The organism is Saccharothrix sp. NRRL B-16348, assembly GCF_001280085.1.
GTDB lineage: Bacteria > Actinomycetota > Actinomycetes > Mycobacteriales > Pseudonocardiaceae > Actinosynnema.
Genome location: NZ_LGED01000079.1, coordinates 57,672 through 115,342 on the forward strand (window position 1 = coordinate 57,672; position 57,671 = coordinate 115,342).

Sequence of the window (57,671 nt, forward strand, 5' to 3'; positions counted from 1 at the left end):
CCGCCACCCATGACCTTGCCGAAGGTGAACAGGTCGGCCGCGACGCCTTCCCGGCCGAACCACCCGGCGCGGCTGAGCCGGAACCCGGTCATCACCTCGTCGGAGATCAGCAGCGCGCCGTGCTCCCGGCACAGTTCCTCGAGCCCGGCGGTGAAGCCCGGCGCGGGCGGCACCACGCCCATGTTGCCCGGTGACGCCTCGGTGATCACGCAGGCGATCCGGTCGGACTCGGCTTCGAACGCCCGGCGCACCGCCTCGAGGTCGTTGTAGGGCAGCACGATCGTGTCGCCCGCCTGCGCCCCGGTGACACCCGGCGTGTCGGGCAGGGCGAAGGTCGCCACGCCCGACCCGGCCGAGGCGAGCAGGGCGTCGACGTGGCCGTGGTAGCAGCCCGCGAACTTCACCACCTTGGTGCGGCCGGTGAAGCCGCGCGCCAGGCGGATGGCCGACATGGTGGCCTCGGTGCCCGAGCTGACCAGCCGGACCTGCTCCACGGGCGCGACCCGTTCGACGATCTCCTCGGCGAGCAGCACCTCGTTGAGCGTCGGCGTGCCGAACGAGGTGCCCTGCCCGACCGCGGCGACCACCGCGTCCCGCACGGCGGGGTGGGCGTGCCCCAGGATCATCGGACCCCACGAGCAGATCAGGTCCACGTACTCGCGGCCGTCCACGTCGTGGAGGTACGGGCCCTGCCCGCGGTCCATGAACCGGGGGGTGCCGCCGACCGCGCGGAAGGCGCGGACCGGCGAGTTCACCCCTCCGGGCACGGTGCGCCGGGCGCGGGCGAACAGGGCCTCGGACTCCGGTGCGGGTGCGCCCGGGGCCTGGGGGGCGACGTGCGTCGCGGACATCTCAGGACTCCTTGGTGGTCACGTAGGCGGCGTCGAGCACCACGGCCCGGTCCGGCAGCAGGCGCACCGGGTTCAGGTCCAGCTCGAAGCCGGCGCCCCAGTCGGCGGTCAGCGCCGAGACCCTGCGGAGCACGTCGGCCGCCGCCGCCACGTCGACCGGTCGCTGCCCTCGGGCGCCGGTGAGCAGAGCCGAGCCGCGCAGCTCGCCGAGCATGGCCTCCGCGTCGCCCTCGCCCAGCGGCAGCAGCCGGGACGTCACGTCGTCGAGCACCTCGGTGAAGATCCCGCCCAGGCCGACCGTGAGCACGGGGCCGAAGTCGGCCGACCGCACGCCGACCAGCAGCTCCACGCCGTCGTCGACCAGCTCCTCGACCAGGACTCGGCCGCCGAACGCGGCGACCTCCTCGAACGCCGCGGCCGCGTCCGCCACGCCGACGTCGACCTTGACCGCGCCGACGTCGGTCTTGTGCACCAGGCCGGGCACGACGGCCTTGAACACCGCACGCCCGCCCAGTTCGGCGACCAGGCTCGCGGCGTCCTCCGCGGAGGCGACGACGCGGCCGGCGGGCACCTGAAGGCCCACCTCGGTCAGCAGTGCCTTCAGCTCCGGCTCGGTGACCTCCGACCCGGGCGCGGGCACGGCGTCGGTCGCCGCGGGCAGCGCGGCCGGACGCGGCCGGGAGACCTGCCAGAGGGCGGCGGCCGCCCGGACGGCACGCGCGGGTGTCGGGTAGTCGGGCAGGCCGATCCGGCGCAGGGTCGCCCTGGCCTCGGGCGCCAGGAAGTCCGCGCCGGTGCGGGAGACGAGCACCGGCTTGCCGGACGCCTCCGCGGTGCGCGCGAGGCTGTGCACGGCCTTGTCGACGTCGCCGTCGGTCATCACGCAGAAGCAGCCGATGATCATGTCCACGGTGTCGTCGGCCGCGATGGCGGCCAGGGACCGCTCGAACAGGCTGGAGTCGCTGAGCACCGCGGCGGTGACGTCGACCGGGTTGTCCACCGAGCCGAAGCTCGGCACGATCCCGGCCAGCACCTCGCGGGTCTCCGGCCGCAGCTCGCTGAGCCGCAGACCCCGCGCCACGACGTCGTCGGCGGCGAGGATGCCGGACCCGCCGGACGTGGTCACGATCGCCACCCGCGGGCCCTTCGGCCGCAACGGCGTGGCGAACGCGTCACCGGCGTCCAGCAGCTCGTCGATGCCGTCGGCCCGCACGATGCCCAGCTGGCGCAGGGCGGCGTCCAGCACGCGGTCGTCGGTGGCCAGGGCGCCGGTGTGCGAGGCGGCGGCCCGTCCGCCCTCGGCGCTGCGCCCGGACTTCACCAGGGCCACCGGCTTGCCGGAGGCCGCGAGCGAGCGCAGCAGGTCGATGTCGGGCACGTTCTCCAGGTAGCCGAGCAGGGCGGTGCAGTCGGGCTCCTCGGCGAGCGCGGCCAGCACTTCCAGGGCGCTGACGTCGGCGTCGTTGCCGGTGGTGACGACCCAGCCGGGACGCATGCCGCGTTCGATGCCCAGGCTGGCCGCGCCGAAGCCCAGCGCGCCGCTCTGGCTGACGATGCCCAGCCCGCCGGGCTCCAGCGAGACCACCGACTCGGCGGAGAACAGCGGGCTGAACGTGGCCAGCACCCGGCTGCGGAAGCCGACCGATCCGATGCAGTTGGGCCCGATCAGCCGCAGGCCGCCCGCACGGGCGCGGCTCACCGTCTCGGCTTGGAGCGCGGCGCCCTCGTCGCCGATCTCGGCGAAGCCGGACGAGGCGATGATGGCCAGCTTGATGCCCGCGGCCACGCAGTCGTCGACCGCGGCGGGCACGCGCTCCGCGGAGACCATGATCAGCGCCAGGTCGATCGGCCCCGGCGCGTCCAGCACGGACGGGTAGGCCTGGTAGCCCAGGATCTCACCGCCCTTGGGGTTGATCGGCAGCACCCGGCCCTGGTAGCCGTAGCGCCTCAGGTAGTCCACCGGCTTGCGGCCCAGCGCGCCCGGGCGCTCGGTGGCGCCGATGACCGCGACGGATTCCGCCCGCCACAGCAGCGACAGCGTGCTCATGCGCCAACCCCGTCCAATTCCGGCAGGTCGAACAACTTGCCCAAGACCTCCACGTAACGCGCGCCGTCCGGCGCGCCCGCCAGTTCCCTCGCCCGCACGGTCGGGCCGTGCAGCACCTTCTCCACGATCCGGTTCACCGACCGGGTGATCTCCGAGCACGTCCGCTCGTCCAGCGCGGGCATCTTGCGGAACAGCCTGTCCAGCTCGTCCTCCGCGGCCGAGGAGGCCACCGAGCGCAGCGCCACCAGGGCGGGCGCGACCCGCGCCGAGCGCTGCGCGCCGAGGAACCCGTCGACCTCGGTGGCGACGATCCGGCGGGCGGACGTCACGCTGGCCAGCGCCGAGTCGTCGACGTCCTGCCCGGCCAGCGTCTCCAGGTCGACCAGGCTGATGCCCTCGACGTCGGCCACGTCGGCGGCGATGTTGCGCGGCATGGCGAGGTCGAGCAGGAACAGGGGTGCTCCCGCGCGGCGGCGCACCGCCTCCGCCGCGGCGTCGGCGGTGAGGACCACGCCCGACCCGCCGATGCAGGTCACCACGAGGTCCACGTCGGCGAGCAGGCTCGGCAGGTCCTCCAGCGGGTGGCCTTGACCGCCCGCGGTGGCGGCCAGCCTGGCGGCCTTCTCCGGCGTGCGGTTGGCCACGTCGATGCGCGCCAGGCCGCTGCGCCGCAGGGCGGCCACGACCACGCCGCCCATCGCGCCCGCGCCGATCACCAGGGCCGAGCGGCCCGTCATCGCACCGACCACCTGCTCCAGGGCGGACAGGCCCACGGTGGCCAGCGACCGGCCCGCGCGGTTGATGTCGGTTTCGCTGCGCACCCGCTTGCCGACCCGGATGGCGGCCTGCACCAGCTTGTTGATCAGCGGTCCGGACACGGCGAGGCGCTGCGAGCGCTCCAGCGCGTCCTTGACCTGGCCGAGGATCTGGTCCTCGCCGATGACGATCGAGTCGAGGCCGCTGGCCACCGAGAACAGGTGGCTCACCGCCTCCTCGCCCTGGCGCAGGTAGAAGTAGGAGTCGGCGTCCTCGGCGGAGATGCCCGCCCGGTCGAGCACCGCCTTGCGCACCGCGTCACCGGCGTCCGGCCCACCCTCGGGGGTCTCGAGGTAGAACTCCATCCGGTTGCAGGTGGACAGCGCGTACACCGCGCCGAACCCGTCGGCCGACCGCAGCCCGCCGACGACGTCCTCCAGCCGCCCGTCCTCCAGCACCAGGCGTTCCAGCACGTCCACGGGTGCCGAGGAGTGGCTGACGCCGAGAACGGTCAATTTCAGGTCGTCCACCGTCAGCGCTCCAGCCGTGATGCGAACTCGGCGGCCCAGTAGGTGATGATGATCGACGCGCCGGCGCGCCGGATGGAGCCGATGCTCTCCAGCACGACCTGCTCGCGGTCCAACCAGCCGTTGGCCGCGGCGGCCTCGATCATCGAGTACTCGCCGGAGACCTGGTAGGCGGCCACCGGCACGTCGGTGTGCTGCGCGATCAGGGACACGATGTCGAGGTAGGCGCCCGCGGGCTTGACCATCACGATGTCCGCGCCCTCTTCGAGGTCGAGGTCGACCTCGCGCAGCGACTCCCGGATGTTGCCGGGCACCTGCTGGTAGGAACGCCGGTTGCCGGTCAGCGAGGACTCGACGGCGTCGCGGAACGGGCCGTAGAACGCGGAGGCGTACTTGGCGGAGTAGCCCATGATCGGGATCTGCTGGAAGCCCTCGGCGTCCAGCGCCGCGCGCATCGACCCGATCTGACCGTCCATCATGGCGCTGGGCGCGATCACGTGCGCGCCGGCGCGGGCCTGGGCCACCGCCATCGCGGCGAGCCGCTCCAGGCTGGCGTCGTTGTCGACGTCGCCGTCCGGGCCCAGCACGCCGGTGTGCCCGTGGTCGGTGTACTCGTCGAGGTTGACGTCACCGATGATCACGGTGGCGTCGCCGACCTCCTCGGCGACGTCGCGCAGCGCGACCTGGAGGATGCCGTCGGGGTCGGACGCGCCGGTACCGAGCGGGTCCTTGTGCACCGGGATGCCGAACAGCAGCAGGCCGCCGACGCCCGCGGTGACCGCTTCGACGGCGGCCTTGCGCAGCGAGTCACGCGTGTGTTGGTAGACGCCCGGCATCGAGCTGATCTCCCTGGGCTCGGTCAGGCCCTCGTGCAGGAACAGCGGCTGCACCAGGTTCGACGCGTGCGGCCGGGTCTCCGTGACCAACCGGCGCAGCGCGGGGGTCCGGCGCAACCTGCGCATGCGGACTACGGGGAAGCTGGACATCAGGCAACCTTTCCGATCGTGGACCCGAGGAAGACGTTCTCGATGTGCTCGGTGAGCCGGTCGTCCGGGCGGCGGAACCAGTAGCCGGCCCCGGAACGGGAGGTGATGCCCAGGCGCTGGGCATCCACCGTCAACTCGGTCATGCGGACGAGCAGCCCGGCGGGGTCGATCAGCGGCAGCCCGTGCAGCTCCTTGACGCCCAGGTGCCAGAAGATCTCGGTCGGGATGCCCTCGGCCGGGATGAGCAGTTGCGCGCCCGCCTCGGCGGCGCGCTGGGCGGCGGCGCCGTAGGCGTCGAGGAACAGGTCGAAGTCGCCGTTGACGGCCAGGCGCACGGCCTCGTGGCCGTCGGCGGCCATCTCGTACGACGACAGCCGGTTGCCGATCCCGTAGCGCTCGATGTTCTCCGAGATGATCTCGCGCAGGGCGGGCATGAAGCCGAGCACGCCGAAGCGGTAACCCATCAGCGCGCTGTAGAAGAACGCGGTCTCGCCGTAGCCGAGGGTCGGGATGGACGTCATGGCGCGGGCGTCGTGCAGGCCGGGGTCCTGGCCGGCGGCGATGACCCACGCGTCGTAGCCCTCGCGCTCGGCGACGACGGCGGACTGGGCGAAGTAGGCGTTGAAGTGGATCTGGAGCGCGCCGAACTTGACGAGGTCGAACGGAGTGGCGTCGCCGTAGGTGTCCTCGGGCAGCGTCTTGATGTCGATGGTGGTGCCGGGCGACGCGACCTCGGCGAGGTGTTTGCGGTACCAGTCGTCGAGCAGCGGGAGTCGTCCCTCGACGGTGTGCTTGTGGAACCAGATCCTCATGGCTGTGCGCCCTTTCGGGGAGTCAAGCGGACTGGACGGAACGAGCGGGTGGCACGTGACGTGGTGCGGAGTCGAGCATCGACGCCCGGCTGAGCCAGGCGGTGGCGGCGACGGGGTCCTCGGCGGTCTCCGCGATCTCGCGCACCGCGTCCTCGACGCGAGCGCCGCCGCGTCCGTCCACACCGGACACCCGCGCCTCGCTGCGCGGGATCACCTGGTCGGTCACCGCGGTGCGGCGCCGTCGGGCGGCGGTGTCGAGCGCGTCGTCGGAAGCACCGCGCGACACCGCGGCCAACGCGCCGGCGAGGTCGACGGCGTCGTGGATGCCGCAGTTCATGTTCATGCCGCCGGCGGTGGAGGTCAGGTGGGCGGCGTCGCCGGCGAACAGCACGCGGCCCACGCGGTAGTCGTCCAGGACGCGGCGGGAAGTGCGGTAGGTGTGCGCGTCCCGGATCGCGATCCGCGCGGCGGCGGTGGGCAGCGCGCGGTGCAGCAGGTCGACCACCCGGTCCCGCGGCACGGTGTCGTCATGGGCCTCGCGCGGCACGCGCAGGATCACCCGCCAGAGGCCGGGCATGCCGAGCACGCTGCACGACTGCTCGGGGTGGCGGAAGTAGGTCATGGGCGACAGGCCGGGCACCAGCTCGTCCAGCGGTGTGTCGGTGATGACGCGCAGCGCGCAGGTCGGGTACTCCGCGCCGGCGAACCGCAGACCGAGGGAGGCGCGGACGGCACTGTGCGCGCCGTCCGCGGCCAGGACGTGCTCGGCGCGCAGCGTGCCGCCGGTGCGGAGCACGACCTCGACACCGTCCGGCTGCTGGACCACGCCGGACACCGGGGTGTCGAACCGGACGTCGACGTGGGGGAAGCGGGTGAGTTCTTCCAACAGCAGCGGGGTGAGCGCGCTCTGCTCCGCGTGCAGCCGGAAGGGATGACGGGTCAGGCCTTCGAGGAGCGAGTAGGGCATCTCGGCGATCAGCGCCCCGGAGCGGTCGCGCCACTGGAGGCTGTGCACCGCGCGGCCCAGGGCGGTGAACGGCTGGGCGACGCCGAGATCGGCCAGCAGGTCGAGCGTCGCCGGGTGGAACGTCGACGCGCGGGAGGCCGTGCTCAGGCCCGAACCGGCCTCCAGCACGGTGACCGGGACGCCGTCGCGGGCGAGCACCAGCGCGGCGGTCAGGCCGACGGGTCCGGTGCCGACGACGAGGACGCTCACGCCGGCGCACCCGTGGCCGCGGTCGCGCCCGCGGGCAGCGGCCAGTCGGCGGGCACGTGCGCACCGGGCACGAGTTCGCGCAGCGCCCACCAGGCCGTGCACAGGTTGGAGGTGAGCACCACGCGGTCACGGCCCGCGCCCAGCCGCTCCAACGCCTCCAGGGTGAACATGCCGGTGCCGGTGACCAGCAGCACCTCGTCGGCGGGCCGGTCGGCGGCCAGCACCTGCTCGACCAGCTCGTCGGGCGTCACGTCGTAGGGCGAGAACCCGGCGGAGGAGCGCACCCGCACCACGTCGCGGACCTTGATGCCGGCCGCTTCCCAGTAGGCGCGCGACAGATCGGTCAGCCACGGCTGGTACGGGGACACCAGCGTCGTCTCGTGCACGCCCAGCGCGGCGAGCGCCGCCAGCACGGTCCTGGTGACGGTGGTGACCTGGACCCCGTGCCGCTCGCTGAGCCGCTCGCAGAACCGGCGTTCCTCGTCCGGTCCCTGGAGGTAGTGCGAGCCGCTGCACTCGGCCACCACGGCACCCGGGCCCAACTTGCCGAACGATTCGACGGCCGCCGGCAGCGCGTCGTTGTACAACGAGATCCGTTCACGCTGTTCCCGATCGGGAAAAACCGGAAAGCGAGCCGCGTGGACGCTGACGAATCCGGCCAGCAGAGCGGCGATCTCCGGTTCGACGGCCGCATTCCCGGAAGGAACGACAACACCTAATCTGGGACTGTTCATCTTGGACATCACGACAAACCCCTCACATCCCGCTTTCGCTGACAGCGAGATTAGGCAGGCTCACCGGGTCGGCTCACTACGGTAAACCACAGAACGAACACGTAAATATTTCCTTCGGAGATCCGAAACAGCGGGCAAGAAAAAAAGGCACGGCACGGGATCTCCCGAAACGGGCGTTTCGGGAGATCCCGTGCCGTGCTGGGCCGTGCCGAAGGGTTGGGGGAGTTAACCCTTCGCCGCGGCGACCGGGGCCGTGGCGCCTCCCGCGACCTGCTTCGGCTTGCGCCGGACGAGGGTGATGCCGAGGATCGAGGCGACCGCGCCGACGTAGACGGGCCAGTCGATCACCTCGTCCAGCACCAGGGCGCCGAGCAGCACGGACACGACGGGGAACAGGTACGTGACCGTGGAGGCGATGGTCGGGCCGTCCTTGGCGATGATCTGGAAGTTCAGCACGTAGGCCAGGCCGGTGCAGACCGCGCCGAGCACGAGCAGCGACAGCGCCGAGTCGAGCCGGAAGGTCACCGGCTGCAGCCCGGCGAACGGCAGTGCGAGCAGCAACAACACCGAAGCGGCGGTCAACTGCGCGGCGGCCAGCACCAGGGGCGGGATGCCGCGGCCGGTGAGGAACTTGCCCATGTAGGCGAAGCTCGCGCCGAGGCTGACCGTGCCGACCACGAAGGCGACGACGCTGCCGGTGCTGCCGACGGCGCCCGCGTTCCAGGGCGCGGCGATGAGCAGGGTGCCGAGCAGGCCGAGCAGCAGGCCCGAGACCTTGGCCGTGCCCAGCTTCCGGTCCTGGCCGAGGATGAAGGCGGCGACGATCGTCCACAGCGGGGTGGTCGAGTTGATGACGCCGGCGGTGCTCGACGAGCCGTCCTGCTCACCCCAGGCGAACAGCGTCCACGGAACGGCGTTGCCGAGCAGCGCCGCGACCGTCAGGTGTCCCCAGACCTTCGCCCCGCTCGGAAACCGCAAACCCTGGCTGAAGACGAACGGCAACAGCACCAAGGCGCCCAGGACCAATCGCGAGAACACCATCTGCAGCGGCGAAACGGCATATCCGGCGATCTTGATGAACATGAAGACCGAGCCCCAGATGAAACCGAGCGCGACGAGCCTCGCCAAGCCGCTCTTAGAAAGCTCCCAAGACATGCGTCATCCCTCTGCCGTTGCTGTCCGCGAACTGGCCGGCGGATTCTCGAAAAATCGCCACCAAGGCAAGGCGGCGTCCGCCCGTAGGCGCGGAACCCGGTCGTGATCTCAGCATTCCAGTGGAGCCGCGGTAGTTCCAGCAACAGTTTGTGGGCTCGACCGTGCAGGGAACCTGAACGATCAGCCCGGCGAGGCGGCCTTGGCCTCGGCGACCTCGACCAGGGCCGTCAGCACGGCCTCCAGGTGCGGGGCGCACTCGGCGCCCCGCCGCACGGCGGCGAACAGGTGCCGGGTCGGCTTGTTCGCCTCCAGCACGCGGATGACCACGTCGTCGTGGCCGCTGGTGTCGATCAACCGGGGCACCAGCGCGACACCGAGACCCAGGCCGACGGCGGAGAGCGTCGCCTCCCAGTCCCCGATCTGGTGCGCTATCTCGGGCGTGAAGCCCGCCGAGATGCAAGCGGCCAGCGAGATGTCCCGGCACGTGTCGCTGTTGGAGAAGATCCACTGCTCGCCGGCGAGGTCGCCCAACCGCACCTCGGGCGCGTGCGCGAGGGGGTGGTGCAGCGACAGGGCGACGTCGAACCGCTCGGCGAGCAGCGGCACGCGGTGGAACCTCCGGTCGTTGACCGCCGGGCTGTCCTTGGAGGCCAGGGCCAGCACCAGGTCGATGTCACCGCGCACCAGCTGGTCGAACGACTCCGGCGGGTCGGACTCGACCAGCCGCACCCGCAGGTCGGGGTGAGAGGTGTGCAGCAACCGCAGCGCGGGCAGGGCAAGACCGGAGAGGGTGGCCGCGAACCCGGCCACCCGCACGTCCGCCACGTGGCCCACGGCGTGCGCGGCGAGGTCGGCGTGGACCCGCTCGATCCGCGTGAAGATGTCGTCGGCGTGGCGCAGGAGGACCCTGGCCGCGTCGGTGAGCCGGACCCGGCGGCCGACCGGCTCGACGAGCTGGACGCCGGCCTCCCTGCTCAGCGCCACCAGTTGCTGCGAGACCGCGGACGGGGTGAGGTGCAGCGCCTGCGCCACCGCGGCCACGGTGCCGCGCTCCTCCAGTTCGCGCAACACCCGGAACTTGCGGACGTCCAGCTCTGCCATCTGCCAACCTGCCTCGTGGGAAACCAGCTCAACGGAGTTGTCCGGTCGAGAGGTCGACGACGTCGGCGGCCACCCGTTCCAGCATGCCCCAATAACGCTCTGCCGGGTGGCGCGTGGTCTCGCCGGGGAACGTGGTGTCGAGGACCACGTGAGTGGCGCCCAAGTCCTGGAGTTCGGCCAGGTCGTCGCGGACCTGGCCGATCGTGCCCTCGCCGACCAGGCGCCGGTCGTCGGGCAGCGGGCGTTCGGTGAGGCGGAGCTTCATCCGAGGCGCCAGGGCGGGCACGGGCAGGCTCTCGCGCTCGGCGGCGCGGCGCAGCTCCGGCAGGCCGACGCGGCGCAGGTAGCCGACCGGGAACGAGGTCGGGTGCCAGGCCTGACCGTGGCGGACCGCGCGACGCAGCGCGCTCGCGCTGTGCCCTCCTACCCAGATCGGCGGGTGCGGGCGCTGGACGGGCGCGGGCCCCGTGGCCACCGGTCCGAACGACACGTGCCGTCCGCGGAACTCGGCCCACTCCCGGGTCCAGAGCGCCTTCATCGCCATCAGGGACTCGTCGGAGACCCGGCCGCGCTGCTCGTAGCTCGCGCCGACGGCGGCGAACTCGCCGGGCGCCCACCCCGCGGCCACGCCCAGCACCAACCTGCCACCGCTGAACCGGTCGATGTTCGCGGCCATGCGCGCCATCACGAGCGGGTGCCGGTACGGCAGCACGACGACGGTCGTGCCCAGACCGATGCGGGTGGTCTGCCCGGCCAGCCACGCGAGCGTCGCGAACGGGTCGTAGAACGGGGCGGGGAACAGCCTCTCGACTTCGGGTGTCAGCGCGACGTGGTCGGACACCATTGCCAAGTGGTAGCCGATGTCCTCCAGGTGTCGCACCCAGCCCACTATCGCGTCAGGAGTGGCCCGGTCGCCGTACGTGGGAATGTTCACGCCGAATTCCATTGTTCCTCGCCGTCAGGCAACCAGTGCGCCGGCGAGTTGCGCGCGACGCGCGATGCCGAGCTTGCGGTAGATATTCGTGATGTGCAGTTCCACGGCGCGGACCGAAACGCCGAACGCGGCGGCAATCTCGCGATTGGTTTGCCCGCGAACGATCAGCTCGGCTATGCGGGACTCGTGTGCGGTAAGCCGTCGAGTCGCTTTGGACGGGGCGGTGCGGACCGCGCGCGAGCTCTCCTCGAGTCGCCGCACGACGGTGGCGGGGGAGTCGTTGACCGTGGTCAGACCCAGTTGGTCGGGCCTGGCGCCGGTGCCGAACCCGCCCAGCACCGGCGTCCATTCGAGTATTCGAACGCTTTTTACGAGGCTGCTCCGAACGTACGGATCAGCTTGCACTGCCCGGCGCACCTCGCGCTCATCCGACGCTTCGCAGAGCAGCAGTCCGCCTCGATCATTCGTGTACCATCCGCCGCCCGACAGCACTCCCAGCGCCGCTTGTCGCTCCCAGTAGAGGCGATGTGCCGGCCGCGTATGGGCTAATCGCGGGTCGCCGGTCTCAAACATCATCTCCACGACAAATCTCGCCATGACTTCCCCCAAGGTCCCGCAGCCTCGGCAATGAACACACCGATGCCGCTTTGTCATCCGTGTTTACCTGAGCACGTGGACGAATGCAAGCCGCGCGACGGCGGCTCGCGCCGGTCCCGGAGAGTGGGACCGATCCGGCCCGAGGCGATCGGCGGTCGCCGATCGGCCGGCATGGCGGGAGGATGTCGCCGCTCCCGGTCCGGCCTGTCGGGGTGTTGTTGCCCGGTCCGTCGCGAACTCGTTCGACACGGGGGCGTTCCGCCACTGATCAACCGGTGTCGCCGACGGTGCGCCACGTGCCGTCCACAGTGGACCGGGGTGGTCGCGCGAGGAAGATAGATTGCCAATCTAGGTCACCGGGAATTACCGAACGACAACCGCGTCACCCGTTCACCGCTTTCGCCCGACACGCACCGCGACGAGTGGGACAACGGATGTAATGTCGATCACGTCGACCGTTGGTCAGCCGTTCGACCAGTTCGTTTTGTCGGAATTGCGCTCTGTCGGCCAAGTGCGCCGGCGACCGCTGTCTACTGTGGACTGAACCGGGCGTCGGCACGTCCGGCCGTGGGAAGGGCGGGGCATGAGCGACCTGACGGGAGCGGTGGCGCTGAGGGCGGCGCGACCGGAGGAAGCTGAGGCGTTGAGCGCGCTGGTGCTGCGTTCCAAGGCGTACTGGGGCTATGACGAGGCGTTCCTGGCCGGCTGCGCGGAGGCGCTTCGACTTCGGCCCGCTGAGGTCGTCGAACGGCGCACGGTGGTCGCCGAACGGGGTGGCGTGGTGCTGGGTGTGGCCACGTTGGACGGGGAACCGCCGGACGGTGAGCTCGGCCTGCTGTTCGTGGAGCCGGACGTGATCGGCAGTGGTGTCGGGCGGATGCTGTACCGGCACGTGATGGCCGAGGCGACGCGGCTGGGGTTCGACCGGGTGGCGATCGAGTCCGACCCCCACGCCGAGCCGTTCCACCTGGCGATGGGAGCGGAGCGGACGAGTTCGGGTCGGGCACTGCCCGTGTTGGTCGCGTGGCCGGTTCGGCCGGAGCCGTCGTGGTCGGTGGCGTGGAGCGAGGGCGGACCCACCGTGCACGTCGGCAACGTCGCCGAGTTCAACGGCCAGTTCACCGGTGAGGCGAGGGGGCCGGACCACTACTCCTGCCTGGCCGCCTTCTGCGGGCCGCAGCCCTCGTTGATCGTTCTTCCGCAGCCGGTCGACGAGTGGTGGGTTCGGGACGTCGGCGCCGTGCTCGGCTGGAGCGAGGTCGAGGTGCACAGCGGGATCGCGGGGGACGGCCACGTGTCCGAGGCGATCCTGGCTCGGCCGGATCTGCTCGAACGGCTCACCTCCCGTGGAGCACCCGTGCTGCCGTGGGGCCGCACGACGGCGTTCGACCCGATCTCCCCGTCGCCCGAAGGGGTGGTGCGGGCGGTCCGGCGGTACGAGTCCAAGAGGCAGGCGAACGCGTTGTTCCGCGCGCTGGCTCCGGAACACCCGGGAATCGTCGTCCCCGAACAACGGTTGGTCGGTTCCCGTCGCGCGCTGGTTCGGGAACTGGCCGCCGGGAAGCGGGTGGTGTTGAAGGAGGAGTACGGCGTCGGCGGTTCCGGCACGGTGGTCGCGTCCCGCGAGGGGCGTCGGGCGTCGGCACGGCGATGGGCGGCACGTGGCCTGCTGGTGGAGGAGTACGTGGAGGGAACGGGCCCGTACCGCGATCCCACCTTCGACGCCGTCATCGACGTCGACGGCGAGGTTCACCCGGTCGGCGTCGGGCTGATGGACGTCGACGGCACCAGTTACCGAGGCGTCACCGTCGGTCCGGGTGTCCTGCCCGATCCGCTCGGCGACACGGCCGTCGGCTTCGGGGTCGCGGTGGGCCGGACGTTGTCCGAGGAGGGCTACCGGGGTTGGTACGACGTCGACTTCGTTACCGACGCGTCGGGCCGCCTCGCTCCGGTCGAGATCAACCTGCGACTCACCGGGCCGGCCGTCGCGTTCCACGTCCAAGCCGCCCTCGACCGCCGGCGGGGAGGACGTCACCTCGTCCGCACCCTCGATCGGCTGCCCCTGGGCGCACGGCTGCCCGCCGGAGCGCTGCGCGACCACGTCGCCCGCACCGCACAACGGTGCCGGGAGCTCGGGGCGACCCTGCTGGTCACCATCCCGACAGCCGCGTTCGACCCGGTTCCCCACCTGGGCGTGGCGATCGCGGCACGGGACGGGCAGGCCCTCGCGGACGCCGAAGCCGCCGTCCGCGACGCGAACGCGGCACTGGGCGGGATGTTCGCCGATCTGGAGGTCAGTCCACGCGACGGTCGCGGACCGCGAACACGACGAGTACGGCCGCGGCGAGCATCAAGGTGATGTTGAACCCGTAGACGAGGGCGGCCTGTCGACCCCAGTCGGTCTTGGCGGTGAGCCGGTAGAAGTTGTCCTGAGGCCACCAGGCGACCAGCAGCCAGACGATCGCCAGGTGGGCCGACGTGGTCAGGCGCCCCGAACCGGTCAACCGTCTGCGGCCCGTGACCAGGAACCCGATCCCCAGGCCGAAGGACAGGCACTCGGCCGCGTAGAGCCCGGTGAACAGCCCCGCCCAGGGCTGGGGCACCGCCGACAGGTCGGTGGAGCCCGGCCAGAGTTCGTCGGTGATCAGGAACGCCACCACGGCAAGGATCCCGCCCAGGTACAGCCCGAACCTGCGTGTCTCGTCGCCGTCCTGCCACGCCCCCTTGCCGCCTGCCGCCCGCCCCGGCAGCACCGGGAGGGGAAGACCTTCGCGGTCCACCTCGCCGGAACTCGTGCGCGGCAGGGAGTTCACCGGGATCACGGCCTGCGGAATGCGGCTGTGCCGCAGACGAGGCGCCGAGAGGAACGCCCGAACCTCCGCCGGCTCGATCCGGCCGGTGGCGACGACGTACGCGACGAGCACGTCCTTCCGCCGCCCGATCGGGATCCTGGTGACCACGCACTCCGCCACCTGCGGATGCGCGAGGAGTTCCACCTCTACATCGTCATACGCCATACCGGTTCTTCCTCCAAACAACACGAAAGGGACGTCAGGACGTTCGAGGAAGCCCGGCGGCGTCGCACCGGCCTCGGTCGTGAGCCGGGGCGACCCGGGTACGTCCGGCCCGCACCGGCTCACCGGGGTGTCAGGCGATGTCGAGGCCCGACGCGGTGGCCGGGCTGACCGCCGTCGCCGCGCTGATCACCAGGTTGTCCAGGGGCAAGGCGTCCGAAGTGCCGGACAGCTCGGCCACGGCCCGGAACGTCACGTTGCCGTGCGTGGCGTCCTCGGGGCGGAACGTGTAGCGGAACGGGAAGTCGACGGTGCGCGTCGCCGGCACGTACTGGGTGTACCCACCGACGTGGTCCCAACCCGAAGGGGTGCTCCGGTACAGCGAGACGGTCACGTCCTCGGCGTACCGCGTGTTCGCGATTCGCACGGTGATGGCCTTGTCGGCGCCCACTTCCGCCGATCTCGGCGTGGTGAACCTGGAGATCGACACGTTGTGCGTGCGGACTCGCAGCACCTTGGACGTGGTGGCCGTGCGGCCGTCCTCGGTGCTGACGGTCAGCCGCACCTCGTAGTCGCCGTCGACCGCGTAGCGGTGCTGCACGGAATAGCTCGCGGCCGTCGTGCCGTCGCCCAGGTCCCAGTGCCAGGCGGTCGTCGTCCCGTCCTGGCCGGGCACGGAGGACTGGTCGTAGAACTCGACCGTGCCGACCACGCTCGGCTGCTCCGGGTAGAAGCCGAAGCCAGGGCGGATCGGCCCGGCGACGTCGACCCGCACGCGCAGGAAGTTCACGCTGTCGTCCGACGTGCCGACGCGCACGTGGTACGTCGTGCCGGCGGTGGCGCGGAACGTCAGCCCGTCCGATGAGTGGGCCGCGCACCGGACCTCGTCAAGACCTCCGGCCGCGTTGCCCGCGTACACCGCGAGGTTCGCGGAGTTCGACAGCTCGCTGACGGTGACCGATGTCGTCCCGGGCACGGTCAGCGCGTACCAGATGGACCGGTCGGGGCGTGCGCACCGGCTGGTCGGCTCGTCGGGTTCGACGGTGGCGGCCGAGATGTCGACGTCCGAGACGTGGGGAAGTGCGGAGATCGGTGCGGCGTCGGCGAGGTCGTCGTTCGCGGGAGCGGTCGGCGTGGTGGCGCGGAGGATCAGCGACGTGCTGCTCGGGGTGCTGAGCGCGGCGACCTTGAAGTGGTAGCGGACCCCGGCGGTCACCTCGACGCTCAGCCGTGACTGGGTGCCGCCGCCGGAGTCGTCGTCGCATCCGATGGGCGCCAACGAGCCTCGCGTGCCGCTGAACGCGGACAGGGTGGTGTCGTAGTTGCTGCCCGCCGTCGACACGACCACCGTGCCGGATGCCGGTGCGGTGTAGGTGAACCAGACCGACTTGGTGGTGGCGCAGTACCCGGGATCGTCGGCGGCCTCGGTCGCCTCGTCGACCGATTGCGTGGCGGTGAAGGGCGTGACGACCTCGATCGCCTGGTCGAAGTCGTCGTTGGCCGGCGGAGAGGCGTGCGCGACGCCGGTCGCGAGCAGGCTGATCAACGCGGCTGCCGACAAGGCCGACCATGGTCTTCGTGCTGTGCGCATGCTGGATGAACCCCTGAGTCTTCGATCCCGGAACCCTTTGTCCGGCCCCCCGATCGGGTGGTCGACCAGTCAACCCGATCGTCGTCACGCTGCTCAGGCGATCGTCACCGGAGCGACACGATCGGCCCTGCAACGCCACTCGAACAGGCGCATCGATCCCGGTCGTGACGAGGTTCCCGGCGGGCTGAGCGGGAAGCGGTGTCATGGTGATGTCGGAGGGGTTTGCTCGAGGAGGGTGTTCAAGCGTTGCAGGACGTCGATCTGCGCGGGGCTGTACAGCTCCACCAGTCCGTGGAGGACGACCTGGTTGCTGAGGGCATCGGTCATCGCCACGTCCTTCAGGCCCGGGTGCTCCTCGAACTGGCGACGTGCCACCGGTGCGTAGGCCTCGGCCAGCCGTTGCCTGGTGGCCTCGTCGGCGTCGGCGGGCAGGGTGTCGAACTCGTCCTGTTCCGGAGGCCGGGGTGTCGAGTGCAGGTCGCGGAGCACGGCCATGGTCGGCTCGTCGAGCGCCTGCGAGTAGACCGTCAGCAGTGAACGCTCGGTGTCCGACAGCTCGGCGGCGTTCCCGGCGAAGCCCGCGGGCAGGTCGACGAGGTCGGGACGCCGCAGGAGCACCGCCAGCTCCTCCCGTATCCGCTGCTGGCGTTCGATGTTCGCCTTCAGTTCGGCGTCCAGCGCTCGCAACGTCTGCTCCGCGTTCTCGTCCGACTCCTCCAGCGCCGGGATGTCGGACAGCGGCACCCCCAGGTCGGCCAGCCTGCGGATGCGCAGCAACCGGACCAGGTGCTTGACGCGGTACCGCTTGTAGCCGTTCGCCGCGCGTTCGGGCTCCTCGAGCAGTCCGATCCGGTGGTAGTGGCGGACGGTCTTCAGCGTCGTGCCCGCCAGTTCGGCCAGTTCCCGCGTGCTCCACGCCATCCGCGCGCGCGTCCTTCCGTCGTCGGCTCCCCGCTCATTCGACACCGTGCCCCTGGGGCACGGTCAAGCGTCGCACAGTGTGCTTGACCGTGCCCCGAGGGCACACGTTCGACTGAGCGCGTCAGTGCAACTCCAGGGACAGCGGGGAGACCGGGGATGAGACGACGAAGGCGTGACGTGGTTCGGGGTGCGACCCTCGCGGTGGTGGTCGGCTTGGCGGGTGCGGTGGTCGCGGTGCCCGCGGTGGCCGACGAACCCCGGCCGGGGTTGGCGTGGGGTGCGTGCCCGGAGGACGTGGTGACCAAGGTGGCTGTCCTGCAGTGCGCCACGGTTCCGGTGCCGCTGGACTACCGCGAACCCGGAGGTGAACAGATCGAGATCATGGTGTCCCGGCTCGCCAGCGTGAAGCCGGACAAGCGGCGGGGTGTGCTGATGCTCAACCCGGGTGGTCCCGGTGGCTCCGGGTTGTCGTTCGCGGACGACCTGGCGTGGTTCGGCCTGCCGGCGAGCGTGCTGGACAGCTACGACATCATCGGCATGGACACCCGCGGGATCGGGCACTCGGCGCCGATCAGTTGCGGCTTCACCGCCGAGCAGGGCTACCCGGGCAACATCCCGCCGTACGCGGTCGACGAGCAGGCGGTCGCCGACCAGGCGGAGATCGCGAAGGGGGTCGCCGAGCAGTGCGCCGCCCACGACGCGGACGGCCGGCTGCGGCACGTGTCGACCGCGAACATGGCGCGTGACCTGGACCGGATCAGGGCCGCGCTCGGCGAGGAGAAGACGAGTTTCCTCGGGTACTCGTACGGCACGGCACTCGGTGCCGCGTACGCGTCGATGTTCCCCGAGCGGTCCGACCGGATCGTGCTCGACAGCAACATCGGCGACACCCACCTCGACCGGGACGGGCTGCGCAGGTACGCGCTGGGCATGGAGGAGACGTTCCCGGACTTCGCGAAGTGGGCCGCGGCACGACACGAGACCTACGGCTTGGGCCGCACGCCGGAACAGGTGCGCGAAACCTACGTCACGCTCGCGGAGCGGCTCGACCGGGCGCCGGAGAACGGCATCGACGGACGCCTGTTCCGGCTGGTCACGTTCGGTGGGCTGTTCGGGAGGACGAAGTACGGTCTGACGGCGCAGCTGTGGCAGTCGGTGCGGGACGGTGACGGGGCGGCGGCCGAGAAGCTCGCCGCGGTCGCGACACCGTCACCGGCCGACAACGCGTGGTCGGTCTTCCTCGCCGTGACGTGCAACGACGTCGACTGGCCCGCGGATGTGCGTACCTACCAGCGAGCCGTGGCAGAGGACCGCGAGCGGTATCCGCTCTACGGCGCGGCGAGCGCGAACATCATCCCGTGCGCGTTCTGGCCCCACGAGCCGGCGGAGCCGCCGGTGGCGGTCGACGACGAGGGCCCGGCGAACGTGCTGGTGCTGCAGAACCGGCGCGACCCGGTGACGCCGCACCGCGGCGGGGCACTGCTCGACGAGAAGTTCGGCGACCGGTCACGGCTGGTGAGCGTCGAGGGCAGTGGCCACGGCGTCTACGTCATCGGCGACAACGCCTGCGCGCTGAACACCACGACCACCTTCCTGGTCGACGGCACGCTGCCCAAGCGCGACATCTCCTGCAGGTGATCGACCGGGGCCGGCGGCGCGAACCGTGCCGCCGGCCCTCTGCTCAGGCGCCGGCGGCGGGCGCCTCATACCAAAGTCGCACCACCGGTAGTCGAAGGAAGCGTGTTGTCCGCGGGCGCGCCGACTACGGTTTGCCCGTCGCCGTGTCGAACAAGTTCAAGGGGCGTGGGTCTTGTCGGGTGCAACCCTTGCGGAAAAGCTGGTCGCGCGCCTGGGGCCTCGGCACCCGGTGGCCGCCGTCGCCACGGTGTCGCCTGCCGGTACGTCGGTGGCGAGCGTGGGCGCGTCCGCCGACGCCGACTTCGAGATCGGCTCGATCTCCAAGGGGATCACCGGCCTGCTCTACGCCGACGCGCGAGAACGTGGCGAGATCGGGCCGTCCACCACGCTGGGCGACGTGCTGCCGCTGGACGGCACCCCGGTGGCGGGCGTGACGCTGTCGTCCATCACCACCCACCGCTCGGGCCTGCCGCGACTGCCCGCCTCGCCGCTGCGCAAGTCGATGGCGCTGTTGCTGCACGGCACGAACCCGTACGGCGAAACGCTCGACCAGCTGCTCACCCAGTCACGTGGCGTGCGCCTCGGCCCGGCCCGCCCCCGTTACTCCAACCTGGGCTTCGAGCTCTTGGGGCACGCCCTGGCGAGCGCCGCCGGCACGACGTTCCAGGGCCTGCTCCGGGACCGGATCGCCATCCCTCTCGGCCTGGACGTGTGCTACGCGCCCGCCACCCCGGCCGACCTGCGCCCAGCCGCACTCACCGGCACCACAAGGTGGGGCCGCAAGCGTCAGCCGTGGACGGGGGAAGCGCTGGGACCGGCCGGAGGCGTCCGCGCGCGCATCGGCGACATGGCCCGCCTCGCCGCCGCGCTGCTCGACGGCTCCGCACCCGGCACCGCCGCCCTGGACCCCGTCGAGAACTTCACCGGCCGGGTGGTGCGCATCGGCGCGGCGTGGATCACGATCGAGCGCAAGGACCGCGCCATCACGTGGCACAACGGCGGCACCGGCGGTTTCCGCACCTGGCTGGGCCTGGACCGCTCGGCCGGCACCGCGGTGGTCCTCCTCTCCGCGACCGCGATCTCGGTGGACCAGCACGGTTTCACCCTGCTCGAACAGCTGACCGCGGAAGAAGGCCGCTGACCGCTGGAGGCGGTGTCGGTCGGCGACATGGCGTGGCATCAAGGGCACACCTGCCGGAACGGCGCGTCAGGGAGGTGCCGTGCCCATTCCTCCGGGGTCAGCGAGCGACGGGCGGTGGCGCACAGCCGGGCCGCGGTGTCGGTCGTGAACGACGCGTCCCAGAAGCGGACCGCGTTGTCCTCTCCGGCACTGGCCAGCAGCGTGCCGTCCGGGCTGAACGCCACCGCGCGAACCGGCTGCGAGTGCCCGACGTGGGGTGCGCTGATCTGCTTGCGCGCCGCCATGTTCCACAGCCGCACGGAGTTGTCCCCGCCGCCGCTGGCCAGCGTCCGGCCGTCCCGGTCGAACGCCAGCGAGTACACCGCCCCGGTGTGGCCGACCAGCGGCTCGCCGTCGGTGGTTCGGGTCGCGACGTCCCACAGGCGGATCACGCCGTCGTCACCGGCACTGGCCAACGTCCTGCCGTCCGGTGTGAACGCCAGCGCGCCGACGGGCCCGGTGTGCCCGGTCAGGGGCTCACCGACGATCCGACGCTCGGCGACGTCCCACAGCCGCACGATTCCGTCCCGGCTCCCGGTGGCCACGACGGTCCCGTCGGGGGTGAACGCCGTGGCGAACACGGCGTCACCGGCGTCGACGGTGCCGAGCAACTCGCGGTTCCCGGCTTTCCAGAACGACACCACCGCCTTCGCCTCGCCGGAGCCGCTGACCACTCCGCCGCTCTGACCCGCCGTCACGAGGGTCGTGCCGTCCGGGCTGAACGCCGCCGACCTGACCACTCCCAGCTGATCGGCCAACGGGTCGCCCAGCGGTGCCCTTCCGGCCACGTCCCACAGGGTCGCCCCGTCGCCCCGGTCGTTGAGGCCACCTGACACCAGCGTGCGACCGTCAGGGCTGAACGCCACCGCCAGCACCGGGTTGCGGGTGCGGGTCGGCATGTCGGCGGCCGGCCTGCGTTCGGCGACATCCCACAACGCGACCGTGCGCGGCGGCCCGGTGGGCGCGGGCCGCACGGTTCCGGGCGGGTCGTAGAGCATCACCATCGAACCACCGCCGATGACCGTCACCCTGCCGTTGTCGACGCTGCACACACCCCAACCGTTGTGGCCGCACGCCTCCTTGCTGCCGTGGTCGCCCGCCGCTTCGCCGTTGTCGCTGCCGGTGGCAAGGGTCTTGCCGTCCGGGCTGAACGCGAGCGCGAACACCTGTCCCGTGTGCTCCAGCGCGGGGTGGGCGAGCTGGAGTCGTTCGGCGACGTCCCACAACCGCGCGGTGCCGTCTCGCGCGCCACTGGCCAGCATCCGCCCGTCCGGGCTGAACGCGACCGAGGCGACGGCGCGGGTGTGGCCGGTCAAGGGTTCGCCGAGCAGCCGCCGTCCGCGGACGTCCCACAACCTGACCGTGCCGTCCTCGCTGCCGGCGGCCAGGACCCTCCCGTCCGGGCTGAACGCCAACGACGGGGACAGCGTCACCCGGTCGGGACGGGTGTGGCCGGTCAGCGGCGCACCGACGGGTCGGCGGGTGGCGGTGTCCCAGATCCGGATCGTGCCGTCGGTGCCGGCGGTCGCGAACAACGACCCGTCCGGGGCGAACGCCATCACCGGACCGACGAGGCTCGCGGTGTTCGCGGGGTGGGCGGCCAGCGGGTCGCCGACCTGGCCGTGCGACGTGGTGTCCCAGAACCGGACCACCCCGTCTGCGCCGATGGTGGCCAGCACCGACCCGTTCGGGTGGTACGCGACGGACGGCGGCACGGGGTTGGGCATCGTCCTGGGATCGGACGGGGCGACCTTGATCTGGGCGACGCGCGCCCGGGTGCCGACGTTCCACAACGCGACGGTGTCGCCGGGTTCGCCGACGGCCACCTCGGCGCCGTCCGGCCTGAACGCCGCCCGCATGGCGACGTTCATCCACGGTGAGTCCTCCGGCTTCGGATGGGGAGTGCCGATCCGGTCCCGTGTGCCGACGTCGAACAAGCGCACCGACTGGTCCCCACCCGAGGTGACCAACGACCGGCCGTCGGGGCTGAACGCCACCACCGACACGGCCGCGGCGTGCTCGGTGATGTCCTCGCCGACCTGCTGCCGTGTGGTGACATCCCACAACCGGACGCCTTCGCCGCCGGTGGCCAGCGTCCGGCCGTCCGGGCTGAACGCCACCGCGCCCACGCTGTCGCCGCCGCCGCCGATCCTCCCGACGCCCGGCCGGGTCGCCGCCGACAACATCGCCGCCGCTGCCTCCGGTGTCTCCCTGACCCGCCACGCGGCCACGGCCAGCAACCGGGACAGCTCGGGATCGGTGTCGGCCATCAACTCGCTCTTGGCCGCCACGGCCCGTGACACCGCGCGCTGCCCCTGCTCGATGGCGTCCCGCTGCTGCAGGATCGTCCACGTGCCCAGTCCCAGCACGGCCACCAGCAGCGCCGCCAACGCCGCCGCGACACCCCGGCGAACCCAGGTGCCGACGCGGTGCCGACGCACGTCCTCGCTGTCCAGTTCCTCCCTGGCCGTGCCGTGCACGGGCGCGGCCAACGTGGCCACGTCGAAGCGGAACCGGCTGTGCCGCACCGACAACTCCGCCGGGTCACGAGCCCAGGAGAGATCGACCCACAAGGGCTCCGCCGTGAACCACCCCCGCAACGCCTCCGGCAGTGCCGTCGTGCGCGCCCAGTCGAAGTCGCCGGCGACGTCGTCCCACACGATGTCGCCACCGGTCAACGCGATGAGGAACGTCTCCCGCTCCCGTTCATCCCGCCACAACCCGACCTCACGCCCCACCCAAGGCGACCGGGCGGCCTCCGGCGAGGCGAGCAGCACGAAGTACCGCGACCCTCGCAACGCCTCGCCGATCGTCGTCCAGAGATCGGGGTTCGCCGCCAAGCTCTCCTGATCCCGGAAGACCCGCAACGCCCGGATCTGATTCCACCGCCGGGCCAACCGCTGCAACCCGCGTTGCAACGCGGGCGCCAACTGCCCGTCCGCAGCGTGGCTGTACGACAGGAAAACGTCATACCGCGACCGCGTCTCGCCCACAGACCCGCTTTGCTCCACCGTCCCCACCACCCTTCCACCCCGCACACAGGGTAGCGAACCGGTCACGCCATGAAGCGCCCGTCGCCGCTGAGAGGGGAGCCCTCGGTCTCGCCGGCGAGACGCCGGTGCTGCACAACCGGTGACGGCGGTGAGCGATCTCAGGGACTGAATCAGGTCAGGGTCAGGGAGATTCCTGATGGCCGGGTGCCCGCCCGCGGGCACGCTGGAGGCGTCAACAACGGTCCTGTTCGAGGAGAGTCATGAGCGAATTCAAGCCCGAGTCCACCCGTGGCGCCGTCGACGCTGTGGTCGACGCCGTTCGCGGACTGGTCAGCGAGGGCTTCAACCGCCGTGTGGTCGTGCGTGACAGCAAGGAAGACGTGGTGCTGGAGGTGCCGGTGGCCCTCGGGCTGGTCGCGGCCCTGGCCGCTCCGGTGGTCACCGCGATCGGCACCGGTGTCGCACTGGCCGGCAACTGCGGCATCACGCTCGAGAACCGCCAACAGCCCGGCAGCCGGCCCGCGACAACGGTCGACGCCGAGCAGGTGTAGCCGGCAGCCGCGGGGTGACCCGGCAGGGACGTGAGGGGCCACTGGGGCGTACGGGATGTGAAGCGGCTGCTTCTGCGGGGATGCGGTTTCGCGCGTCGCCGCTCGCCGGGCGCGGTGCTGGTGCCCGGCAAGCGGTGACGCGCGGTGGCGTTACAGGCAGACGCTGCCTCGGCTGCTCATGGTGAGCACGTTGCAGGCCATGAGGTCGTCCTCCGGCGCCACTTCAGCTTGCAAGGACAGAACTTCCTCCATGCTGATCACTCCTTCCACCCGGTGTCCGTGCACCGGTGTCCCCTCGACGTGGTGCCGGGGGAGTCCGGAGGGCGTCGAGCAGGAGTCGCAGGGCGACCAGGACACCGGCCCCGCCCGACCACAGGTCGGTGGAGATCCGCTGACCTGGCTCGCCGAGCCAGCCTGCTCCGCTCCCGTGCGGCACCGCGTGCCTGAACAGGCCGCGGGCGTTGGTCAGCGCGGTGTCCACGAGGTCGGGGCGGTCGAGGCGTTTGCCGGCGTCGGTGAGCGTCGTCACGAGGCCTGCCAGCCCTGGGAACAGACCGGGGAACACGGTGAAGCGGGCCGTGCACGCGTCCAGGCACCGCGACAGCACCTCGGTGGCGGTGAGGTCGACGTCGACCGGCACGTCGAAGTCCGCGTCCGGCCGGTGCGCGAGGAAGCGGGAGAGGACCCAGGCGTGACCCGCGCTGCCCGCGAACAGGTAGGGGTAGACGCGCCGGTCGTTGCGGGCGACGCGAAAGCCCACGCCGCCGCCCGGCAGGGGCACGGCGTAGGCGAGTTCCTCGCCCAGCAGCCGCATGCCGCGGGCGAACAGCCGATCGTCCCCGGTGGCGCGGTGCAGGTGGTACAGCGCGAGCGCCACCCCGGCCCGCCCGCTGACCAGTCCGGAACGGGTGGACGCACCCAGACGGGCGGTCAGCTCGTCACCGTCCGGCAGGCGTTCGATCAGCCCTGAAGCCAAGTCCAGCCAACGCTGCTCACCGGTGCGCCGGTGGTGGGCCAGCAATCCGAGCGCGGTGCCTGCCGCGCCGCCGCCCAACGTGCCGGAGGTGTGGTTGAGGGGATGTGCGGCCGCCTCCTCGAGGAGCTTCGCGGCGGCGTCGCCCTCACCGAGTTCGGCCAGCACGCCCGCGATGCCCGCACTGCCGTGGAGCAGGCCGGGCGCGGTGGTCTCGGCCGACGCCAACGACTCGTCGCGCAACCTCCGGACGACCGCCGGGTCGATCGCGCGACCCGCGCGGTGCAGCGCGTGCACCACGCCCGCGGTGCCTGCGGCCAACGCCCGGGTGTTCGTCTGGTACCCCAGCGGGACGGTCGGGTAGACCCGTGCCGGGTGGTCCGGCTGTGCCGTCTCCTCGATGGCGTCGGCGGTTCGCTCGGCCAGGTCGTGCAGCGCGGCGATCGGGTCCGCCCGCACGGCGGCCGGGGTGGGCAGGCGGGTGTCCTCGGCGCGTTCGTGGCACTGCGTGGCCCATCGCCACAACCGCGGCTCGACGGTAGCCGTCTCGACCAGGTCCGCGTGCAGGTGGTCGAGCGCGGCCGGGTGACGTTCGGCCACTTCGTGCAGCGGGAACACCAGGAGCAGCGCCAGCGCCGACAACCCGTGCCGGTCGAGTTCCGTCGGGTCGTGCTCGGCCACGGCCCGCGGGTCCGGGTGCAGGTAGCCCGGCGTGCCCAGGTACCGCCGCACGCGGTTGACGCGTTGCACCGCCTCGAAGTCGACCAGCCGGACGCGGTCCTCCTCGTCTACGAGGACGTTGGTGGGGCTGAGGTCGATGAACACGAAACCCAGGTCGTGCAGCGCACGCAGGTGCGCGTCGAGCTGGTCGAGGAGTGCGAGGCAGCGTTCGTGGTACCCGGCGTACGCCGCCGCGTCCGCGTGGTCGAGCACCGCGGGGTTGTTCGTCACCATCCACCGGTACAGCGACACGCCCGGGATGAACTCGGAGACGAGGTAGCTGTGCTCCCAGTGGTGGAACAGCTCCACCGGCCGCGGGCACACGCCGGGGGCGCGGGCGTGAACCTCCCGCAGCACCAGGTACTCCTCGGCCAAGCGGGTCTTCGCGTCGACGCCGTCCGCGGTGTAACCGTTGTGCGCTCTCGCTTCCTTGACGAACACGGTGTCGCCGTCGCCGGTGCGGAACCGGTAGGCGCCACCGGCGTTGCTGTGCCGCAGCACGGAGTCGAACGTGTAGCCGTGCATGGTGACCGGTCCGGCGGCACGCGCGGCGGTGGCCTCGCGAAACGGGTCGGACAGGCCGGGCGGCAGGCGAAAGGCGGGTCCGCGCTCGTCGTCCGTGATCCGCCCGTCCGGACCGGTCATGGTCGGCACGTGGTTGCCGTCCGCGTCGACCCTGCTGCGGCCGCGGAACGCGCCGTACCGGTACGACACGCACGTGCTGTCGCCGAATCGTCGGTCCGTGAGCACGAACGGCCCGTCGATCCCGGCCAGGTCCGCCGACAGACGCGTCATCAGCAGCCCCGCGCGCTCTTCGGTGGGCGGGTACAGGGTGCAGAACTTGCCGCTCTGCGGCCTGGCGGCGTGCTTGTCGTGCGCGATGAGGAAGATGCGCTCGCCCGCGAGGTGCTTGAACGGCACCCCGAGTTCGACGCACGCCGACGACACGATCGCCAGCACGGACCGCGCGTTGCGCAAGGAGCTGGACACGTGCACTTTCCAGCCCTGGTCCGGAAGGACGAGCCCGGGCGGTCCCCAGTGGGTCCACGCGCCGTCGTGCAGCCGCGTCCACCCGTCGGGCAACTGCCCGGGCGAATAGCGCACGCCGGGATCAATGGTGTCCCACTGTTCGTAATAATCCGAATCCGCGATCAGGAAAGACATGTCCACAGCCATTTCATGCCCCTGTCTGCGGACGGTGGGACACCCGCGCGCAAATCAAGGATGGCAACCGATCCCGGTAACGTCAAGGAACAGTTCCCGCGGAATGCGGGAACGTTCCGAGTGGTCGAACACGGTGGTAGCAATGGTGCAACGCCGGTCGGCCCGATGGGTGGACGTGTGGTCAGCCGTTGTCCTGGAGCATGGCCAGGGTGAGGACGGTGTCACCGATTCCCCAGCCGCCGTCGGCGACCTCCTCGACGAGGATCATGGTGTTGGACCGCGCCCGGTCGCCGTAGATCTCGGCGTAGAGCTCGGTGGCGCGGTGCACGATGATTTCCTTCTGCGCCGCGGTCAGCGAGCCGGCGGGCACCTTGAAGTTCGCGAACGGCATGACTTTTCTCCTTCTGCTGTGGGTCGGTGGAAGAACCCGTGATCACGATGAACTTGCGGTCGGTCATTGCGACCGGTTCAGACGATTCCGCCATTGGCGCGCACGACCTGGCCGTTGACCCAGTGCCCCTGAGGGCTGGACAGAAAGGCGACCACCCGTGCGATGTCGGCGGGCGTGCCGAGCCGCTCCAACGGCGGCTGGGCGGCCAGCGCGGCGACGGTCCGCTCGTCCTTGCCGTCGAGGAACAGCTCGGTGGCGGTCGGGCCGGGGGCGACGGCGTTCACGGTGACGTCCCGGCCGCGCAGCTCCCGCGCCAGGATCATCGTCAGCGCCTCCACCGCGCCTTTGCTCGCGCTGTACGGGCCGTACCCGGGGAAGGCGAGCCCGACCACCGAGGTCGAGAACAGGGTCAGCGCCCCACCGGGCCGCAGCCGGCGCGCTGCCTGCTGCGCGACGACGAACGTGCCGCGGATGTTGGTGCGGTGCAGGTCATCCAGAACGGCGAGGTCGAGGTCGACCACAGTGGACAGAGCCAGCCTGCCGGCGGCGTGCGCCACCACGTCGACACCGCCGAACGTGGCCTGGGCCACGTCGAACAGCGCGGCGACGGCGTGCTCGTCGGCGACGTCCGCCTGGACGGCGATCGCCCGCCCACCGGCTTCCTCGACCGCGTGGACCGCGTCGTGGGCAAGGTCTTCGCGCCCGGCGTAGCCCACAACGACGGCACAGCCGTCCGCCGACAAGCGGGTCACGATCTCGCGGCCGATGCCGCGTGAGCCGCCGGTCACGACGGCGACCCTTGATGTGGCCACGGTCATGGTGTTTCTCCCTGCGTTTCGGTGATGCCTCCACCATGGGGCCGCCGGCCAGGCGCAACCAGTTGCCGTTCACCCAGGGGATGACGACCCCTGGCAGGAGCCGGCGGGACGCCGGAGAATGACGGCGTGAACCTGGCTGAGCTCGGCGCTTTCCTGAAGTCGCGGCGCGATCGGATCCGACCGTCGGACGTCGGCCTGCCGACCGGCCCGCGGCGGCGGGTGCCAGGGCTGCGCCGGGACGAGGTGTCCCAGTTGGCCGGCGCCTCCGTCGACTACTACGTCGAGCTCGAACGCGGCAGCGGCGCGCAACCGTCCGAGCAGATGCTGGCCGCGCTGGCCCGGGCGCTGAGGCTGACGTCGGACGAGCGCGACCACGTCTACTACCTCGCCGGGCGCCCGGTTCCGCTCTCGGGCAGCCCGGCGGCGCACGTCCACCCCGGCATGCTCGACCTGTTGGACCGGCTGAGCACCACACCCGCGCAGGTCATCACCGACCTGCACGTCACGCTCGTGCAGAACCGGCTCGCCATCGCGCTGTTCGGACCCGCGCCCGGCACGACGGGCATGGCGGCGAGCTTCGTCCACCGCTGGTTCGCCGACCCGTCGGCACGCTCGATCTACCCGGCCGAGGACCACGCGTACCATTCCCGGACGTTCGTCGCCGACCTGCGCGCCGCCGTCGCCCGTCGCGGCGGACAGGACCAGGAGGCGGCCCAGCTCGTGGTCGACCTGCGGCGTCGCAGCACGGAGTTCGCGACTTTGTGGGAACAGCACGACGTCGCCGTTCGCCGCAACGACCGCAAGCGGATCGTTCACCCGAGCCTGGGCACCATCGAGGTCAACTGCCTCAACCTGTTCAGCGAGGACGGTCGCCAACGGCTGCTCTGGTTCACCCCGGCTGTCGGCGCGGTTTCCTTGGAACAGCTCGAACTCCTCGCAGTCCTGGGCACGCAAGACCTCACCGCCGAGTGACCCTGACAGCGGTGGGCGTCCGGAACGCGGCCGGTCAGGTGTTGAAGACGGCCTCGGAGCGGTCGCGGTGTTCGTGCAGGTCCCAGTACAGGGGAGCGATCTGCTCGGGCGTGGCCGTCGGGGAGCCCTCCGGGCCGCCTCCGCCGATCCAGACGTTGATCGCCACGTGGGCGGCGTGCACGCCGGTGCCGGTCAGCTCCTTGTCGAGGTTGAGCACCCAGTTGCGCAGGGCGGCTTGGGCGGCGTTGACGTTGCCGAACATCGGCACCGGGTCCACGGAGCCGCCGCCGGTGGTGAACAGCAGGGTCCCGGCGCCGGCCTCCCGCATCGCGGGCAGTACCGCCCGGGTCGCGGCGACGGCGCCGTAGAAGCTGTACTCGACCTGCAGTTGCAGGTTGTCCACGGTGACCTCGGAGGGGGTGGCCAGGGCGAAGCCGGGCACGGGGGAGTGCGGGGCTGGCGAGTACTCCAGCACGTCGACGCCGCCGAAGCGGGCCCGCACGCCGTCCAGGGCATCGGTCAGCGCGGTGCGGTCGAGGATGTCGGCGGGGAAGGCGGCGGCCTTGATGCCGTCCTGGCCGAGCCGGTCGACCAGGGTGTCCAGCTTCTCCTTGGTGCGGGCGATCAGGGCGACGTCGAAGCCCCGGCTGCCGAACGTGCGGGCGATGGCCAGGCCCATGCCGGGGCCGGCGCCGATGATGGCGAGAGTGGGCACAGTCGGATCTCTTCCGTGTCGTGACCGCCGGGATGGTCGGCGGGCGTGTGGATCGGGTGAGGGCGGCGGAGGCGACCACCTGCGGGTGATCTCCGACCCACTTTCGTGGCGCGCCTTCAATTCCTACTGTTTGTGCGTAGGACAAGGATGGACCAGTATCGAAGGCCTTACAAAAGGCACATCGATGTCTGTAACGGAGGGGAATGTGCGCCATGGACGCAGCAGACCGACCCGATGCCGCCGCTCGCCGGGGGCCGTGCGCCGCCATCCCCGCTGAGCAGCTGGGGTTCGTCCGGCAGGTGCTGGACCGGATCGGCGACAAGTGGAGCATGCTCGTGATCGCCGTGCTGGACGACGGCCCCCTGCGCTACACCGACCTGCAGCGGGAAGTCCCCGGCATCTCCCAGCGGATGCTCACCCTCACCGTGCGCCAACTCCAGCAGGACGGCCTGGTGATCCGGACCGCGCACGCCGAGGTGCCGCCACGTGTGGAGTACGCCCTGACGCCCCTCGGCCGCAGCCTCCACCACGTCGTCACGTCCCTGATCACCTGGGTCGCCGACCACCACAGCCAGATCCGCGAACACCGGACCGCTACCACACCCTGATGGCCAATGGTTGGTCGGGACGCGGAGGTGTTCGGCGAGCGGTTTCAGGTGAGGGCGGCCTCGTACTCCAGGGCCGCTCGGGTCAGTTCGGCCTTGTTGCCCAACGTCATCTTTGTACGGATGCGCTTGATGTAGGTGTCCACCGTGTGCTGGCTGATGCCGAGAATCCTGGCGATCTGGCCGTGCGTGAGGCCGCGGGCGACGTGGCGGAGGACTTGTTCTTCGCGTTGTGACAGAGCGGGGGATTTGGCGTCTTCGGGTGCGTTCTCGTGTGACCCGGTCCCGGCGGTTTCCGCGATCAACTGGACCAGGTCGTCGATGCCGGCCCTCAGGCTGGTCACGACGCGCACGCCTGCGCCGGTGTAGATGTCCGACGAATCGGCCCCGATTTCGTCGACCATCAGCACGACCGGCGCCACGGTGGCCGCGGCGGTGATGAAGTCGGCGGGATCGCAGCCCTGAAGCACGTTGACGTCCACCACCACGACATCGGAATGCGGGGACAAGCCTTCCGCGGCTGATTCCTTGGCGCCGATCACCCGAAGCCCGCGACGACTCAACGCGCTGGTCAACCCGTAGAGGTAGACGGGCATGCTGGCGAACAGATCAACGTTGACCATCAATCGACTCCGACCCTGTGTGGCGAACTTGTTCCCGAAAGCCGCAGAGCGCGGCATCGACCCGGGCGAACCCTCAATGCAGGGGGTGTCGCAGAAGTCGGTGTTCGTCAGGGCGGTCGTGTCGCATGATCCCCGTTTCGAAAGTTTCGTACTGCCCCCCGATATATACCGACCGTACGCAGGCGTGCGGGCAGCGTCAACGGTCCGGCGTGGTGGTGACGGCGGTCTCATCTGCTGCGTGTCCCGCCGGCGGGTAGATCAGCCGCCGACCACCATGCCCCATGTCGACCGGCTCAGCCGCCGCCGATGAGGCTTTCCGCCGAATCCGAGAGCAGGGGATTCGCCTCGGGGCCGTAGAAGTGGGTCAGGTGGTGCACGAATCGGCGTTCACGGCTGCTGACCCGGTCGATGAACGTGGACGACGCGATGCGCAGCACCCGCTGACCGGCGGCGGTGAACGGATCCACTGTGTTGCGCAGCCGCGGGTTCCACGAGTAGACGAACAACGCCTCCGGGCTCAACCCGAGGGCGGTCCACTCCGACCACAGTTGTTGCCAGCGCTCGGCGTCGTGTTCGAAGCGTTCGGCGGCACGGGGGTGCGGCCCGTCGAGGTTCAGCACCTGATCGGCGTCGGGACGCAGGCGGATGCGCACGTCACCGATGTAGGCGACGGGCACGCCCTTCCGGACGCAGAAGTTGAGCACTTGGGCCGCGGTGTCCACCAGCGGCTCGCCCTTGTCGTTCAACGAGGTGTTGGCCAGGATCGGCACGCCGGTGCGGTGGTGGAACGCGGTGAGCAGCCGCCGCAGCACCGGGTCGTCGTCGGGTCCCACCGTCTGGATCCGCGCCGTCCCGTCCAGGTGCAGCACCGCGGGGATCGCACCGCGCACCTCGTCGCGACTGGCGAACACCTCCAGCATGTACGGCGAGCTGCGGTTCTCCCGGAACCACTCGCCCACGTGCTCCTCCAGCACGATCGGCGCCACGGGACGCCACCACTGGCGCAACTTCACGTCGTTGAGGATGTCCTTGGTCCGCGCGGACCGGGGGTCGCCGAGCAGGCTGCGGTGCCCCAGCGCGCGCGGTCCGATCTCGGCCCGGCCCTGCACCCAGGCGATCGGGTGGTCGACCAGGTCCGCGCACACCTGTTCCAGGTCGAGCGGGGACACGTCGTCGACGACCGCCCCGAACTCCTCCAGCGCCCGGTCCAGGTCGCGGATCTCGCGGCCGTGGAACGCGTCGGCCAGGCGGAAGTCGGACCGGCCGGTCAACCCGCGGTCGTGCAGGGCCATGATGCCCAGGCCCAACGCCTGCCCGCCGTCGTTGGCGCACGGTGGCGCAGAAAGGGAGGCGAACCCGTACTTGTTCATCAGCCGCGTGTTGTTCGGGCAGTTGAGGGCGAAGCCGCCGCAGATCGCCAGGTGCATCCCGGTCAGGTCGAGGCCGTGCTCCTCCCTGATGTGCTCGATGTTGCGGTCCACCACCACCCAGGAAGCCCGATCCACCAGCTTCATCACCGCGCCGCGCAGGTTCTCCCCGTGGTCGAACCGGTCGTCGTACCGGGCCACGGCACGACCTTCAGGGGTGGCGAGCGCGGCGGTCACCACGTCCACGAGTCGGTCCAACAGCACGTCCGAGCTGTGGAAGACCTCGGCCTGCGTCCAGAACGGCAACGTGGCGACCAGGGACTCGACGTCGAAGTCGACCGTGCACGTGGTGGCGGAGGACAGCGCCATGAGCGTGCCCTCCTCCTGCTTGAACCGGCCGCGGGCGAGCATCCACAGCGGCGCGGGCGACTCGACCGGGAACGTCGTGATCGTGCCCCGGTCGACGATGCAGCCCGAGTAGATCGACTCGGGCAGCTCCTCGTCCAGTTGGAGGTCCGGGCCGGCGTCCAGGGCCAAGCCGAGGATCCGGCCCTCCCGCAGCAACCGCCAGTCCATCCCGATCGCGGAGAACAGGTGCGACGTGCTGTGGACCGACTGCCCCTCGCCCACCTGGCGACCGGCGAACCCGCGGTCGGTTTCCAGGTGGGGCGTGCCCCACACCTCGGCCATGTCGTCGAGCGACAGGCCTTCCTCGGCGAGCAGCACGTCGAGGAACGCGCGCGCGTCGTCCGCTTCGCGCAGCGGCAGGCGGTGGTGCTTCAAGCCGGTGACGCGCTCGAACTCCCAGTACCGCCGCAGCGTGATCACGTCGCCCTCGCGCCGCCACAGCGCGGCGCAGTGGTCGTGGCGCTGCACCGTGAGCGCGGTGATGTCCGGCGCCTCCATGTAGACGGACAGGAAGTGCTCTACGACAGCGGGCGGTTCGGCCGGGAAGTGCGGGTCCATCTCGAAGCTCCTCAACCGGTGCGGTGGCACCTGCCGGCCGTGATCGGCGGCGTCTCAGTGGTATGAACGGGCTTGCAGGCTGTAGAGCTCCGCATACGTGCCGCCACGCGCCATGAGCTCCTCGTGGCTGCCGACCTCGTGCACTGCCGCGCCGTTGAGCACGATGATCAGGTCGGCCATCCGCACGGTCGAGAACCGGTGGGACACCAGGACGGTGATCGCGCCGGTCCGGTGCCGCGAGTCCGAGGCGGCTTCCTCCGCGTAGCGCTCGAACAGCTCGTGCTCGGTCTCCGCGTCCAGGGCGGAGGTGGGTTCGTCCAACACGCGCACCAGGGCGTCGGTGCGCATGGAACCGCGGGCGACACCGATCTTCTGCCACTGGCCGAACGACAGGTCCACCCCGCCGTCCCAGGTGGCGCCCAAGCGGGTGTCCAGGCCGGCCGGCAGACCGTCCACGACGCCGCGCGCCCCCGCGCGGTCGATGGCGGGCCACACCGCGGCGGCGTCGTCCGCCGACGGCAGGTCGCCCACGCCCACCGAGCGCTTGGCGGTGAACTCGAACCGGAAGAAGTCCTGGAAGGTGCCGGTGATCCGCTCCCGCCAGGCCCGGGCGTGGTAGCCCGCGAGGTCGTCGCCGTCGACCGTGATCCGGCCGCTGGTCGGCTCGTAGAACCGGCACAGGAGCTTGATCAACGTCGTCTTGCCCGCACCGTTCTCGCCGACCACCGCCACGGTCGTCCCGGCGGGCAGGGTCAGGTCGACGTCGCGCAGGACCTCACGGTCGGTGCCGGGGTAGGTGAACGACACGCCTTCGAAGCGGATGCCGGTGCGCAGGCGCTCGGGTGGCGTCCCGCTGCCCTGGTCGCGCTGCTGGTCGGCCGCGTAGTCCTCCAGCCAGGCCAACCGGCGGGACGCGCCCAGCCAGTCACCGCGCAGGAAGTTCGCCTCCGCGACCAGGTCCGCCACGTACTGGGACACCCGGCTGCCCGCGACGAGCACGATCACCACGTCCCCGGCGGGTGCGTTCAGCGCGACGGCGACGTACCACAGCGCCGCACCGTAGGTGAGGCCGAACAGCAGCCACGTCGCCGACTGCCAGGCGGCGCCGCGCCACCGCATCGCCGACACCGCCCGGTACCAGCGCTCGCGGGCCTCGCGCTGCCGGGTCCGCACCACGTCGCCGAGCCCGGCCACGCGCAGTTCCTTGGCCGGTCCGGCGGTGGTCGCCAGGACGAACAGGTGACGGGCGCGCCTGCCGTGCTGGGCGGCTCGTTCCTGGGCCGTCCTGACCTTCTCCGCCCGCCACCCGGACACCGCCACGCCCGGCAGCGCCGCCAAGCCGAGCAGTGCCAGTACCGGGTGGACCGAGACCAGCAGCGCGAGGGTCAGCGCCACGCGGACGACGGACGCGGCGGTCGAGAACAACGAGCCGTAGAGGTGGTTGAGCGCGAACACCTGGTTGCGCAGGACCGCGAGCCGGTCCAGGTACTCGGGGCGTTCGTGGTGCGCCAGTCCGGGCGCCGCGGCCTGGAGGTGCGCGACGTGCGACTCCAAGGCCACCGTGATCCGGTCGGCGAACCCCTGCACCGCCCGCCCGGAGCCCACCGACAACAGCCAGATCGCCACCGTCAGCGCGCCCACCGCGAGGCAGGCGGTGTACGCCAGCGTGCGATCGCCCCTGGCCACGCCGTCGGCGAGCACCTTGAGGGCGAAGACCACGGCCACGTCGGGGATCACGCCGCAGATGGTCAACCCGCACGACAGCACGAGGAACTTCGGCTCCACCCGGTAACCGAACTTGAGCGAACGCCACAGGGAGCGCAGCGCGGGTGGTAGCTCGTCACTGTGTCGGGACATCCTGCTCCTCGTCGAACCGGGCGGCTTGGAGGTCGAACATCGTCCGGTAGCGGCCACCGGCGGCCATCAGCTCGTCGTGGGTGCCGGACTCGACCACGCGCCCGTGCTCCACCACGTGGATGAGGTCCGCTTTGCGCACGGTGGCGAAGCGGTGGGACACCAGGACCCGCGTGCACGACTCCGTCGCGGCGAGCAGGCGGTTGAACAGCTCCAGCTCCGCGCGCACGTCGATCTGGGCGGTCGGCTCGTCGAGCACGACGACGCCCGCGCCCATGCGCACCGCGCACAGGGCCCGCGCGATGGCCACCCGCTGCCACTGGCCGCCCGACAGCTCCGTGCTGTCGTCGTACCCCCGGCCGAGCACCGCGTCGAGGTCGGCGACCCCGGCCGCGCCGGCGGTGGCCAACGCCTCGGTGATGAACTCCTCGGGGGCGCCGGCCGGGCTGACGTTGTCGCGCAGGGACGCCTCGAACCGGACGAAGTCCTGGTAGATGACGCTGAGGCGGCGCCGCCAGTCGGCGATGTCGAACTCGCGGAGGTCGATGCCGTCGACCTCCACCGCACCCCGGTCGGGGTCGTAGAGCCGGGCCAGCAGCTTGGCGATCGTCGTCTTCCCCGCGCCGTTGAGCCCCACCACGGCCACCGCCTTGCCGGCGGGGATGACCAGGTCCAGACCGCGCAGCACGTCCTGCCCGTCGGGGCCGTAGCCGAAGTGGACGTCGCGGAACCGGATCTCGTGCGCCGGCAGGCCGTCGGCCGACCGGGTGCCGGAGGGCAGGTCGCCGTCGGGCGCCATGTCCCGTTCGAGGGCGAACACGCTGTCCACGACCTGGCCGCACATCGACAGCGCGGAGTTCAGCCCGCCGAAGGCGATGCCGCTCGCGCCGATGGCGGCCAGCACGAACACCATGGCCTGCGCCAGGCCGACCCGGTTGCCGGTGATGTCACCGGCGAGCACGACGAAGACCGGCACGTGGGCGGCGGTCAGCACGAGAAGCGACCACCCCAGCCCGCGCCGGTCCAGGCGGGTCGCCTCCAGCCTGAGGCGCATGAGCAGGCGGCGTTGAGTGGCGAACGACTCGACCAGCCAGTCCGCCAGCCCGAAGATCCTGATCTCCTTCGCGGCGGGCGCGTCGACCGCGACCCGGTAGCGGTACTCCGCCTCGCGCTGCGCGGAGGTCGCCTCGTCGGACAGCCTGCCGCGCCACACCGCGCTGTCCCGCATCAGCCAGTGGGTCGCGCCCCACGCCCCGCCCAGCAGCGGCGGCACCCACCAGTGGTAGCCGAACAGCAACGCGCACATGCCGATGCCGCTCGCCAACTGCACCAGGCCGGACGCGATGAACCCCATCGCCACCGACATCGGCGGCCCGGACAGGGCGAGGTCGAAGTCCCTGGCCCGGACCAGCTGCGACGCGTGGTCCGACCGTTCCAGGTGGGCGATGCCCTCCGGCCGGGTCGTGGTGGCCATCAGCCGCTGGTTCAGCCAGTCGGCCGTCCGGTCGCCGAGGTTCAGGCCCACCTCGGCGTACAGGGGTGGCGTCACGTGCATCGCGATGAACACCACGCCCAGCACGACCAGCCGCCCGGCGACGCCCTCGCCCCCGAGCACGGCGGCCACGACGCCGCTCATCGACAGCACGAACGCCACCGGCAGCACCGCCCGGACCACGAGCAGCCCGAACCAGACCCCGGCGAGCCCCGGCGCCGCGCGTCCCAACACCTCGAAGAAGCGCACCTCGCCGCGGTCGCGCAGGCGACCCACCGCACGTGCCGCCCGACCGGGCCCCACCGCGGTCATGCCTTCGAGACCATGAACGGGCCAAGCGCGAGCCGGTCGATGTCCGTGCGCAGGAAGCAGTCCACGGCCTGTTCCGGTGTCTCCACGATCGGCTCCCGCTCGTTGAACGAGGTGTTGAGGACGACGCCGACACCGGTGAGCTCGGCGAAGCGGGAGATCAACCGGTGGTAGAGGGGGTTGACGTCGGCGCGCACCGACTGGATGCGGGCGCTGCCGTCGACGTGGGTGACGCCGGGCAACGGCGGGCCGTCGGCGCGGCTCATCGCGTTGAGGCACATGTGCGTTGATTCCACCGTGATGTCGTAGTACTCGCCCTGCCGCTCGAAGAGCACGGACGGTGCGAACGGTCGGAACGCCTCTCGTCCCTTGACCACCAGGTTCAGCTTGTCCTTGATGCCGGGGTCGCGCGGATCGGCCAGGATGCTGCGGTTGCCGAGAGCCCGTGCGCCGAACTCCGAGCCGCCCTGGAACCACCCCACGACACCACCCGCGGCCAAGACCTCGGCGGTCTCCGCGGCGATGTCGGGCGAGCGCCGGAACACGAGCCGGTCCGGGTGCTTCTCCAGTGCGCGGACGTGGTCGTCCTCGCCGTAGGTGCGACCTGTGTAGGTGACAGGTCGGGTCATCGGCGTCCGGGGCAGGCCCGAACCGGTGTGGTAGCCGTGCATCGCGGCGCCGATGGCGGTGCCGTTGTCGCCGCACGCGCCGTGCAGGAACACCTCCCGGAACGGCCCTTCGGTCACCAGCCGGTAGTTGGCCGGGCAGTTCATGAACACACCACCCGACACGCACAGCGCGTCGGCGCCCGTGCGCTCGTGGATGGACCGCGCCTGACGCAGCACGACTTCCTCCAGCAACGACTGGACCGCCGCGGCGAACGCGGCCCGGACCGCGAACACGTCGGCGTCCGTGCGCGCCGCGGCCATCATCGCGCGGTGCACCGCGTCGAGCGCGTCGCGTTCGGCCCGGCCGAACCGGATGCGCCCCTCGTCGTCCACCAGGACGATGTGGCCGAGTTCGGCCGCGTCACCGGCCTTGCCGTACGCGGCCAACCCCATCGTCTTGCCCTCTTCGTACTCCCCGAAGCCGATGAGGTCGGTGACGTGGCTGTAGAGGACACCGGCGGAGTCTTCCACGAAGTCGAAGTTGGCCCAGCTGAACGGCAGCCGCTGGTCCTTGCGCACGACGGCTCCGGTGTCCCGGTGCAGCAGCCGGATGCCGTCGTCCCCGGCGAGGAAGTGGCTCGTGGTCTCGGCCCGGCCGTCGGCCATCGAACCGAACCCGTCCATCACCAGGACGGCCGCCTCGGCGTGCGGCGACAGGTAGAACGACGACGCCGCGTGGGAGAGGTGGTGGTTGATCGACCGCACGTCGGGGAGACCGCGCAGCACCGCCGGGAAGATCAGGTCGTTGCCGACCACCTGGTCGACGTCGTCGAGGGTGAGACCCGCCGCGTCCAGGCAGTACTGGATGCCCCGCAACCGGAACTGGTCGGTGGAGATGCGCCCCAGGGGGTGGTACTTGACCCGGGACAGCCGCTCCTCCTCGATCGCGACGACCACGGTCCCGTCCACCACCAGGCAGCACGAGAAGTCGTGGACGGAACCGCCGATGCCCAGGACGTTCATCGGGCGTGGCCCCCGGTGCCCGCGAGGGCGTCGGTGGCGTGGCGGCCCAGCAGGTCCCGGACCCGGTGGACCTCCGTCGACAGCGGCCGGTCGGCGGCCAACCGCGGGCTGGCCGCCAGGACCTCCGCCCACAGCCCGGTCACCGGCCGGAGCCCCAGGGCGTGCTGCGCCTGGGCGGCGGCCAGCCCGAGCGAGGCGACGACCAGCTCGACCAGCTCCACCTGTTCCGCCGTCCGCAGCGCGCCGACGAGCGACATGGGCACGATGTCCTGGTTGGACAAGTTCGTCGGCAGGGCGGTCGTGGTCGCCGGCAGCGCCTTCTGGCGCACCTCCGAGACCATCGCGCTGGCCGCGATCTGCACCCCGGCCAGCCCGCTCGTCGCCCCGGGGGTCGAGGCGAGCAACGCGGGCAGACCGCCGTTGGACGCCGGCTCGACCACCAGGGCCAGCTGCCGTTCGGCCAGGAAAGCCAGCTGGTGGGCCAGCACGGCGTGCTGGTCGGAGACCAGCCCGGTGTTGACGGCGTGGAAGTTGCCCGCGTGCAGCACCGCCGTCGCCGAGATCACCGGGTTGTCGGAGCAGGCCTCGGCTTCCCGGACCAGCAGCTCCTCGCCCGCCCACAGCTGGTCCAGCACCGACCCGATGACCTGGGGCGCGCACCGGAGCGAGTACGGCTCCTGGAGGGCTCGGGCTTTCGCCGCCGGTGTCTCGTCGGACAACTGGGTGCGGATCCACTCGACCGCGCGCGCGTGGCCGGGGAAACCGCCCCGCGCGTCCACCACGTCGTCGGCGTACGGCTCGGTCGAGGCGCCGAACACGTCGACCAGCCGCCCGGTGAGCACGGCCGCCGCCCACGACGACCGGACCAGCGCGACGTGGTTGCGCAGGGCGGCGGCGAGGCTGGCGCTGCTGCCGTTGACGAAGGCGAGGGCGTCGCGGGCGCCCCAGCGCACCGGGCGCAGGCCGAGCCGGGTCAACTCCTCGGCGGCCGGCACCACCACCGGTTCGCCGTCGGTGACGCGCCAGGCGTGGCCGTGGCCCGCGAACGCGAGGGCGGCGTGCGCCAGCGGCAGCAGGTCACCACTGGCGCTGACGCTGCCCTTCGCCGGCACGACCGGGGTGAAGCCCGCGTTGAACACCTCCGCCAACGCCGACCACGAGGCAGGGGTGATGCCGGAGTACCCGCGCTTCATGCCGGCCAGCCGCAACCCCAGCGTCAGGCGGGTGGTCGCGACGTCGAGCGGCGGCCCCTGCCCCGCGGCGAGGTGGTGGACCAGGTTCAGCCCTTGCGCGTTGTCGTCCACCCCCGCGGGGAACCGCGCCAGCGGCCCGAAGCCGCTGGTGAGCCCGTAGACGGGGGCGTCCGCGGCCAGCGCCTCGGCGAGCCGGTCGGCACTGGCGTTCATCCGCGCCGCGTCGGTGTCCGACAGCGCGAGCCGGCTGCTCCCGACCGATTCGACGATGGCCCACGCAGAACTTCCCGTCATGTCCAGTCGCCCCGTTCCCGATCAGCCTTGATCACGGTGTCGACTCTTGCCGGTCTTCCGCCGCAGTGCCTGTCCCTCGTTACGGGGACACGCACGGCGGTCGCGCCTGGGCACGACTAGGCCCGCCGGTCGGGATTCTCCAGTCGCCTCTTTAGGTGACGTGTGCGCGCACCGCCGCTGGTTGATCGTTCTCGGCGAGCACGCATTCTCGCGACAGCAGGGGGGCCAGTGCCGGACCACGTCGAAGTCGTACGCCCGCCGACGCTCCCACCGGTCGAGGATCTGTTGGACCGGCGGGAGCGCAGGTCCGACCTGACCGCGTTCGCCCGGTTCATCGCCGGCAAGCGCATCCTGGTCACCGGCGCCGGTGGGTCGATCGGCTCCCAGATCTGCCGGACGCTGCTGGAGTTCGCGCCCGCCTCGGTCGTCATGCTGGACCGCGACGAGTCCGCTCTGGAAGCGGTGCTCCTGCCACTGTCCCCTCGGGACGCGGGCTTCCCGGTGGAGATGGTCCTCGCCGACATCCGCGACGCGGCCAGGATCGGCCGGGTGGTGCGGGACAGCCGGCCGGACGTGATCTTCCACGCGGCGGCGCTCAAGCACGTGCCCCTGCTGGAGCGGCACGTCGGCGAGGCGTTCATGACCAACGTCCTGGGCACGCTCAACGTGCTCACCTCGGCGGCGGCCAACGGCGTGGGCACCGTGGTCAACCTGTCCACCGACAAGGCGGCGGCGCCCACCAGCGTGCTCGGGCGCACGAAGCACATCGCCGAGCGCATCACCACCTGGTACGCGGAGCGCGTGTCCACGACGTGCTACATCAACGTGCGCCTGGGGAACGTGCTGGGCAGCCGCGGCTCGGTGCTCGACGTCTTCCGGGCCAAGCTCGCCGCCGGCGCGCCGCTGCCGGTCACCGACACCCGCGCGACCCGGTACTTCATGACCACCGACGAGGCCGTGGCGCTGCTGTGCAACGCGTGCGTCATCGGCGCCGGTGGCGACACCCTCGTGCCGCTGCTGGACCGCCCGGTCAGCATGGGCGAGTTCGTCGACCGCATCCGGGCCAGGGTCGACGCACCGGTGGAGGTGGTGCAGACCGGGCTGCGTCCCGGCGAGAAGCTGCACGAGGTGCTGGTGGCACCCCACGAGCGGGCCGAGCCGCACCCCGAGGACCCCGCGGTCCTGCGCGTCCGGGTCGAGGCGTTGAACCCCGGTGGGCTGAGCGAGCTCCTGGTCGTGGACGGATCGGCCGAGCGGCTGGCCGACCCCGCGACGGTCGTCGAGGCAGGGAGCGCCCGGTGACCGTGACCAGGGCGCTGGACCGGTTCGGCTTCCCCGTCCGGTGGGCGATCGACTTCCGCCGGGCCCGCCACGCGTTCGGGCAGGTGACGTCGGCGCTGAGCCCGGCGGACCGGATCGGCCTGGACGCCGCGCGCCTGCTGCTCGACGGTGACGCGCGGGGAGCCGTCGACCTGCTCGCCGGACGTCCGACCGAGTCCTTCCGTGACCTGGTCAACCTCGCGACCGCCTACGAACTCCTCGGTGACGGCGCCGCCGGCAAGGCGTTCGACGCGGCCCGCGCCGTCGACGGGGATCGGCTCGCGGCCCTGGCGGCACGCCGGACGACCCGTGAGGCGAACCTCGTGCTGCCGTTCCCGGTCACCACCGGGGGCATGCGGGTGCAGGTCGACCTGGCCCGTGCGCTGGTGGACTTCGGCTACGAGGTGACCGTGGTGCAGGTGCGGGGCGACGACGCCCGGGACGTGCCCGGCGCGGACGCCTTCCGCGACGTGGTGGCGGTGTCGGGCCACCCGGAGCTGACCGACCGGTTGCGCGCCTCGCCGGCGGCGTTGACCGTGGTCGGCTGCTGGGTCGACTACCTGCCGGCCCTCCGCGCGGGGAACAGCGCCGTGGTGGGTTTCTCCGGCGGCGAGCCGACCCTCAACGAGAGCGACGGGTTCGACGAGGACTTCCTCGCCTACCGCCTCGACGCGCACCGGCTGCCGGTCGGCCTGATGACGTGCTCGCGGTTCATCCAGGACATCTACCGCGACGTGTTCGGCCGGGTGTCGGACTACGTTCCTGCCGCGATCGACGACCGGGCCTTCGACACCGGGCCGCGACCCGCCGACCGGCCGTTCCGCGTGCTGCTGATGGCTTGGGACGGCATCGGCGACAAGGGGCTGGCGTTCGCGGTGCCCGCCTTGGAGAACCTGCGCCGCCGAGGGCTCGACCTCGAGATCGTGTGGATCACCCCGCACGCGCCGGAGGTGTTCGTCGACCTGGACTGCGAGCTGCACGTCGACCCGCCGCGGGCTCGCCTGTTCGAGGTGCTCCGGAGCTGTCACGCCCTGGTGTACCCGCCCCTGGTCGACGGCCTCGGCCTGCCGCCCGTGGAGGCGATGGCGGCCGGAGTGCCCGTCGTGGTGACCGAGAGCGGCGGTTCCGCGGAGTTCGCGGCGCCCGAGGTGAACTGCGTGGTCGTGGAGAAGTGCAGCGTGGCGGCCATCGAGCACGCCGTCGAACGCCTGTACCGCGACCCGGCGCTCGCCCGCGAGCTGGCCGACGGCGGTCGTCGCGAAGCGGAGCGGTACCGGCCCTCCCGGTCCCGGTCGCGGCTGCGGCAGGTGCTGGCGGCGGACCGGCCGATCGTGTGCACGGACATCGCGTGACCGACCAGCGCACGAGGAGGTCGGGGTGAACGTCGTCGAACACGTCGAGCGCGGGGCGCGGCTGTGCCCGGAGCGGGTCGCCCTGCGCGCGGGCGACACGACCTGGACCTACGCCGACCTGGACGACACCGCGGGTCGGCTCGGGGCCTGGTTGCGCGCCGAAGGGGTCACCGAAGGCGACCGGGTCGCCCTGCGGCTCCCGAACACACCCGCTTTCGTCCTGGCGTTCCTCGCCGTGCTCAAAGCGGGCGCCGTCGCGGTGCCCCTGAGCACGCGGATCGCGGTCGACGAGGTCGAGCACATCCTGGGCGACAGCACCCCTGTCCTGTTGCTCACCACCGCTTCGCTCACCGCCGGACCGGCGCAGGGTGCCGGCGAGCGCCCCGCGTGCCGCCGGGTCCTGCTGCCGGAGCGGGGCGACCAAGCGGACTTCGCGGCCCTGGTGGAGAACCGCGCCGCGATCACCGCGGCCGACCGCGCCCCGGACGACCCCGCGATGCTCGTCTACACCTCGGGCACGACCGGGCGGCCCAAGGGAGCCGTGCTCACCCACCACAACGTCGTGTCCAACACCAGGGCCAAGGTCCGCTGCACGGGGCTGACCGGCGCCGACCGCGTCCTGCTGTTCCTCCCGCTCTACCACTGCTACGGCCTGAACGCGGTGCTCAACGCGTCGTTCACGGCCCACGCGACGGTGGTGCTGCTGCCGGGGTTCGACCGGGGGCGCAGCCTCGCGGCGATCAAGGACGAGCGGGTGACCGCCGTGTTCGCGGTGCCCTCGGTGTACCGGGTGCTGCTGGACGCGCAGGTCGCGCCGGAAGACCTGGCGGGCGTCCGGTACTTCATGTCGGCGGGCGCGCCCCTGCCTGTCACCACCCAGCAGGCGTGGCGGGACCGGTTCGGGCTGGTGATCAACGAGGCGTACGGGCTGACCGAGACCTCGCCGTTCGCCTGCTACAACCACGAGCGCCGGCACAAGGTCGGCTCGGTCGGCTCGCCCATCGAGGACGTCGAGATCAGGGCGGTCGACCCGGTCGGCGGCGAGCCGCTGCCCGCGAACGCGACCGGCGAGCTGGTCGTGCGCGGTCCCAACGTGATGGCCGGCTACTGGAACGACCCGCGGGCCACCGCCGCGGTGCTGACCGACGGCTGGTTCCACACCGGTGACCTGGGCTTCGTCGACGACGAGGGGTACGTCTTCCTGGTCGACCGGCTCAACGACCTGCTCATCGTGGACGGCCACAACGTCTACCCCGGCGAGGTGGAGCGGGTGCTGCTGGAGCACCCCGACATCGTCGACGCCGTGGTGTACGGCCGGCGGCACGAGGTGGTCGGGGACGTGGTCTGCGCCGGTGTCGTCCTCCGCCCGGGCGCCTCGCCGCCCCACGAGCAGCTGCGGGCCTTCTGCGCGGCGCGGCTCGCCTCGTTCAAGGTGCCGCGCGTGCTCACCGCGCTCGACCAGGTGCCCAGGAACGCCACGGGCAAGCCGCTGAGGCGGTCCCTGTCCCAGGGGATCGCATGACCCAGAACCGAAGGGTGGCGACAGTGTCCACGGACCCGGACATCGAGCACGAAATCCGAAAGATCATCGAGGTCGACCTGCGGTGGCCGGTGTCGCAGGGCGAGCTGACGTCGGCCACGAAGCTCGGGCAGGACGGCCTCAACCTCGACTCCGTCATGATCATCGAGTTCGGCATCCGCGTCGAGCAGCGGTTCCAGACCCAGTTCTCCGACGAGGAGATCCTCGGTCTCGCCGACCGGACCGTCGGGGAGACGGCGGAGTACCTCCGGCAGCGCCTCGCCGACCGGTCATGACGCCGACACCCGGAGGAGCGGTGGACCGGCGGCCTCGAACGTTCCTGGGCATCTCCAGCGGGCACAGCGACCCGTCGGTGGCCGTGGTGCGCGACGGCCGGGTCGTCGCCTACGCCGAGGAGGAGCGCTTCGTGCGCACCAAGCACGCGGCGGGGCAGTACCCGACCAGGGCGCTGCGGTACTGCCTCGACGCGGTCGGCCTGCGGCTGGACGAGGTCGACTCCGTGTCGGTGGGGTGGCACAGCGAGGCGTACTCCGACGGTCGCATGGCGCGGTTCTTCGAGGAGCTGGGCCGGCAGTGGGAACCCGACCCGGGGACCCTGGCGTGGCAGCGGGACTGCCTGCGCAGGTTCAGCGTGGAGGGGATGCGGGCGCACCACCACCGCCACTGGCGGCGGGAGTTCGGCGACCTGGACTTCCCGCCCATCCGGCACGTGCCGCACCACCACACCCATGCCTTCCAGGCCGCTCTGGAGTCGCCCTTCGACCCGGCGGTGACGCTGACCGTCGACGGCTCCGGTGACGAGCACACCACGGTGCTGTGGTTGCGGCAGGGCCACGAGCTGACACCGCTGCGCGAGATCCGCATGCCGCACTCCCTCGGGTGGTTCTACGCCGCGTTCACCGAGTACCTGGGGTTCGACGCCTACGACGGCGAGTACAAGGTCATGGGCCTGGCCGCCTACGGCAACCCGGACGCGGCGCTGACGAAGCTCGTCGGCGAAGTGCTCATGCCCGCTCCCGACGGCGTCGAGTTCCGCGTCGACCCGAGGTTCATCCACTACGGCGACCACACGTACTCGGCGCGGTTCACCGACGACCTGGTGGCGCTGCTCGGCACGCCGCCGAGGCCGGTGGCGGGCGCGGTCGGGCAGTGGCACCAGGACTTGGCGCTCGCCGTGCAGACCGCCTTGGAGGAGGCGGCCTGCCGCTTGGTCTCGTGGGCGGTGCGCGAGACCGGCGTGCGCGACGTGTGCGTGGGCGGCGGGGTCGGCCTCAACGTCAAGATGAACGCCCGGCTGCTGGCGCTGCCGGAGGTCGACCGCGTGTTCGCGCACCCCCTGTGCGCCGACAGCGGCGCGGCGGCCGGCGCCGCGCTCGTCACGTGCCACCGGGAGACCGGCCTGGTCCCACCACCGCTCACCTCCCTGGCGCTGGGCCCGGAGGTGTCCGGTGAGGACGCGGCCCCGGTGCTGACCGCGGCTCGCGTGCCGTTCGAACGGCCGGCGGACCTGTTCGCCGACATCGCCCGCGACCTCGCCGCGGGACGGGTCGTCGGCTGGGTCGACGGCAGGCTGGAGGCCGGGCCCCGCGCGCTCGGGCAGCGCAGCATCCTCGCCGACCCCCGGGCCGTCGAGCAGCGGGACCGGGTCAACGCGGTGATCAAGCAGCGCGAGGCCTGGCGCCCGTTCGGCCCCGCCATGCTCGCGTCGGCCGCGCCGCGCTACCTGGCGTCGGAGGCGGTGGACTCGCGGTTCATGACCATGGCGTTCCGGGCAACCGACGAACTCCGCCGGGACGCGCCGGCGACCGTGCACACCGACGGCACCACGCGGGTGCAGCTGGTGCACCGCGACGCGAACCCGCGGTTCCACCGGCTGCTGACCGGGTTCGAGGCGCTGACCGGTGTGCCGGTGCTGCTCAACACCTCGTTCAACGTGCGCGGTGAGCCGATCGTGTCCGGGGTCGAGGACGCGCTGCGGACCTTCTGGGCCACCGGGCTGGACGTGCTGGTGCTCGGTGACCTCGTCGTGCGCAAGGAGCCGACCGGGGCAGGGGGCGAAGGCCGGTGAACGTGCTGGTCGTGGCACCACACCCGGACGACGAGTGCCTCGGCGTCGGCGGCACGATCGCGTTGCTGGCCGACCAGGGTGCGTCGGTCACCGTCCTCACGGTCGCCGCGCACCTCCCGCCGCTCTACCCGGAGCAGGTGCACGAGCGCACGCTCCGGGAAGCCGCGGGCGCCCACGAACTGCTCGGCGTCGGGGACTCCGTGTTCCTGGACCACCCCGCCGTGCTGCTGGCCGACGCGCCCGCGTTCGAGCTGAACAGCGCGGTCCAGCGGGTGGTCGACGCGGTCGCGCCCGAGCTGGTGTTCATGCCCTTCCCCGACCGGCACGTCGACCACCGCCGGGTGTTCGAGGCGTGCATGGTCGCCACCCGCCCGGTGCGCGGCGGCCGGGGCATCGCCGCGGTGGCCATGTACGAGACGCTGTCGGAGACGTTCTGGAACGCGCCCGGCGCGGAACCGCAGTTCTGTCCCAACTGGACGGTCGACATCACCACGACCGTCGACCGCAAGATCAGCGCCTACCGCCGGTACGAGAGCCAGGTGAGCCCGTTCCCCGGACCCCGTTCCGCGGAGGCGGTGCACGCGCTGGCGCTGTTCCGCGGCAGCCAGGCCGGCGTGGCCTACGGCGAGGCGTTCCAACTCGTCCGAGCGACCTTCTCCCCGCACCTGGTACGCGCCGGTGCGCGTCCGAACCCCGAAGGGGGCGACCATGCCGGATCGGCCTGATGTGATCGTCGTCGGCAACGGCGCGCTGGGCCTGTTCACCGCCCGGGCCCTCGCCGCCACCGCCCGGGTGACCCTCGTCGGGCCCGCGCAACGCCCCGGCGGCGCCAGCGCGGCGGCCGGCGCGATGCTCGGCTGCTTCGGCGAGGTCACCAAGGACACGTTCGCCACCGAGGCCGGGCGGGCCAAGTTCGAGCTCGGCCTGCTGGCCGACGAGCGCTGGCCCGCCGTCCTCGACGAACTGGCCGAGACCGCGGCGGACACGGGACAGCGGTTCCACCACGTCCCGTCGACCCACGTCGTGCTCAACGGCTGCGGCGGTCCGCTGGACTCGCTCAACTACGACGCCGTCATCGACGCGTTGGGCAAGTACCGGCGGCCGTGGAGCGAGGTGGGTGCCGACCGGATCCCCGGCTACCACCCCCGGCCGGACGGCCGTGCGCTGCGCGCGTTGCACATGAGCGGTGAGGGAGCCGTCGACGGCAACCAGGTGATCGGGCTCGTGGAGGAGCGACTGCGCCGCTCCGGGGTCCGGATCCACGACGAGTCGGTGGAGGGAGTCGTGGTGCGCGCGGGCGCCGTCGCGGGCGTCCGGCTGCGCGGTGGCGAAGTCCTGGAAGCGGATCAGGTCGTGGTGGCGGCGGGGTCGAGGACGGTGGAACTGCTGCGCACCGCGCTCGACCCGGGCGAGGTCCAGCCGATGCTGTCCGGCGTCGGCGTCGCACTGGTCACCCAGCGCACGCACGGGCCGTCGTTCGAGACCGTGGTCCGCACGCCGAACCGCGGCGGGGCGTGCGGTCTGCACCTGGTGCCGCTGGGCGAGGGCCGGGAGTACATCGGCGCCACCAACCTGCTGTCACCACGACCGCAGACGCTGGGGACGATCGGCACGGCGAGCGCCATCCTCGACCAGGTGGCCCGCCAGTTGGACGAGACGGCTTCCGCGCACACCATCGTGCAGTGGCGCGTCGGGAACCGGCCGGTGAGCCTGGACGGGTTCCCGCTCGTCGGGTGGACCTCCGTGCCGGGGCTGTACGTGCTCAGCGGCACCTACCGCGACGGCTTCCACGCCGCGCCCGCACTGGCCGCCCACGCCGCCGTCGAGCTGGCGGGGTCGCCCGGCCTGTTCGGTCCGGTGTTCGCCCCGGGGCGGACGCTGATCCGCTCGTGGGGCGTCGAGGAGTCGGTGGAGGAGTACGCCCTGCACATGACGTCGCTGTGGTTCGAACTGGGCGGTCGTGTCCCGAGCCAGATCAGCAGCGGCGCCCTGACCGACAACTACCGCGAGGAAGCCCGCTCGCTGTACCGGCGGACGGGCATCGAAGTCGGCTTGGGCCCCGACGTCCTGGCCTGCCTCACCGGCGCGCGGGACCCTGGCGCGCTGACGGTCCTGCTCAGGTACCTGCGTGCCGCGGGGCTCGCCGAGCAGCCGGTCGCCGCCCGATGACCGCCGAGGACGCGCAGGCGGCCGTGACGCCGCGCATCGGCCGCGACGTCCGTCTCGGCGAAGGGGTGCGCGTGGAGGCCGGAGCCGTGATCGGCGACGGCGCGACCGTCGGCGCGGGGGTGCGGATCGGTGTCGACGCGGTCGTGCGCGCGGGCGCGGTCGTGGTCGAGGACGTCCCGGCGCTCGCGGTGGTCGGTGGTGACCCGGCGCGGGTGGTGTCCTACGTCAACACCGCCGTGGTCGACCTGCCCGAGTCGGCGGACGCGACCGGCATCGGCTCGGAGCTCGTGCGGCTGCTCCCGGAGGTCAACGAGGAACGCGGCTGCGTGGTCATCCTCGAACACGGCGCCGGACTCCCCTTCACGGCTCGCCGTTGCCTGCTGGTCCACGGCGTGCCGCCCGGAGGCCACCGCGGCGACCACGCCCACCGGACGTTGGAGGAGATCGTCGTGTGCGCCGCCGGGAGTTGCACGGTGCTGGTCGACGACGGGCGCGGCCGGCGCGAAGTGGTGGTGCTGGACCGCCCCGGTGTCGGTGTGGTGATCCCGCCCTACGTGTGGACCGCGCAGTTCGGGCACTCACCCGACGCGGTGCTGGTCGTGCTGTCGTCGGCGGAGTACGACCCGTCCGACTACATCACGGACTACGGCGCCTTCCGCGCCGAGGTGGCGGCCCGATGAGCGACCCGGTCGCGTTCCGGGACCTCGTCGCCGAGCACGCCACGATCCGCGACGAGGTCGTGGCGGCGGTCACGCGGGTGGTGGACGCGGGGGCGTTCGTCCTGGGGCCCGAGCTGGAGGCGTTCGAGCGCGAGTGGGCGGACTACTGCGGCACCTCGCACGCGGTGGGCGTCGGGTCGGGGTTGTCGGCGATCGAGCTGATCCTGCGCGCGCACGACGTCGGCCCCGGTGACGAGGTCGTCGTGCCCGCCTACACGTTCATCGCCACGTGGTTGGCGGTGTCGGCGGTCGGCGCGGTGCCGGTGCCCGTCGACGTGGACCCCGGAGCGGGCAACATCGACCCCGCCGCGGTCGAACGGGCGATCGGCCCCAGGACGGTCGCGATCATCGCGGTGCACCTGTTCGGCACGCCCGCGCCGATGACACAACTGCGGCACATCGCCGACCGCCGTTCGCTGCTGCTCGTCGAGGACGCCGCGCAGGCGCACGGCGCCGAGTACCGCGGCCGGAAGTGCGGGTCGCTCGCCGACGCGGCGGCGTTCAGCTTCTACCCCACCAAGAACCTGGGCGCGCTGGGTGACGGGGGCGTGGTCAACACCGACTCCGCGACCGTCGCCGACCGCGTGCGCAGCCTGCGCAACTACGGGTCGACCACCCGGTACCGCCACGACGAGACCGCCACGAACTCCCGGCTGGACGAGATCCAGGCGGCGGTCCTGCGCGTCAAGCTCCGCCACCTCGACGCCGCCAACGCCGAACGGCGCCAAGTCGCGTCGGCCTACCTGGACCTGCTGCGCGCCGACGGGGTGCGGCTGCCCGTGGCGCCGCCGCCGGACGAGGCCCGGCCGTCGTGGCACATCTTCACCCTCCGGTCGGACCGGCGTGACCACCTCCGGGCACGGCTCGGTCAGGACGGGATCGGCACCCAGGTCTACTACCCGGTGCCGCCCCACCGGACCGCCGCGTACCGCGAGTTCGCGGCGCTCGACCTGCCCGTCGCCACGGACCTGGCGCGGACGTCGTTGGCCCTGCCGTGCCGCCCCGGCGTGCTGCCGCACGTGCCCGCCGTCGCGGCGTCGCTGCGCAACGCCATGGAGGTGGAGTGACGGTGCGAGCGGACGGGCGCCCCCGGTCCGAAGTCCTCGAAGCGGTGTTGGGGGACCTGCGGGACACGTGCGACCGCGCCGACCCGCTGGGCGAGTCCATCGTCGTGGCGGTGGAGAGCCTGCTCCGGCTGGTCGCGGTCGCCGACCGGCCCGTCGACCGGCGGGCGGACGCGGCCAGCCTGGAGGACGTGCGCGAAGCCCTGCACCTCATGCGCGCCGGGGTCGTCACCACGAGCTACCTGCTGTGGTCGGTGGACGAGCGACTTCGCCGCGCCGCGCAGGACCAGGTGCGTCGTCGCACCGACCGACCGATCGAAGAGGTGGATTGCGTTGCCGCTAGCCGATCACCCGAGCACGGTGCTGCCGGTGCTGCCCAGCCAGGCGGCCTTCCTGCATGATTTCTTCCCCGCCATGGTCAACCCCCACTACTGGAACCTGTGCGGCATCTTCCGCCTGTCCCAGCGGTTCGACACGGGGTTGGTGCGTGCGGCGGTGACCCTGGTCTGGGAGCACCACCAAGCCCTCCGCGTGCGCTTCCGGCTCACCGAGGGGGAGTGGTGGCAGGAGGTCCGCGGCCGGAGCGAGCCCCCGCCGTTCCGGCGCATTGACCTGTCGCGGTGCCCCGAAGACGAGCAGCCCGCCACGGTGGGACGGATCTGCGCCGAGATCCAGCGGACGCTGCACATCCACCAGGGGCCGCTGGCCGGGTTCGTGTACTTCGACCTCGGTGTCGGGCAGCCGCCGCGCCTCTTCGTGGTCGTGCACCACCTCGTGGCCGACGCCCTGTCGCTGTCGACGGTGGTCGGTGACCTGGAGAACGTCCTGTGGGCGCTCGCCGAAGGGCGCGCGCCGCGCCTCTCGCAGGGCGCGCCGTACGACGAGTGCGTCCGGGCGCTGCGGGACTACGCCGCGTCGGCCGAGGTGACCGCCGAGATCCCGCACTGGCTCGGCCCGCGGTGGGCGAAGGTCAACGAACTGCCCACCGACCGCACCCGCTACACGTCGGAGACCGTCGGCGGGACGGACTCGGTGAACCTCGGGTTCGACCGGGGCAGGTCCGAGGCGCTCCTGCGGAAAGTGCCCGCCGCGACGGGCGTCGACCTGCACACGACCGTGCTCGCGGCGATCGGCGAGGCCGCGGGCGAGTGGTTGGGCGGTGACGTCGGGGTCGCCGTGGTGCACCACGGCCGCGACCTGACGAAAGCCGACGGCACACCGGTGTTCCCCAACGGGATGAGGCACACCATGGGCTGGTTCTCGTTCGGCGGCTTCGTCGCGCTGCCGCCGCGGGAAGGCGGGGACGTGGTCGAGCACCTGCGTCGGACGGCGGACAGCCTCACGGCCATGCCGAACAACGGCGTGGGCGCCCACCTGCTGCGCTGGTGCGCGCCCAACGGCCCGCACGCCGAGGCACTGGCGGCGGTGTCCGACCGGCTCGGCCTGATCTTCAACAACATGGGCGGCCTGGCCCAACCGAACCAGGCGGGCCGCGTGCTCACGATGGCGGGCGACCCGATGAAGCACGAACCGGACGTCCTCCAACCGCGACCACAGGTCTACATCCGGCTGGTGCGCGACGACGGCGTGCTGTCGATGTCCTGGTTCCTCGACGGGGTCCGCCACGAACCGACCGCCGTGACCAAGCTGGTGAGCCGCGTCGACGAGGTGTTGGCGTCCTACCTGCGGCAACTGGCTTAGGATTCCGCGTCGTGCTCCTTTCCACCGGCCGGTCGGCCGCCCTGCTCTGCCTGCCGCTGCTCTGGGTGTCGGCGTGCACGACGGCGCCCGCGTCGCCCGCCACGCCGTCGTCCTCCTCGGGTCCGGCCCCGTGGGTGTCGGTCACCCAGCAGGCGGAGACGGTCCGTCCCGAAGAGTTGGCGACCGACCGGCCGAAGCGGATCGCGGCGGACGCCGACGTGTGCGCGTTGCTCACCGAGCAGGAGATCACGGCCGCCACGGGCGCGCCCTTCGCGAGAACGGGCAGGCCCGTGCCGGGCACGTTGTGCCTGTGGCAGCTCGGCGACGCGGTGGACGACCGCGGAACTCCCATCGAGGTGCTGACGCTGACCTCCGGGCTGTCGGGCGGGTGGCTCGGCGAGGAGCAGGGCGTCGTCGGCGGGTACCCGACCCGCAGGAGAGTCGGGGACGGACTCTGCATCCTCAAGGTCGGATTGCGCCGCCCGGACGCCCCGACCGACAAGGTGGTGCTCACGGTGAGCCTGGGCGTCACCGACAAGTCCAGCGACCCGTGCCCCGCCACGCAGACGCTCACCGAAACCGCCTTGAGCCGAGTCCCCGGCGCTTGACCCGGATTTCCATGCGTTTCGTCCGTCACCGGGAGAACCTCACCCGGAGCCTCCGTAACCGTGCCGGCTTCCCGTCATCCGCGCGTAGACCACGATGTTGTCCCGGTAGCTGCCCGCTCTCCGGTCGAACTGCCCGCCGCAGGTGACGAGCCGCAGTTCGGGTACCTCGACGTGGCCGTACACCGCTTGGGTGGGGAAGCGGTCTTTCGGGTGCTGCTCCACCCGCTGGACGGTGAACGACGCGGCCGAGCCGTCGGCCCGTTCCACGGTCACCTGGTCGCCGGGTGTCAACTTGCGCAGGTCGTGGAACACTCCCAGCCGGCCCTGCCAGTCGACGTGTGCGGCGAGCAGTGCGGGCCCGCGTTCTCCCGGAGTCGGCGAGTTGGTGTACCAGCCAACGGTTTCGGCGTCGGCCGGGACCTCGATGGCGCGGTCGGCGCGCAGCCCGAGATCGATGATGCCGGTAGCGTCGACGCCGATCGCCGGGATGATCACCCGCGTCGGGCGGGCAGCGTCGAGCACCACCGTCGGCGGTGGGTTCTGCGGTGTGCTCGGCGCGAGGACCGTGCCGGTCGGTTCGTGCGTCGACGCGGCGGGTGCCGTGTCGACCGGGTGGGCGTCGCCGGCTGGGTGGCTCTTGTCGATGCCCGCCAGAACCGCCAGGCCCAATGCCGCCGCCAACGCCGCCAGTCGGGGCTTTGAGCTCCGACGGGGATGGCGGTGCGAGCGGTCGCGCATGCGCTAGTTGCTCCTGCGTGCACGCCGCCGTGCCGCGACCGCGGTGACGGAGGCGGCACCGAGCCCGGCCAGCCCGAGAAGTGTCAGGGCGCCCGAGTCGTCGGCGCCCGAGTCGTCGGCGGTGGAGCCGTCACCCGTGTCGATCGGACCGACGGGCGGCTGGGTCCGACGGGTTGCCGGAACATGACTGGGCGCCGGCAGCTCTTCGCAGGCGATGCCGTCGTTGTCCGCGTCGAGCCGGTGGAAGTTGGTCGTGGCGGAGTCGAAGAACCGCTGCGCTTCGGCTTGGTTGCTGAAGTCGGCGCAGTCGCGGTCTTGTGCGTTCGCGCCGCCGACGATGGACAGCGTGGCACTTGCCGCGAGGACAGCGGCGCCGGCGAACCTGGAAAGCAGCATGTCGCACATTCCTTCCATGCGGGACGAACTGAGGTCTTCGTCGTGGAACGGCCACGTCCGGCGGTCGAGGGAGCCCGGTGGCACGGTCGGTTCGGTGGCGCGGTCGCCGGGCACTCCGGGGTGGACGCTCGGCACTGCTCTGAGTCGCACGTCAGCGACAGGTGACCGGCGGGAGACGTCGGGTCGAGTCGCCGTTCTGTCCGGCGTGTCCGGAACGAGGCGCGTCGCAGTGGGTGCTGCGTGCCGTCGCCGGGATTGTGGAACCACCGACCGATAGGGCCAGCGTCCGCGTCGAACTCCTTGGTGACGCGGTTAGGAGGCGGGACGCGGCTGGGTGCCTTGAGGTTCGGCGGGATGGAGCGATCGGTGCCGGGCCAGGCGACCTCCTCTCGAACCGACAGCGGACCACGAAGACGCTAATGCCGTCCCTCGTCAGGTTGGAGGCGTCGACGGTGGGCTCACCCGATCCATCGGCGTCATGGCCCTATCAGGGGTGTGTCGCCGCAGCGCGGTCGCCGACAGTGCACAACCGGCGTCGCCGACGTGTAGGCCGTCACGCCACCTGCTGACCTTCTTGAGCGTGACGGCGCAGTCGATGCCGTCCGTTGTGGAACGCCGTCGTCATATTCTCGGTGAGGGCGAGGTTTGTTGGTGACGGCGCCGGATCGGGCGAGCGGTCCGGTTTGTCAGTGATCGTGCCGAACTGTGTGCGCTGCTTTCTTCTCGGCAGGACGTGCGGCGAGGTGACGTCCACCGAGTTTGGAATCCGCGATCCGAGCGCAGCTGGTGCCAGAGGTGGTCTTTTCTCGCACGGGCGGTCCATGGATGTTCTGGAGACGGCCGGGGTGTGGCGGGCAGGTATTCGCAGGCGTTGGGCTTCGACATCCCGTTCCAAGGGCGAGAGGGTGAGGGTCGTCTGCCACGATGGCGGCGTGACGGTGCGCTTGGATTGGGCCGAGTTCGAACGGACCCTTCTGGATGGTGTGGTGCGGTTCGTCGGCTCGGCCGTGCGTGATCACCCCGGGGAGCGGTTCTACGCGGCGGTGCTCGATCACGTCTACCGGGAGGAAGACGGTCCGATCGCGCTGCCGTCGCTGGGGATCAACAGTGTCGAGGCGTTGGCTCGGGAGCCCGCCGAGCAGCAGGCGGAACTGAGGTGGAACGCACCGGACTGGGACCTCTACCGCGACGGCTGGCTACCGGACGGCTCGACCGAACGGTGGGAGCAGGCGCTCACCGCGGAGGCGTGCTCCGGGACGACGCGCCAGTGGCAGGCGACGTTCGACCGGTACCTGACGACGCTGGTCCGCGTCTGCCGGCGGGCACGGACGACGTTGCGCCGGAACGGTGACACCCACCCGGACTTCGTGGTGGTGCTGCTCGACGACGAGCACCACGAGACGCTGATCAAGCGCGTCCTGACCGCCGGCGAGGTGCGTCGCCACTTCCCCGAACTGGATGAGCGCTCGGTCGCGCTGGCCGGCCTCGCCGCGCTCCCACCGGCCGACCGCGCCGCGCACCTGGCCTCCCTGCTGGGAACGTTCGACGGTCCCCTCGACCGCGACACCGTCGAAGCGGCCCTGCGTGACCTCGGTCCGGCGGCCTTCCCGGCCCTGCTCTCCCTCCTCCGCACGCCGGACCGCGCGTGGCAGGCGGCGAAGCTCCTGGCGGACATCGGCAGACCCGATGACAGCGTCATCCACGCGTTGAGCGCCGAGCTGCGGCAGACCGACGGACCGGACCAGGAGTGGATCGCGGTCGCGCTGTCCCGCCTCGGGCGGCTCGACCTCGTGCTCGACCAGGCCGAAAGCCTCCCGCCGGACGTGGTGGTCGGGGCGGTCTCCGCGCCGTACACCAGCTTTCGCGACGACGCGGTCGCCCCGCCGCCGCTGGACTACCAACCCCTGGTGGACTTCATCGAACGGTGGCCGACGCACGTGTCGGCGCTGGGTCAGCGGTTCGCGCCCGGCCAAGGGGCTTGTGAGATCGCGGCGAACGAGGTGGACGCCGCGGTGGCCGGCTTGACCTCGCCGCACGTCCTCGTCCGTTGGCACGCGGTGAAGGTCCTCGGGCGACGCGGGCTCGGTCGGCACGTCGGCCGGCGCGTGTTGCCGCTGCTCGGCCGGACCGTCCGACAAGACCCGGACGCGTCCGTGCGACGCCTGGCGGTGCTGTCGCTGCTGTGGTGGCGGAGGGATTCCCTTCACCTGGCGGACGTGGTCCGGCAGGCGTTGGAGGATCCGGCGGAGGAGGTGCGTCAGGCCGCCGCGGCTTGGTTGCGCGAACAGCACGAGCCGGTCTGACGGCAGCGGCGCGGTCGATCCGGCGGGATCGGGTGGATGACGGATCGGATCTCGGCCGCGGCACGTGAGTCGGGCCTGGCCGCCGACCCGGGCGCCGGGCAGGCGGTTCAGCTCTCCGTCGACGCGCCCGTCACCGAGCGGGTGATGGCGAACGCCGGCGAGGAGGGGCGCTCGTGGTTGCCGCGAGCGCCCCTCCCGCTAGAACGAGTTGCCGAACGCGCTGGACAGGTGCTCCCGCGCGTCGCGCAGCGCCCCGTCGATGATCCGCGCCGCCTCCCGCGCCTGCTCCGGCTCGTGCGCGGCCTGCACCTGCAACCGGAAGCGTGACGCGCCGGTCGGGGTGACGGGGAACTCGACCATGAACGCCAGCACACCGCGGTCGAACAGCAGGCGGTTGACCGTGCGGGCGAGCTTCTCGTTCCCGATCAGGACCGGCACGATCGGGCTCGGCGAGCCCATGCAGGTCAACCCGCGCGTCGTCAGCTCGTCGCGCAGGGCGTGGATCGCGGAGAACAGCCGGCCGCGCAGCGCCTCGCCCTCGTCGGTGCGGATGATCTCGGCGGCCTTGAGCACCACCGCGGTCTGCATGGGGGACAGGGCGTTGGAGAAGAAGTGGGACCCGGCGAACATCTTGATGTACTGCTTCACCGCGGGCGACCTGGCCGCGACGAAGCCGCCGTTGGAGGCGAACGTCTTGGAGAACGCGCCCATGACCAGGTCGACCTTGCCGAGCATGTCCTGCATGCCCAGCACGCCGGTGCCGCCGGGGCCCATCGAGCCGAGGTCGTGGGCGACGTCGACCAGCAGGGTCGCGTCGTAGGCGTGGCAGACCTCCTGCAGGGCGGCGACGTCCGGCCAGTCGGCGTCCACCGAGAACAGGCCGTCGGTGATGACCATGATGCCGTTGTGGGTGTCGGTGGCGCGGATGCGGGCCAGGTGGGTGCGCACGGCCTCGACGTCGAGGTGCGTGTAGCGGGTGATGTTCCGGGTCGCCGCGCGCGCACCCGTCTGCAAGCACGAGTGGGCGAGGCGGTCGATGAGGATGTGGTCCTCTTGGCGGACCAGGCCGGTGACGGTGCCGAACCCCGCCGACCACCCGTTCGAGAACAGCGTGACGTGCTCCAGGCCGACGAGCGCGCCGAGGGCGGCCTCCAGGTCGTCGGAGATGCGGGTGTTGCCCAGCACCATCGGCGACCCGGCGCTGTGCGGGCCGAAGTCCCGCATCGCCCGGACCGCCGCCTCCCGGATCTCCGGGTGGGCGTTGAACGACAGGTAGTCCTGGGAGTTGAAGTTGATGCCCCGGGCGGGTTTGCTCAGGTCGTTGGTGATCGTCGCGATCCCGCCGGGCGCCGCCTCCAGGACCCGGGAGTACTGCCAGGTCTCGGTGCGCCGGCGCGCCTCCACCCAGCCGTGGAACTCCTCGGTCCGGCTGAGCAGGTTCGCGCCGACGGGCCGGAAGAAGTCGTACGCGTTCTTGTCGAGCGCGTAGTCCTCGTCGGGGTCGATCGCGGGGGCCGCCGCCGTCGCCGGTTCCCACATCGGTTCCAGGTCGGCCCGGATCGCCGGGTAGTCCTCGGCGAAGAACCGGACCACCTCGTCCTCCGGGAGGGTGTCCAGCTCCTCCAGGTCCTCCCACGGGATGTGGGTCGCCCAGTTCCGCATCATGTCCGACACCTCGCGCGCGGCCGCGGCGACCGCCTTGGCCGCGGTGCTCGGGTCGGTGTCGGCCTCGTCGGCCGCGGCGATGAGCGCGGCGACGACCTCGCCGTCCTCGCGCTCGTCGGTCAGGGTGCCGGTCATCGGGTCGCCTCCGCTGCCACGCGCTGGAACGGGTTCCGCTGGTGCTCGCGGTAGGTCGCCTCGAAGTCGGCGAACGCGCTGTGGTCGCGCGAGGACTCCTTGGCCGTGTCGTTGAGCAGGAACACGTTGGACGGGTCGAAGAACTCCGACACCGGCGCCACGTCGACGTGGGTGGCGATGAAGCGGTCGATCTCGGCCTGGT

49 protein-coding genes (2 of these 49 cut by a window edge) are annotated in these 57,671 nt (G+C 71.7%); 19 read left to right on the forward strand and 30 right to left on the reverse strand.

What is annotated here, in order from left to right; translation table 11 throughout:
• The 11 genes from hemL to ADK67_RS48190 form a co-directional block, all read right to left on the reverse strand.
• Positions 1-851, reverse strand: the 5' portion of a protein-coding gene (gene hemL / locus ADK67_RS10060) for a glutamate-1-semialdehyde 2,1-aminomutase (protein WP_053716128.1). The gene continues 484 nt to the left of window position 1, outside the view; only the first 851 of its 1,335 coding nucleotides appear in the window; it begins with the start codon at positions 849-851; its stop codon lies off the left edge, out of view.
• A gap of 1 nt (position 852) precedes the next feature.
• Entirely contained in the window at positions 853-2,898 is a 2,046-nt protein-coding gene (locus tag ADK67_RS10065; protein WP_053716129.1) for an acetate--CoA ligase family protein, read from the reverse strand.
• Positions 2,895-4,184 carry a glutamyl-tRNA reductase gene (gene hemA, locus ADK67_RS10070; protein WP_197289364.1) on the reverse strand — a complete coding sequence of 430 codons (1,290 nt, stop codon included), beginning with the start codon at positions 4,182-4,184 and terminating at the stop codon, positions 2,895-2,897. Before hemA ends, ADK67_RS10065 begins: the two co-directional genes overlap by 4 nt.
• A gap of 2 nt (positions 4,185-4,186) precedes the next feature.
• Complete coding sequence (gene hemB / locus ADK67_RS10075) at positions 4,187-5,167, reverse strand: porphobilinogen synthase (protein WP_053716130.1); 981 nt, start codon at positions 5,165-5,167, stop codon at positions 4,187-4,189.
• The gene (locus ADK67_RS10080; RefSeq protein ID WP_053716131.1) at positions 5,167-5,979 is read right to left on the reverse strand and encodes an aspartate/glutamate racemase family protein; all 813 of its coding nucleotides are present in this window, start codon (positions 5,977-5,979) and stop codon (positions 5,167-5,169) included. The genes hemB and ADK67_RS10080 overlap by 1 nt, the downstream gene beginning before the upstream one ends.
• Positions 5,980-6,001: 22 nt before the next feature.
• Positions 6,002-7,195, reverse strand: a complete 1,194-nt coding sequence (locus tag ADK67_RS50650; RefSeq protein WP_063797552.1) for an FAD-dependent oxidoreductase — start codon at positions 7,193-7,195, stop codon at positions 6,002-6,004.
• The gene (locus ADK67_RS50655) at positions 7,192-7,938 is read right to left on the reverse strand and encodes a maleate cis-trans isomerase family protein (RefSeq protein ID WP_053716132.1); all 747 of its coding nucleotides are present in this window, start codon (positions 7,936-7,938) and stop codon (positions 7,192-7,194) included. Before ADK67_RS50655 ends, ADK67_RS50650 begins: the two co-directional genes overlap by 4 nt.
• A 216-nt stretch (positions 7,939-8,154) precedes the next feature.
• Positions 8,155-9,084 carry a DMT family transporter gene (locus tag ADK67_RS10095; protein WP_053716133.1) on the reverse strand — a complete coding sequence of 310 codons (930 nt, stop codon included), beginning with the start codon at positions 9,082-9,084 and terminating at the stop codon, positions 8,155-8,157.
• A 180-nt stretch (positions 9,085-9,264) separates the two neighbouring features.
• Positions 9,265-10,185, reverse strand: a complete 921-nt coding sequence (locus tag ADK67_RS10100; protein WP_053716134.1) for a LysR family transcriptional regulator — start codon at positions 10,183-10,185, stop codon at positions 9,265-9,267.
• A 28-nt stretch (positions 10,186-10,213) separates the two neighbouring features.
• Positions 10,214-11,119 (reverse strand): TIGR03619 family F420-dependent LLM class oxidoreductase, encoded by a 906-nt coding sequence (locus ADK67_RS10105; protein ID WP_197289366.1) that lies wholly within the window; start codon positions 11,117-11,119, stop codon positions 10,214-10,216.
• Positions 11,120-11,143: 24 nt separating this feature from the next.
• Positions 11,144-11,716: a LuxR C-terminal-related transcriptional regulator gene (locus tag ADK67_RS48190; protein WP_063797553.1), complete on the reverse strand. Its 573-nt coding sequence runs from the start codon at positions 11,714-11,716 to the stop codon at positions 11,144-11,146.
• A 583-nt stretch (positions 11,717-12,299) separates the two neighbouring features.
• On the opposite strand from ADK67_RS48190, the gene ADK67_RS50660 reads away from it, so the two are divergent.
• On the forward strand, positions 12,300-14,075 hold the full coding sequence (locus ADK67_RS50660; RefSeq protein WP_063797554.1) for a GNAT family N-acetyltransferase: 1,776 nt from the start codon (positions 12,300-12,302) through the stop codon (positions 14,073-14,075).
• On the opposite strand, the gene ADK67_RS10120 is transcribed toward ADK67_RS50660, so the two are convergent.
• From ADK67_RS10120 to ADK67_RS10130, 3 genes are all read right to left on the reverse strand, one after another.
• Positions 14,011-14,733: an AMP-binding enzyme gene (locus tag ADK67_RS10120; protein WP_082403353.1), complete on the reverse strand. Its 723-nt coding sequence runs from the start codon at positions 14,731-14,733 to the stop codon at positions 14,011-14,013. The genes ADK67_RS50660 and ADK67_RS10120 overlap by 65 nt on opposite strands.
• 130 nt (positions 14,734-14,863) lie before the next feature.
• Positions 14,864-16,291 (reverse strand): PKD domain-containing protein, encoded by a 1,428-nt coding sequence (locus ADK67_RS10125; protein ID WP_053716138.1) that lies wholly within the window; start codon positions 16,289-16,291, stop codon positions 14,864-14,866.
• A 231-nt stretch (positions 16,292-16,522) separates the two neighbouring features.
• The gene (locus ADK67_RS10130) at positions 16,523-17,242 is read right to left on the reverse strand and encodes a MerR family transcriptional regulator (protein WP_053716139.1); all 720 of its coding nucleotides are present in this window, start codon (positions 17,240-17,242) and stop codon (positions 16,523-16,525) included.
• A gap of 156 nt (positions 17,243-17,398) precedes the next feature.
• On the opposite strand from ADK67_RS10130, the gene ADK67_RS10135 reads away from it, so the two are divergent.
• Together ADK67_RS10135 and ADK67_RS10140 are read left to right on the forward strand one after the other, a co-directional pair.
• Positions 17,399-18,880, forward strand: coding sequence for an alpha/beta hydrolase (locus tag ADK67_RS10135; protein ID WP_053716140.1), 1,482 nt, complete (start codon positions 17,399-17,401; stop codon positions 18,878-18,880).
• Positions 18,881-19,127: 247 nt separating this feature from the next.
• Positions 19,128-20,021: a serine hydrolase domain-containing protein gene (locus tag ADK67_RS10140; RefSeq protein ID WP_231648107.1), complete on the forward strand. Its 894-nt coding sequence runs from the start codon at positions 19,128-19,130 to the stop codon at positions 20,019-20,021.
• A 38-nt stretch (positions 20,022-20,059) separates the two neighbouring features.
• Here ADK67_RS10140 and ADK67_RS10145 read toward each other — a convergent pair whose 3' ends face one another.
• A complete protein-coding gene (locus ADK67_RS10145) occupies positions 20,060-23,071 on the reverse strand; it encodes a TIR domain-containing protein (RefSeq protein WP_197289367.1) in 3,012 nt (1,003 codons plus the stop codon).
• A gap of 242 nt (positions 23,072-23,313) precedes the next feature.
• Here ADK67_RS10145 and ADK67_RS10150 point away from each other — a divergent pair, with 242 nt between their 5' ends.
• Positions 23,314-23,604, forward strand: a complete 291-nt coding sequence (locus tag ADK67_RS10150) for a DUF4342 domain-containing protein (protein WP_053716143.1) — start codon at positions 23,314-23,316, stop codon at positions 23,602-23,604.
• Positions 23,605-23,827: 223 nt separating this feature from the next.
• Here the strand turns inward: ADK67_RS10150 and lanKC are convergent, their stop codons facing one another.
• From lanKC to ADK67_RS10165, 3 genes are all read right to left on the reverse strand, one after another.
• Complete coding sequence (gene lanKC / locus ADK67_RS10155) at positions 23,828-26,473, reverse strand: class III lanthionine synthetase LanKC (protein WP_082403356.1); 2,646 nt, start codon at positions 26,471-26,473, stop codon at positions 23,828-23,830.
• A gap of 169 nt (positions 26,474-26,642) precedes the next feature.
• Positions 26,643-26,852, reverse strand: a complete 210-nt coding sequence (locus tag ADK67_RS10160) for a tautomerase family protein (protein ID WP_053716145.1) — start codon at positions 26,850-26,852, stop codon at positions 26,643-26,645.
• Positions 26,853-26,929: 77 nt separating this feature from the next.
• Positions 26,930-27,670 (reverse strand): SDR family oxidoreductase, encoded by a 741-nt coding sequence (locus ADK67_RS10165; protein ID WP_053716146.1) that lies wholly within the window; start codon positions 27,668-27,670, stop codon positions 26,930-26,932.
• A gap of 126 nt (positions 27,671-27,796) precedes the next feature.
• Between ADK67_RS10165 and ADK67_RS10170 the strand changes: the two genes are divergently transcribed.
• Positions 27,797-28,642, forward strand: coding sequence for an MmyB family transcriptional regulator (locus tag ADK67_RS10170; RefSeq protein WP_053716147.1), 846 nt, complete (start codon positions 27,797-27,799; stop codon positions 28,640-28,642).
• Between the two features lie 34 nt (positions 28,643-28,676).
• Here the strand turns inward: ADK67_RS10170 and ADK67_RS10175 are convergent, their stop codons facing one another.
• Complete coding sequence (locus ADK67_RS10175; protein ID WP_053716148.1) at positions 28,677-29,357, reverse strand: SDR family NAD(P)-dependent oxidoreductase; 681 nt, start codon at positions 29,355-29,357, stop codon at positions 28,677-28,679.
• Positions 29,358-29,560: 203 nt separating this feature from the next.
• Between ADK67_RS10175 and ADK67_RS10180 the strand changes: the two genes are divergently transcribed.
• Positions 29,561-29,965, forward strand: a complete 405-nt coding sequence (locus ADK67_RS10180; protein WP_053716149.1) for a winged helix-turn-helix transcriptional regulator — start codon at positions 29,561-29,563, stop codon at positions 29,963-29,965.
• Positions 29,966-30,009: 44 nt separating this feature from the next.
• Here ADK67_RS10180 and ADK67_RS52385 read toward each other — a convergent pair whose 3' ends face one another.
• The 6 genes from ADK67_RS52385 to ADK67_RS10210 form a co-directional block, all read right to left on the reverse strand.
• On the reverse strand, positions 30,010-30,585 hold the full coding sequence (locus tag ADK67_RS52385; RefSeq protein WP_197289368.1) for a helix-turn-helix transcriptional regulator: 576 nt from the start codon (positions 30,583-30,585) through the stop codon (positions 30,010-30,012).
• Between the two features lie 293 nt (positions 30,586-30,878).
• Positions 30,879-32,918 carry a carbamoyltransferase C-terminal domain-containing protein gene (locus ADK67_RS10190; protein WP_053716150.1) on the reverse strand — a complete coding sequence of 680 codons (2,040 nt, stop codon included), beginning with the start codon at positions 32,916-32,918 and terminating at the stop codon, positions 30,879-30,881.
• Between the two features lie 54 nt (positions 32,919-32,972).
• A complete protein-coding gene (locus ADK67_RS10195; protein ID WP_053716151.1) occupies positions 32,973-34,775 on the reverse strand; it encodes an ABC transporter ATP-binding protein in 1,803 nt (600 codons plus the stop codon).
• Positions 34,759-36,576, reverse strand: coding sequence for an ABC transporter ATP-binding protein (locus ADK67_RS10200; protein WP_053716152.1), 1,818 nt, complete (start codon positions 36,574-36,576; stop codon positions 34,759-34,761). Before ADK67_RS10200 ends, ADK67_RS10195 begins: the two co-directional genes overlap by 17 nt.
• The gene (locus tag ADK67_RS10205; RefSeq protein WP_053716153.1) at positions 36,573-38,204 is read right to left on the reverse strand and encodes a carbamoyltransferase family protein; all 1,632 of its coding nucleotides are present in this window, start codon (positions 38,202-38,204) and stop codon (positions 36,573-36,575) included. Before ADK67_RS10205 ends, ADK67_RS10200 begins: the two co-directional genes overlap by 4 nt.
• Complete coding sequence (locus ADK67_RS10210) at positions 38,201-39,691, reverse strand: aromatic amino acid ammonia-lyase (protein WP_053716154.1); 1,491 nt, start codon at positions 39,689-39,691, stop codon at positions 38,201-38,203. Before ADK67_RS10210 ends, ADK67_RS10205 begins: the two co-directional genes overlap by 4 nt.
• A 285-nt stretch (positions 39,692-39,976) precedes the next feature.
• Here ADK67_RS10210 and ADK67_RS10215 point away from each other — a divergent pair, with 285 nt between their 5' ends.
• The 12 genes from ADK67_RS10215 to ADK67_RS10270 are packed head-to-tail and all read left to right on the forward strand — an operon-like array spanning position 39,977 to position 52,232.
• Positions 39,977-40,993, forward strand: a complete 1,017-nt coding sequence (locus ADK67_RS10215; protein WP_197289369.1) for an SDR family NAD(P)-dependent oxidoreductase — start codon at positions 39,977-39,979, stop codon at positions 40,991-40,993.
• Positions 40,990-42,363, forward strand: coding sequence for a glycosyltransferase family 4 protein (locus tag ADK67_RS10220; protein WP_053716156.1), 1,374 nt, complete (start codon positions 40,990-40,992; stop codon positions 42,361-42,363). Before ADK67_RS10215 ends, ADK67_RS10220 begins: the two co-directional genes overlap by 4 nt.
• Positions 42,364-42,388: 25 nt before the next feature.
• Entirely contained in the window at positions 42,389-43,885 is a 1,497-nt protein-coding gene (locus ADK67_RS10225; RefSeq protein WP_053716157.1) for a class I adenylate-forming enzyme family protein, read from the forward strand.
• 23 nt (positions 43,886-43,908) lie between these two features.
• Positions 43,909-44,178, forward strand: a complete 270-nt coding sequence (locus ADK67_RS10230) for an acyl carrier protein (protein ID WP_053716158.1) — start codon at positions 43,909-43,911, stop codon at positions 44,176-44,178.
• A 20-nt stretch (positions 44,179-44,198) separates the two neighbouring features.
• Positions 44,199-45,971, forward strand: a complete 1,773-nt coding sequence (locus ADK67_RS10235; protein WP_197289370.1) for a carbamoyltransferase family protein — start codon at positions 44,199-44,201, stop codon at positions 45,969-45,971.
• 11 nt (positions 45,972-45,982) lie between these two features.
• Positions 45,983-46,696: a PIG-L deacetylase family protein gene (locus tag ADK67_RS10240; protein WP_197289371.1), complete on the forward strand. Its 714-nt coding sequence runs from the start codon at positions 45,983-45,985 to the stop codon at positions 46,694-46,696.
• A complete protein-coding gene (locus ADK67_RS10245) occupies positions 46,680-48,140 on the forward strand; it encodes an FAD-dependent oxidoreductase (RefSeq protein ID WP_082403358.1) in 1,461 nt (486 codons plus the stop codon). The genes ADK67_RS10240 and ADK67_RS10245 overlap by 17 nt, the downstream gene beginning before the upstream one ends.
• Positions 48,137-48,820 (forward strand): WxcM-like domain-containing protein, encoded by a 684-nt coding sequence (locus ADK67_RS10250; RefSeq protein WP_053716161.1) that lies wholly within the window; start codon positions 48,137-48,139, stop codon positions 48,818-48,820. The genes ADK67_RS10245 and ADK67_RS10250 overlap by 4 nt, the downstream gene beginning before the upstream one ends.
• The gene (locus tag ADK67_RS10255) at positions 48,817-49,926 is read left to right on the forward strand and encodes a DegT/DnrJ/EryC1/StrS family aminotransferase (RefSeq protein WP_053716162.1); all 1,110 of its coding nucleotides are present in this window, start codon (positions 48,817-48,819) and stop codon (positions 49,924-49,926) included. The genes ADK67_RS10250 and ADK67_RS10255 overlap by 4 nt, the downstream gene beginning before the upstream one ends.
• Complete coding sequence (locus ADK67_RS10260) at positions 49,923-50,324, forward strand: hypothetical protein (protein ID WP_053716163.1); 402 nt, start codon at positions 49,923-49,925, stop codon at positions 50,322-50,324. Before ADK67_RS10255 ends, ADK67_RS10260 begins: the two co-directional genes overlap by 4 nt.
• The gene (locus ADK67_RS10265; RefSeq protein ID WP_197289372.1) at positions 50,257-51,624 is read left to right on the forward strand and encodes a condensation domain-containing protein; all 1,368 of its coding nucleotides are present in this window, start codon (positions 50,257-50,259) and stop codon (positions 51,622-51,624) included. The genes ADK67_RS10260 and ADK67_RS10265 overlap by 68 nt, the downstream gene beginning before the upstream one ends.
• 11 nt (positions 51,625-51,635) lie before the next feature.
• The gene (locus ADK67_RS10270; protein WP_053716165.1) at positions 51,636-52,232 is read left to right on the forward strand and encodes a DUF3558 family protein; all 597 of its coding nucleotides are present in this window, start codon (positions 51,636-51,638) and stop codon (positions 52,230-52,232) included.
• A gap of 39 nt (positions 52,233-52,271) precedes the next feature.
• Here ADK67_RS10270 and ADK67_RS10275 read toward each other — a convergent pair whose 3' ends face one another.
• The 3 genes from ADK67_RS10275 to ADK67_RS50665 all read right to left on the reverse strand — a co-directional run bounded on the left by ADK67_RS10275 (position 52,272) and on the right by ADK67_RS50665 (position 54,120).
• A complete protein-coding gene (locus tag ADK67_RS10275; RefSeq protein ID WP_053716166.1) occupies positions 52,272-52,970 on the reverse strand; it encodes a class F sortase in 699 nt (232 codons plus the stop codon).
• Between the two features lie 3 nt (positions 52,971-52,973).
• Positions 52,974-53,366, reverse strand: a complete 393-nt coding sequence (locus ADK67_RS10280; RefSeq protein ID WP_053716186.1) for an excalibur calcium-binding domain-containing protein — start codon at positions 53,364-53,366, stop codon at positions 52,974-52,976.
• A gap of 553 nt (positions 53,367-53,919) precedes the next feature.
• Positions 53,920-54,120 carry a hypothetical protein gene (locus ADK67_RS50665; RefSeq protein WP_157620077.1) on the reverse strand — a complete coding sequence of 67 codons (201 nt, stop codon included), beginning with the start codon at positions 54,118-54,120 and terminating at the stop codon, positions 53,920-53,922.
• Positions 54,121-54,298: 178 nt separating this feature from the next.
• On the opposite strand from ADK67_RS50665, the gene ADK67_RS10285 reads away from it, so the two are divergent.
• The gene (locus ADK67_RS10285; protein ID WP_053716167.1) at positions 54,299-55,669 is read left to right on the forward strand and encodes a DUF4303 domain-containing protein; all 1,371 of its coding nucleotides are present in this window, start codon (positions 54,299-54,301) and stop codon (positions 55,667-55,669) included.
• 198 nt (positions 55,670-55,867) lie between these two features.
• Here ADK67_RS10285 and ADK67_RS10290 read toward each other — a convergent pair whose 3' ends face one another.
• Together ADK67_RS10290 and ADK67_RS10295 are read right to left on the reverse strand one after the other, a co-directional pair.
• Positions 55,868-57,469, reverse strand: a complete 1,602-nt coding sequence (locus tag ADK67_RS10290) for an aminotransferase class I/II-fold pyridoxal phosphate-dependent enzyme (protein ID WP_053716168.1) — start codon at positions 57,467-57,469, stop codon at positions 55,868-55,870.
• On the reverse strand, positions 57,466-57,671 hold the final stretch of the coding sequence (locus ADK67_RS10295; protein ID WP_053716169.1) for an NAD(P)/FAD-dependent oxidoreductase. It continues 1,129 nt past the right edge of the window; the window shows 206 of its 1,335 coding nt (coding positions 1,130-1,335); its start codon lies beyond the right edge, outside the window — the gene reads right to left on this strand; it ends in the stop codon at positions 57,466-57,468. The genes ADK67_RS10290 and ADK67_RS10295 overlap by 4 nt, the downstream gene beginning before the upstream one ends.

Excerpts from the sequence above, each read along its gene's own strand:
- ADK67_RS10065 (WP_053716129.1), bottom strand. The coding sequence starts at position 2,898 with ATGAGCACGCTGTCGCTGCTGTGGCGGGCGGAATCCGTCGCGGTCATC.
- hemB (WP_053716130.1), bottom strand. The coding sequence starts at position 5,167 with ATGTCCAGCTTCCCCGTAGTCCGCATGCGCAGGTTGCGCCGGACCCCC.
- ADK67_RS10080 (WP_053716131.1), bottom strand. The coding sequence starts at position 5,979 with ATGAGGATCTGGTTCCACAAGCACACCGTCGAGGGACGACTCCCGCTG.
- ADK67_RS50655 (WP_053716132.1), bottom strand. The coding sequence starts at position 7,938 with ATGTCCAAGATGAACAGTCCCAGATTAGGTGTTGTCGTTCCTTCCGGG.
- ADK67_RS10095 (WP_053716133.1), bottom strand. The coding sequence starts at position 9,084 with ATGTCTTGGGAGCTTTCTAAGAGCGGCTTGGCGAGGCTCGTCGCGCTC.
- ADK67_RS10100 (WP_053716134.1), bottom strand. The coding sequence starts at position 10,185 with ATGGCAGAGCTGGACGTCCGCAAGTTCCGGGTGTTGCGCGAACTGGAG.
- ADK67_RS48190 (WP_063797553.1), bottom strand. The coding sequence starts at position 11,716 with ATGGCGAGATTTGTCGTGGAGATGATGTTTGAGACCGGCGACCCGCGA.
- ADK67_RS50660 (WP_063797554.1), top strand. The coding sequence starts at position 12,300 with ATGAGCGACCTGACGGGAGCGGTGGCGCTGAGGGCGGCGCGACCGGAG.
- ADK67_RS10120 (WP_082403353.1), bottom strand. The coding sequence starts at position 14,733 with ATGGCGTATGACGATGTAGAGGTGGAACTCCTCGCGCATCCGCAGGTG.
- ADK67_RS10130 (WP_053716139.1), bottom strand. The coding sequence starts at position 17,242 with ATGGCGTGGAGCACGCGGGAACTGGCCGAACTGGCGGGCACGACGCTG.
- ADK67_RS10135 (WP_053716140.1), top strand. The coding sequence starts at position 17,399 with ATGAGACGACGAAGGCGTGACGTGGTTCGGGGTGCGACCCTCGCGGTG.
- ADK67_RS10150 (WP_053716143.1), top strand. The coding sequence starts at position 23,314 with ATGAGCGAATTCAAGCCCGAGTCCACCCGTGGCGCCGTCGACGCTGTG.
- lanKC (WP_082403356.1), bottom strand. The coding sequence starts at position 26,473 with ATGGCTGTGGACATGTCTTTCCTGATCGCGGATTCGGATTATTACGAA.
- ADK67_RS10160 (WP_053716145.1), bottom strand. The coding sequence starts at position 26,852 with ATGCCGTTCGCGAACTTCAAGGTGCCCGCCGGCTCGCTGACCGCGGCG.
- ADK67_RS10165 (WP_053716146.1), bottom strand. The coding sequence starts at position 27,670 with ATGACCGTGGCCACATCAAGGGTCGCCGTCGTGACCGGCGGCTCACGC.
- ADK67_RS10180 (WP_053716149.1), top strand. The coding sequence starts at position 29,561 with ATGTGCGCCATGGACGCAGCAGACCGACCCGATGCCGCCGCTCGCCGG.
- ADK67_RS52385 (WP_197289368.1), bottom strand. The coding sequence starts at position 30,585 with ATGGTCAACGTTGATCTGTTCGCCAGCATGCCCGTCTACCTCTACGGG.
- ADK67_RS10190 (WP_053716150.1), bottom strand. The coding sequence starts at position 32,918 with ATGGACCCGCACTTCCCGGCCGAACCGCCCGCTGTCGTAGAGCACTTC.
- ADK67_RS10195 (WP_053716151.1), bottom strand. The coding sequence starts at position 34,775 with ATGTCCCGACACAGTGACGAGCTACCACCCGCGCTGCGCTCCCTGTGG.
- ADK67_RS10200 (WP_053716152.1), bottom strand. The coding sequence starts at position 36,576 with ATGACCGCGGTGGGGCCCGGTCGGGCGGCACGTGCGGTGGGTCGCCTG.
- ADK67_RS10205 (WP_053716153.1), bottom strand. The coding sequence starts at position 38,204 with ATGAACGTCCTGGGCATCGGCGGTTCCGTCCACGACTTCTCGTGCTGC.
- ADK67_RS10210 (WP_053716154.1), bottom strand. The coding sequence starts at position 39,691 with ATGACGGGAAGTTCTGCGTGGGCCATCGTCGAATCGGTCGGGAGCAGC.
- ADK67_RS10245 (WP_082403358.1), top strand. The coding sequence starts at position 46,680 with ATGCCGGATCGGCCTGATGTGATCGTCGTCGGCAACGGCGCGCTGGGC.
- ADK67_RS10250 (WP_053716161.1), top strand. The coding sequence starts at position 48,137 with ATGACCGCCGAGGACGCGCAGGCGGCCGTGACGCCGCGCATCGGCCGC.
- ADK67_RS10255 (WP_053716162.1), top strand. The coding sequence starts at position 48,817 with ATGAGCGACCCGGTCGCGTTCCGGGACCTCGTCGCCGAGCACGCCACG.
- ADK67_RS10275 (WP_053716166.1), bottom strand. The coding sequence starts at position 52,970 with ATGCGCGACCGCTCGCACCGCCATCCCCGTCGGAGCTCAAAGCCCCGA.
- ADK67_RS10280 (WP_053716186.1), bottom strand. The coding sequence starts at position 53,366 with ATGCTGCTTTCCAGGTTCGCCGGCGCCGCTGTCCTCGCGGCAAGTGCC.
- ADK67_RS10290 (WP_053716168.1), bottom strand. The coding sequence starts at position 57,469 with ATGACCGGCACCCTGACCGACGAGCGCGAGGACGGCGAGGTCGTCGCC.